At 70.1% G+C, this 56049-nt stretch carries 53 protein-coding genes and 2 pseudogenes (1 of these 55 only partly in view); 27 read left to right on the top strand and 28 right to left on the bottom strand.

Going from position 1 to position 56049, the window contains the following annotated elements; all coding sequences use genetic code 11:
* Together M878_RS73275 and M878_RS73270 are read left to right on the top strand one after the other, a co-directional pair.
* A protein-coding gene (locus tag M878_RS73275; RefSeq protein ID WP_158692735.1) for a hypothetical protein crosses the window boundary here: on the top strand, positions 1 to 232 show its 3' portion. It extends 65 nt beyond the left edge of the window; the window shows 232 of its 297 coding nt (coding positions 66–297); the start codon falls outside the window, past its left edge; the stop codon is at positions 230 to 232.
* 906 nt (positions 233 to 1138) lie between these two features.
* Positions 1139 to 2410: a cytochrome P450 gene (locus M878_RS73270; protein ID WP_078630357.1), complete on the top strand. Its 1272-nt coding sequence runs from the start codon at positions 1139 to 1141 to the stop codon at positions 2408 to 2410.
* Here M878_RS73270 and M878_RS73265 read toward each other — a convergent pair.
* Positions 2383 to 2838 (bottom strand): GNAT family N-acetyltransferase, encoded by a 456-nt coding sequence (locus tag M878_RS73265; protein WP_023549617.1) that lies wholly within the window; start codon positions 2836 to 2838, stop codon positions 2383 to 2385. The genes M878_RS73270 and M878_RS73265 overlap by 28 nt on opposite strands.
* A 200-nt stretch (positions 2839 to 3038) precedes the next feature.
* Complete coding sequence (locus M878_RS73260; RefSeq protein ID WP_023549616.1) at positions 3039 to 3419, bottom strand: hotdog family protein; 381 nt, start codon at positions 3417 to 3419, stop codon at positions 3039 to 3041.
* A gap of 143 nt (positions 3420 to 3562) precedes the next feature.
* Between M878_RS73260 and M878_RS48640 the strand changes: the two are divergent.
* The 5 genes and pseudogenes from M878_RS48640 to M878_RS94660 form a co-directional block, all read left to right on the top strand.
* Positions 3563 to 3778 (top strand): annotated as a pseudogene (locus tag M878_RS48640) (transposase); the annotation flags it as partial.
* 51 nt (positions 3779 to 3829) lie between these two features.
* Positions 3830 to 4006 (top strand): annotated as a pseudogene (locus tag M878_RS94665) (transposase); the annotation flags it as partial.
* Positions 4007 to 4047: 41 nt separating this feature from the next.
* Positions 4048 to 4278, top strand: coding sequence for a FitA-like ribbon-helix-helix domain-containing protein (locus M878_RS73255; RefSeq protein ID WP_023549614.1), 231 nt, complete (start codon positions 4048 to 4050; stop codon positions 4276 to 4278).
* On the top strand, positions 4275 to 4673 hold the full coding sequence (locus M878_RS73250) for a type II toxin-antitoxin system VapC family toxin (RefSeq protein ID WP_023549613.1): 399 nt from the start codon (positions 4275 to 4277) through the stop codon (positions 4671 to 4673). Before M878_RS73255 ends, M878_RS73250 begins: the two co-directional genes overlap by 4 nt.
* 190 nt (positions 4674 to 4863) lie before the next feature.
* Complete coding sequence (locus M878_RS94660) at positions 4864 to 5217, top strand: DUF2397 family protein (protein WP_245238408.1); 354 nt, start codon at positions 4864 to 4866, stop codon at positions 5215 to 5217.
* An 18-nt stretch (positions 5218 to 5235) separates the two neighbouring features.
* Here the strand turns inward: M878_RS94660 and M878_RS73245 are convergent, their stop codons facing one another.
* Complete coding sequence (locus M878_RS73245) at positions 5236 to 5859, bottom strand: DUF6000 family protein (RefSeq protein ID WP_023549612.1); 624 nt, start codon at positions 5857 to 5859, stop codon at positions 5236 to 5238.
* Positions 5860 to 6112: 253 nt separating this feature from the next.
* On the opposite strand from M878_RS73245, the gene M878_RS73240 reads away from it, so the two are divergent.
* Together M878_RS73240 and M878_RS96610 are read left to right on the top strand one after the other, a co-directional pair.
* Positions 6113 to 6364 carry a hypothetical protein gene (locus tag M878_RS73240; RefSeq protein ID WP_158692734.1) on the top strand — a complete coding sequence of 84 codons (252 nt, stop codon included), beginning with the start codon at positions 6113 to 6115 and terminating at the stop codon, positions 6362 to 6364.
* A 759-nt stretch (positions 6365 to 7123) separates the two neighbouring features.
* Positions 7124 to 7801 (top strand): hypothetical protein, encoded by a 678-nt coding sequence (locus tag M878_RS96610; RefSeq protein WP_106962747.1) that lies wholly within the window; start codon positions 7124 to 7126, stop codon positions 7799 to 7801.
* Between the two features lie 482 nt (positions 7802 to 8283).
* On the opposite strand, the gene M878_RS73235 is transcribed toward M878_RS96610, so the two are convergent.
* The 8 genes from M878_RS73235 to M878_RS73200 form a co-directional block, all read right to left on the bottom strand.
* Positions 8284 to 10302: a sensor histidine kinase gene (locus tag M878_RS73235; protein ID WP_023549609.1), complete on the bottom strand. Its 2019-nt coding sequence runs from the start codon at positions 10300 to 10302 to the stop codon at positions 8284 to 8286.
* 181 nt (positions 10303 to 10483) lie between these two features.
* On the bottom strand, positions 10484 to 11137 hold the full coding sequence (dhaL, locus tag M878_RS73230; protein ID WP_023549608.1) for a dihydroxyacetone kinase subunit DhaL: 654 nt from the start codon (positions 11135 to 11137) through the stop codon (positions 10484 to 10486).
* Between the two features lie 127 nt (positions 11138 to 11264).
* Positions 11265 to 12257, bottom strand: coding sequence for a dihydroxyacetone kinase subunit DhaK (dhaK, locus tag M878_RS73225; RefSeq protein WP_023549607.1), 993 nt, complete (start codon positions 12255 to 12257; stop codon positions 11265 to 11267).
* An 18-nt stretch (positions 12258 to 12275) separates the two neighbouring features.
* Positions 12276 to 13961, bottom strand: coding sequence for a phosphoenolpyruvate--protein phosphotransferase (locus M878_RS73220; protein ID WP_023549606.1), 1686 nt, complete (start codon positions 13959 to 13961; stop codon positions 12276 to 12278).
* Complete coding sequence (gene dhaL, locus M878_RS73215) at positions 13958 to 14620, bottom strand: dihydroxyacetone kinase subunit DhaL (RefSeq protein WP_209445555.1); 663 nt, start codon at positions 14618 to 14620, stop codon at positions 13958 to 13960. The genes M878_RS73220 and dhaL (M878_RS73215) overlap by 4 nt, the downstream gene beginning before the upstream one ends.
* Before the next feature lie 138 nt (positions 14621 to 14758).
* Entirely contained in the window at positions 14759 to 15757 is a 999-nt protein-coding gene (dhaK, locus tag M878_RS73210) for a dihydroxyacetone kinase subunit DhaK (protein ID WP_023549604.1), read from the bottom strand.
* The gene (locus tag M878_RS73205; protein ID WP_031225580.1) at positions 15754 to 16524 is read right to left on the bottom strand and encodes an MIP/aquaporin family protein; all 771 of its coding nucleotides are present in this window, start codon (positions 16522 to 16524) and stop codon (positions 15754 to 15756) included. The genes dhaK (M878_RS73210) and M878_RS73205 overlap by 4 nt, the downstream gene beginning before the upstream one ends.
* A 345-nt stretch (positions 16525 to 16869) precedes the next feature.
* Complete coding sequence (locus M878_RS73200; protein ID WP_023549602.1) at positions 16870 to 17649, bottom strand: IclR family transcriptional regulator; 780 nt, start codon at positions 17647 to 17649, stop codon at positions 16870 to 16872.
* Positions 17650 to 17710: 61 nt separating this feature from the next.
* On the opposite strand from M878_RS73200, the gene dhaM reads away from it, so the two are divergent.
* From dhaM to M878_RS000000101905, 6 genes are all read left to right on the top strand, one after another.
* Entirely contained in the window at positions 17711 to 18103 is a 393-nt protein-coding gene (gene dhaM / locus M878_RS73195; RefSeq protein WP_023549601.1) for a dihydroxyacetone kinase phosphoryl donor subunit DhaM, read from the top strand.
* On the top strand, positions 18087 to 18386 hold the full coding sequence (locus tag M878_RS48630) for an HPr family phosphocarrier protein (protein WP_023549600.1): 300 nt from the start codon (positions 18087 to 18089) through the stop codon (positions 18384 to 18386). Before dhaM ends, M878_RS48630 begins: the two co-directional genes overlap by 17 nt.
* 76 nt (positions 18387 to 18462) lie before the next feature.
* Positions 18463 to 18918, top strand: a complete 456-nt coding sequence (locus M878_RS73190; protein ID WP_023549599.1) for an ATP-binding protein — start codon at positions 18463 to 18465, stop codon at positions 18916 to 18918.
* A gap of 780 nt (positions 18919 to 19698) precedes the next feature.
* Complete coding sequence (locus M878_RS73185) at positions 19699 to 20274, top strand: hypothetical protein (RefSeq protein ID WP_023549598.1); 576 nt, start codon at positions 19699 to 19701, stop codon at positions 20272 to 20274.
* A gap of 298 nt (positions 20275 to 20572) precedes the next feature.
* The gene (locus tag M878_RS73180; RefSeq protein WP_023549597.1) at positions 20573 to 21577 is read left to right on the top strand and encodes a chitinase; all 1005 of its coding nucleotides are present in this window, start codon (positions 20573 to 20575) and stop codon (positions 21575 to 21577) included.
* A gap of 335 nt (positions 21578 to 21912) precedes the next feature.
* On the top strand, positions 21913 to 22206 hold the full coding sequence (locus M878_RS000000101905; RefSeq protein ID WP_023549596.1) for a hypothetical protein: 294 nt from the start codon (positions 21913 to 21915) through the stop codon (positions 22204 to 22206).
* Positions 22207 to 22251: 45 nt separating this feature from the next.
* On the opposite strand, the gene M878_RS73170 is transcribed toward M878_RS000000101905, so the two are convergent.
* From M878_RS73170 to M878_RS73135, 9 genes are read right to left on the bottom strand one after another with little or no spacing between them, the layout of a single operon-like run.
* Positions 22252 to 23169, bottom strand: a complete 918-nt coding sequence (locus M878_RS73170; protein ID WP_023549595.1) for an ABC transporter permease — start codon at positions 23167 to 23169, stop codon at positions 22252 to 22254.
* Positions 23156 to 23974, bottom strand: coding sequence for an ABC transporter ATP-binding protein (locus tag M878_RS73165; protein ID WP_051430287.1), 819 nt, complete (start codon positions 23972 to 23974; stop codon positions 23156 to 23158). Before M878_RS73165 ends, M878_RS73170 begins: the two co-directional genes overlap by 14 nt.
* 5 nt (positions 23975 to 23979) lie before the next feature.
* On the bottom strand, positions 23980 to 25107 hold the full coding sequence (locus tag M878_RS73160) for an aliphatic sulfonate ABC transporter substrate-binding protein (protein ID WP_023549593.1): 1128 nt from the start codon (positions 25105 to 25107) through the stop codon (positions 23980 to 23982).
* The gene (locus M878_RS73155) at positions 25104 to 26423 is read right to left on the bottom strand and encodes a sulfate adenylyltransferase subunit 1 (RefSeq protein ID WP_023549592.1); all 1320 of its coding nucleotides are present in this window, start codon (positions 26421 to 26423) and stop codon (positions 25104 to 25106) included. The genes M878_RS73160 and M878_RS73155 overlap by 4 nt, the downstream gene beginning before the upstream one ends.
* Before the next feature lie 2 nt (positions 26424 to 26425).
* A complete protein-coding gene (cysD, locus tag M878_RS73150; RefSeq protein ID WP_023549591.1) occupies positions 26426 to 27391 on the bottom strand; it encodes a sulfate adenylyltransferase subunit CysD in 966 nt (321 codons plus the stop codon).
* Positions 27388 to 27939: an adenylyl-sulfate kinase gene (cysC, locus tag M878_RS73145; protein WP_023549590.1), complete on the bottom strand. Its 552-nt coding sequence runs from the start codon at positions 27937 to 27939 to the stop codon at positions 27388 to 27390. The genes cysD and cysC overlap by 4 nt, the downstream gene beginning before the upstream one ends.
* Entirely contained in the window at positions 27929 to 28729 is an 801-nt protein-coding gene (locus M878_RS92360) for a polysaccharide deacetylase family protein (protein ID WP_023549589.1), read from the bottom strand. Before M878_RS92360 ends, cysC begins: the two co-directional genes overlap by 11 nt.
* Positions 28726 to 31962, bottom strand: a complete 3237-nt coding sequence (locus M878_RS97655; RefSeq protein WP_023549588.1) for an amino acid adenylation domain-containing protein — start codon at positions 31960 to 31962, stop codon at positions 28726 to 28728. The genes M878_RS92360 and M878_RS97655 overlap by 4 nt, the downstream gene beginning before the upstream one ends.
* A gap of 30 nt (positions 31963 to 31992) precedes the next feature.
* Complete coding sequence (locus tag M878_RS73135; protein WP_023549587.1) at positions 31993 to 33465, bottom strand: nucleotide sugar dehydrogenase; 1473 nt, start codon at positions 33463 to 33465, stop codon at positions 31993 to 31995.
* 299 nt (positions 33466 to 33764) lie between these two features.
* Here M878_RS73135 and M878_RS73130 point away from each other — a divergent pair, with 299 nt between their 5' ends.
* The 10 genes from M878_RS73130 to M878_RS92350 all read left to right on the top strand — a co-directional run bounded on the left by M878_RS73130 (position 33765) and on the right by M878_RS92350 (position 44162).
* Positions 33765 to 35105 (top strand): MFS transporter, encoded by a 1341-nt coding sequence (locus tag M878_RS73130; RefSeq protein ID WP_158692732.1) that lies wholly within the window; start codon positions 33765 to 33767, stop codon positions 35103 to 35105.
* 81 nt (positions 35106 to 35186) lie between these two features.
* On the top strand, positions 35187 to 36491 hold the full coding sequence (locus M878_RS73125) for an ATP-grasp domain-containing protein (protein WP_023549585.1): 1305 nt from the start codon (positions 35187 to 35189) through the stop codon (positions 36489 to 36491).
* Positions 36492 to 36596: 105 nt separating this feature from the next.
* Positions 36597 to 36992 (top strand): VOC family protein, encoded by a 396-nt coding sequence (locus M878_RS96605; protein WP_023549584.1) that lies wholly within the window; start codon positions 36597 to 36599, stop codon positions 36990 to 36992.
* A gap of 20 nt (positions 36993 to 37012) precedes the next feature.
* Positions 37013 to 38611 carry an Ldh family oxidoreductase gene (locus M878_RS73115; protein WP_023549583.1) on the top strand — a complete coding sequence of 533 codons (1599 nt, stop codon included), beginning with the start codon at positions 37013 to 37015 and terminating at the stop codon, positions 38609 to 38611.
* A gap of 3 nt (positions 38612 to 38614) precedes the next feature.
* Positions 38615 to 39550: a Gfo/Idh/MocA family protein gene (locus M878_RS73110; RefSeq protein ID WP_023549582.1), complete on the top strand. Its 936-nt coding sequence runs from the start codon at positions 38615 to 38617 to the stop codon at positions 39548 to 39550.
* Positions 39547 to 40272 (top strand): hypothetical protein, encoded by a 726-nt coding sequence (locus tag M878_RS73105; protein WP_023549581.1) that lies wholly within the window; start codon positions 39547 to 39549, stop codon positions 40270 to 40272. Before M878_RS73110 ends, M878_RS73105 begins: the two co-directional genes overlap by 4 nt.
* Before the next feature lie 63 nt (positions 40273 to 40335).
* Positions 40336 to 41205: a sugar phosphate isomerase/epimerase family protein gene (locus M878_RS73100; protein ID WP_023549580.1), complete on the top strand. Its 870-nt coding sequence runs from the start codon at positions 40336 to 40338 to the stop codon at positions 41203 to 41205.
* Entirely contained in the window at positions 41202 to 41996 is a 795-nt protein-coding gene (locus tag M878_RS92355; RefSeq protein WP_023549579.1) for a sulfotransferase family protein, read from the top strand. The genes M878_RS73100 and M878_RS92355 overlap by 4 nt, the downstream gene beginning before the upstream one ends.
* A gap of 53 nt (positions 41997 to 42049) precedes the next feature.
* Positions 42050 to 43333: an ATP-grasp domain-containing protein gene (locus M878_RS73095; protein ID WP_023549578.1), complete on the top strand. Its 1284-nt coding sequence runs from the start codon at positions 42050 to 42052 to the stop codon at positions 43331 to 43333.
* A gap of 16 nt (positions 43334 to 43349) precedes the next feature.
* A complete protein-coding gene (locus M878_RS92350; protein WP_023549577.1) occupies positions 43350 to 44162 on the top strand; it encodes a glycosyltransferase family 2 protein in 813 nt (270 codons plus the stop codon).
* Between the two features lie 87 nt (positions 44163 to 44249).
* Here the strand turns inward: M878_RS92350 and M878_RS92345 are convergent, their stop codons facing one another.
* Entirely contained in the window at positions 44250 to 45290 is a 1041-nt protein-coding gene (locus M878_RS92345) for a LuxR C-terminal-related transcriptional regulator (protein ID WP_023549576.1), read from the bottom strand.
* A gap of 458 nt (positions 45291 to 45748) precedes the next feature.
* Entirely contained in the window at positions 45749 to 46747 is a 999-nt protein-coding gene (locus M878_RS73085; protein WP_031225569.1) for a helix-turn-helix transcriptional regulator, read from the bottom strand.
* A 257-nt stretch (positions 46748 to 47004) separates the two neighbouring features.
* On the opposite strand from M878_RS73085, the gene M878_RS92340 reads away from it, so the two are divergent.
* Together M878_RS92340 and M878_RS94645 are read left to right on the top strand one after the other, a co-directional pair.
* Complete coding sequence (locus M878_RS92340; RefSeq protein ID WP_158692731.1) at positions 47005 to 47331, top strand: hypothetical protein; 327 nt, start codon at positions 47005 to 47007, stop codon at positions 47329 to 47331.
* 216 nt (positions 47332 to 47547) lie between these two features.
* Complete coding sequence (locus M878_RS94645; protein WP_023549573.1) at positions 47548 to 48684, top strand: glycoside hydrolase family 16 protein; 1137 nt, start codon at positions 47548 to 47550, stop codon at positions 48682 to 48684.
* Between the two features lie 119 nt (positions 48685 to 48803).
* Here M878_RS94645 and M878_RS73080 read toward each other — a convergent pair whose 3' ends face one another.
* From M878_RS73080 to M878_RS73060, 6 genes are all read right to left on the bottom strand, one after another.
* Positions 48804 to 49028 (bottom strand): DUF6059 family protein, encoded by a 225-nt coding sequence (locus M878_RS73080; RefSeq protein WP_158692730.1) that lies wholly within the window; start codon positions 49026 to 49028, stop codon positions 48804 to 48806.
* A complete protein-coding gene (locus M878_RS92970) occupies positions 49025 to 50803 on the bottom strand; it encodes an acyltransferase domain-containing protein (protein ID WP_023549571.1) in 1779 nt (592 codons plus the stop codon). The genes M878_RS73080 and M878_RS92970 overlap by 4 nt, the downstream gene beginning before the upstream one ends.
* Before the next feature lie 152 nt (positions 50804 to 50955).
* Positions 50956 to 51180, bottom strand: a complete 225-nt coding sequence (locus tag M878_RS73075; protein WP_051430284.1) for an acyl carrier protein — start codon at positions 51178 to 51180, stop codon at positions 50956 to 50958.
* A gap of 107 nt (positions 51181 to 51287) precedes the next feature.
* On the bottom strand, positions 51288 to 52508 hold the full coding sequence (locus M878_RS73070) for a ketosynthase chain-length factor (protein WP_023549569.1): 1221 nt from the start codon (positions 52506 to 52508) through the stop codon (positions 51288 to 51290).
* Complete coding sequence (locus M878_RS73065) at positions 52505 to 53773, bottom strand: beta-ketoacyl-[acyl-carrier-protein] synthase family protein (RefSeq protein WP_031225564.1); 1269 nt, start codon at positions 53771 to 53773, stop codon at positions 52505 to 52507. Before M878_RS73065 ends, M878_RS73070 begins: the two co-directional genes overlap by 4 nt.
* Positions 53774 to 54071: 298 nt before the next feature.
* Positions 54072 to 55661 carry an acyl-CoA carboxylase subunit beta gene (locus tag M878_RS73060; RefSeq protein WP_023549567.1) on the bottom strand — a complete coding sequence of 530 codons (1590 nt, stop codon included), beginning with the start codon at positions 55659 to 55661 and terminating at the stop codon, positions 54072 to 54074.
* Between the last annotated feature and the right edge of the window lie 388 nt (positions 55662 to 56049).

The following is a 56049-nucleotide window of genomic DNA, read 5'->3' as shown; positions in this document are numbered from 1 at the left end:
CGAGCCAGGACACCTCACCTGGCACCAGGCCCACCAGGATGCCGAACAGTTCCGCGCCGACCGGCAGGACGCCATCCACCGAGCACAGCAAGCCCTCCAGCTGATCGCCGAGAACTGGCCAGCCGTCCAGGACCTCGCCGCCCGATCCGGCACCGCCTACGCGCGGGACATCCTCGACTGCCTCGCACCCGAAGCCCGCTCCCTCGCCCAGAGCCTGACCACCCTGGCCTGAACACGGCACATCCCCTCAGGGCCGGAGCCAAGAAGGTCATGAGGGGGACTCCCTGCCGGCGCCGGGCATGGGCCGACGCACTGTGTTGGACACCAGGCATGGGTACCGCGTGCAGAGGGCGGGGAAATCGTACGAACGACCGACAGGCGCAAGGGGTTCACCGCACCGGCCCAGCCGCCTCACCCGCAACCGGCGATCTTCCGGGGAACCCCAGAGCGGGACCGGCCCGATCAACTGCCGTGCCTCATCCGGCAGATCACTCGGGGGAAGCGTGCTGTAAGGACGCGCGTAGTCGGCCGTTATGCCGGTTCCCATCGAGAGCCCCCACCGGATGGTCCTGACGGGGGCATTTTCGTGTGCTCGATCATGCGTGCCAGACCGTTCCACGCTCGACCAGGCCGCGCCGTCCGGCGTTCCCCCATTCGGCTCACAGCGGTCGCCGGTGGTCGCGGGGCAGGCTTTTCTGACAGCGCGTCCCGCGCTTGAGAGCGGGCGTGAGGCGAGGTGAGCTCGCCTCACAGACCAGGCCGGCTCTTGCCGGCCTCCATCGAGAAGTGGAGAAGGCAATGCAGTACGAGAAGGGACAACACGTCGATCCCTGAAAGCTATATCGAGGGGGAGGAATAATAACAGATCAGACAATGAGTCGCCCAGCCGTTACGGGCGGGCGACCCTGTGGTGAAGCCTTACTGCGCAGGATCTTCGGACCGAGTATTGGCCGCGAGGTATACGCGTAGGTCGACGGGCCCTTGGGTGGGGTCGGTTTCGGTGCAGTGCACGGTGCGACACAAGGATAATGGTGAGGAATCATCAGCCCGCCTAGCGTTAGGGCCTGCGGCGCTCCGGAAGAGCATCATTCAATGTAGCTCTGCTGCGACCCGTCGCTCAATACGCTTGAGGAATCTCATGGTGACAATTCCTGTTGACACTGTGGACCCGTATGACTCCCTGCCCTTCGATATCCGCAGTGCGGAATTCCGCGCAAACCCCAACCGCTACTACAGCCAGTTGCTGCGTCTTGGTCCGGTGCATTGGGTCGCTGACGGAAAAGCCCTTGCGCTAAGCCACAGCGCCTGTGCACAGGTACTGCGCTCGCCCGAGTTCGGAATCGGCACGCCAGAGCAACACAAGACGAAGTTGAAAGGAGCACAGACTCGCTCCTTCCTCCAGCTGGATCCTCCGAAAGACGCTCGTATGCGCAGCAGGATCAGTGCACGGTTTGCTCCACATGCCGTCAGTACGCTTGAGACTCTGGTTAAGAACCGAGTGGAAGCGCTGTACCAACAGAGTCTTGCCGCTGGCGCCATCGACTTCGTCGCAGACTTCGCCGAGCCGCTGGCCACGTACGTGATCGGCGAACTCCTGGGGGTACCTCCCGAGGACCATGCGTGGTTCCATACCCATGCCAAACAGGTAGTTCAGGGGTTGGACCCAGAGGTCGCGCTTGAGAAGACCGACTCCTCCATCGTCCGTTCGCGGATTCGATTCGTGCGATATTTCCATCAACTGGCCGGGCAGCGACGTGCCGATCCGCGGGATGACGTGCTCACGGACCTCGTCGTCGACGACGGACGACACTGCGACGCGGATGCCCGGATCAGCGACGCTGCCGGGCCCGATGAGGTGATTTCGTCGGCTGTGCTCCTCCTGACTGCCGGGATCGCGCCCATCGTGGATCTACTGAGCTGCGGTCTGCACGAGCTGATTCGTCAGTCGAGGTCGTTCGAACGACTCGCCGCCGACCCGCGCATCGCACCGTCAGTGGTGGAAGAGCTTCTGCGGCTGCAGCCGTCGGTGCAGTGCCCCGTCCGCAAGGCGTCGACCGACGTTACGATCGAGGGAACCGACATTGCGAGGGGCTCCACTGTGGTGGCGGTGCTCGGTGCCGCCAACCGGGATCCGGCTGTGTACGCTGATCCGGATCAGATCAACCCCGATCGTCGGCGAGCGGGCGGACACCTTGCGTTCGGAATGGGGCCTCATTTCTGCCTGGGGGCGGCAGTGTCGCGGCTGCTGGCGCGGGCGGCTTTCATCGCATTGGCCCATCGAGAACCCAAACATCTGGTCGAGGACCTCGACCCTGTCTACCGGATGAACCTAATGGTCCGGGGCCTTGAGCGGCTTCCTGTGCAGTGGGTAGCAGGTAAGTCTCAGGACAGCGGCTTGCGCATGACGTAGGCAAATCCGAACCTAGTCTCGCTCTCGCCGATATCGGTGAATCCGAGCTTGAGGTAGAACGAGTGTGAGGGGATGTTGGCATAGCGCTCTATGTACTCGTAGCCATCTCGAGCAGCCAGGCGTTCGATGTGCAGCATGAGTCGCCGACCAATGCCTCGGCCGACCATATCAGGATCGACGAACAATGCGTAGACATTATTGCCATCTCTCGAGACGGTGCCCACAACTTGGCAATCGGTCTCGGCAACGTAGACCTCCCAGCTGCGAGATACTTCGACGAACCACTCGGCCGTGAAGTGCGAGCACATCTTCTCGATTATCTGTGATGGATAATCGCGATTAATCACTTCATACAGACAGCGCTGGGCAATATCCATTAGCCGCACACCGTCTCCTACCTCGAACAGTCGGATCGCGATATCGGTCATTAGTGGTCCTCCGGTGAGTGTTGAGGCACAGCTGCCCCCCTTCTCTCCTCGACCACCTGGCCCCGCGAGTTCGGCCACTTCGCGGATCGGGCAGATCTTATAGTGGCGGGTCCTCCACAGCGTCCCGCTCATTCCAATCCGCCAGGGACTCGGCAACTCGATAGAGGGAACTGCCAGGGCTGCCGGGATTGCGCGAATCGTCAGTTCCGTACCGTCCCTGGCATCGGGACGAACGACACGACGGCATGCACCATGAGCTTTTCGCCCTGGTGAGCGAATCCTTGGGCCACTACTTTGGAACGTCCGCGACGTATGACTTCGCCCGACCCGATAATATCCCCATCGTGCACGGTCGCTGGACTCAGCATATGTACGGTAAAGGCAGTCGTCATCATCGCCGGAAAACAATCTTCCTCAGCTGGCACAAGGCTCCAGTAGGCCGCTTCATGGGCCACAGCCGCCGTGATTCCCGGATAGATGAAGCCGAGGCGCTCGTCGACACAGAACCGCGCGTCAGGGGTTAGCAGCACACCCTTGGGGCCTCGCTCCATGGCGAGCATCCCGTCAAGAAAGCAGTTCATGGCGTGGCCCTTTCGCGGCGCCGAAAAATTCCACTCAGGTAGAAGTATGGCCGTGAACCGTCCAGAGCGCCTGTCCACCGTCGTGGCAGGTCGATGGCCAGGGTTTCACGGGCAGCGCAGAGCATCATTCTGCCGTCACCCGAGAGTTACGCAGCCGCGGCATCCGGCACCGCATCGCCCGCAAAGGCATCGAGTCCTCCAAGCGACTGGGACACCACCGCTGGACCATCGAACGCACCTTGTCCTGGCTCGCCGGATTCCGCCGCCTCCATCGCCGCTACGAACGCAAAGCCGAACACTTCCTGGCCTTCACCAGCATCGCGTGCACCCTCATCTGCTACTGCCGACTCGCCAAATGAGATGACTTCTAAGACGGTGTCCTACTGTGGTGATCGCTCGTTGGGCTGTCCATGGGGCGGGGAACGTGGAGTTGGATTGTTCCGGACGGCTTGTGGGAGCTCGCCAAGCCGTTAATTCCGGAGGACCGGGTGCGACCGCAGGGCGGTGGAACGCCGAACACGCCTGATGAGACGCTGTTCGCGGCGATCATCTACGTGCTGGTCAGCGGATGTGCCTGGCGGGCTCTCCGTGAGCAGCAATGTGCATGCATCGGCGCTAGAATGCATGCATGACTGTTCTGACGATCCGGGACATGCCCGATGACCAGCTGCAGACCCTCAAGGTTCGAGCGGCCCAGGCCGGACAGAGTCTGCAGGCGTACGTGAAGGACGTCCTGGCCCGTGAGACCGCTAAACCGACTCTGGCCGAGATGATGCAGCGCCTGGACCGCGAAGCATCCGCGGACGTCAGCACCCGCGATGTGCTCGAGGCCATCGACGAGACGCGGGCCGGGCGTTGATCGTCCTCGACTGCTCGGCTCTCGTGCCCGCCCTGACCTCCCGGACCGCCGGGGCTCATCTCCTGCGTGGACGTATCGCTCAGGCGAGCACCGTTTTCAGTCCCACTCTGCTGGACTACGAGATCCAGTCCGCACTGCTGGGCATGGAACGCGGTGGCAAGCTGACCGCCAACCAGGTTTCCAAGGCCATCGACGACTACCGGCTGTTGCCCCTGACCCGGCACGAAACCCTGCCGTTCTTCGACCGGATTCGCGCCCTGCGCCAGAACCTGTCCGTCTACGACGCCCAGTACGTCGCCCTCGCCGAAGCTCTCGGCATACCGCTGGTCACCTGCGACGCACGGATCGACCGCAGCGGCGCGGCCAAGTGCCCGATCGAAGTCTTCGACGCCTGACTCCGCATCCGTCCCTCGCTGACGGCACTAATCATCACCGTCCGCGATGCTTTGGTGGCAGTTGTCGGCCCAGGGAAGGCATCGGTGACGATGTGGAGGCGATGACGTCCACGTCTCCTGGCCCGGAAGGGGCACCGTACGCGCCGTTCGCGCATCTGACGGCGCCCAACGCCGCTCTCTACGCCAGGTGATGCGGACGTTCCTGTCCGCCAAGGACCGGTTCGCCGTGCATCTGAGGCCTGAGGACGTGCAGGCCGCGCTCTCCGCGGAGCACCGGCCCGCCGACCTTGACGCCGTGGTCAAGGCGCTGGACAGTCTCGTCGGCTGGGGGAATCTCCGGTCCGACCCGGACACCGCCCGAGTCACGCGAAGAGGTCGTGCCAGACGCGTGCCAGAACCTGCGGGGAACCACGCGGTACACCGGGGAATCAACGAACCCGCCCACCAGGCGGCCGCATGCTTCCGTTGCAGGTCAGCCCCCAGCGATCAGCAATCACCTCAGCTTCCCAAGCTGAGGGCACAACGCGCTGAACGATGGTGGTGACCATTTTCGGCGAGGGACTCATGTCCGCCTGTCGGGGCAGTGCTTGGCAGCCTCACCAGCGAAAGCGCAGAGCTCGCCGATGAATTCTCGGTAGCTGTCGGGGACCCCGCGGTCCTTGCTGGGCGGCCCGTCGATCCACTGCTGCCAAAGTCCGTCAGGCGCGAGGAACCGGGCCGCGTAGTCAGCACCGAGCTTGGCGTCGAGCAACAGGAGCGCGCCGAGAGCGGCTGTCTGGTCGTAGTAGAGGTCAGGGCGCCGCAGGTAGCGGTCGAGGTAAGCGACCAGGAGGTCAGCGTCAGCCCGGGTGCCGAAGACGGCCAGAGCGACACAGTACGCCTGCCCCGCGTAGGGCCCTTCACTGGCGAGCAGGAGTTCGCCGAGACGATCCCGGAACTCGGTTCTGCCGGCCACGGCGACGAGCCAGGCTGCCGTCTTGCGCTCGCGCCACCCTCGGTCGAGCAACGTGTCCAGTTCCCGAGGACTGATCTCACCGGCAGCCTGGCCCAGCTTCCGGAGGAACTTGGTTCGGTCGCGTCCGCCCATCCCGAGAAGGCTGCCGCCAAGTTTGAGGTACCGCCGGTCGGGCGTGACGTAGCGGCGGATCAACTTGAGCGGCTCTTCCTCTTCGTCTGCGCGGCGCATGGCAGCATCCTCGTATGGACGAAGCTGTCAGACCAGCAAATTGGCAGGTCGGACGCCTCAGCCCTGCGTGCCCATCCGTCTCAGTTTCCGTCTCATTCAGCCCCGTTCACGACCGTTCAGCCGAGGCCCCGAGCCGTCACCACGCCGACGGCCAGCCGCCCATGAACGCAGGTGAACGCCCCCGTACACGGTTCAAGAGCCCACCAACGCAGTTGGAAAGCGTGCACCCCCGTCCCGGGATACTGTGCTGGTCATGCCAGCCCAACTCGTCTGCCCGCGCTGCGAACAGGACTGGGTCCGCCCGTACCGCTTCAAGGCTGACGGGACGTCCTTCCTGTTGTGCACCGAGTGCGACTCGCTGTGGTGGCCGGACGAGGCGGTCGCGGTAGCTCGGGCGCATTTCCTCGACGACGTCGTCGCGGCACGTCTCGGGGTGGAAGGCAACCCGTGGAGCGATCGTGTCTGGGCTGACGTCATCGAGCCGGCACCCGACTTCCGTCGTTGAGCACGTCGCACCACAACCGCACCAGATCGAGCGGGGAACAGCAGGGAACCACGGTGAAAGCGGCCCAGCCCGACGAGGCCACGAATCGTCCGTTCACCCAGCTCAGCACCCAAACCGCTCCCAGATGAACGCAGCTTCCCAAGCTGACAGGACCGAAAGGCGAACGTCCCCGAGTTGCCGCCCAGGGAACAGGCCATCGCGGCTTGCCCTGGTTGGGGTACCAGCAGCGTGGATCAAGCCGGTGCGGTGCAGCGAGGCATACGCGTACCCGGTCGGTCGGCCGGCCCGCCGCCGTGGCGGACTGTCGCCAGCCAAGGCTCAGACAGTCCGCATCGGAGGCACCCCCTGTTTACCGGCATGGTCGCCATACTGATCGAGGCTGGGCCATCTGTGGCACGCGACGTGCGTCGGCGTGGTCTTCCACCTTCGCCAGGGGACACATCGCGAAGTCAAGCCTAGGCACCTGGGCCGGGAAACTGCGCGAGATACGCACCTGAACGAGCAGGACGGGCGACCGCAGGTATCGAGCGGCCGGCTGACGTCCACAACTCCCGATGCGGGTACTGCGGGTCGAATCCCTGCCGGTCCTTCGCCGATGCCCTACGGCTGCGGGCATGTACCGCCGTGAACTTCTGACACCTGGTTGGCCTCACAGCCTCACACCTTGGACATACCCGGAATGCCAGTTATGCGAGCTGTAGGTACGTTCATCGCAGATCGGTCGTCCGGCCGACGCGCATAAGAAAGAGAGAAGTGCCCATGCCCTCGCGTGCCTTCACTGTGGTCGGTGCCGGAATAGGCGCGACCGTCCTTGCAGCCACCGGAATCACCTATGCCTCGACCGTCGAATCCACCCCGGCCTCCCCGCCTGTCCACCGGGCAGCCCAGCCACTCCACCACCCAGCCCAAACGGCCCACCATCTCGGCCAACCGGCCCACCGACCCGCCCAGCCTGCGCCACACGCCGCATCCGCAGCACCTTCCGTTTCCGCCACGACTCCTTCGGGCGCCAAGAACGGGAACGGAGGCGGAAACGGCGGACGCGACGGCGGCGGACGCGACAGCGGCGACGGACGCGGTGACGGCAGGGGTGGACGCGACGGCGGCGGACGCGGTGACGGCCACAGGAAGCACGGAAGGATCTTCTTCAACGAACGTTCGTACCCCGGCTTCGTTGAGGGCTGCATCACCGTGGCCAGCGGACTGGGCGCGGACAGTTTCAATGTCCGCAACGAAAGCAGGAGGACCGTCGAAGTCTTCCGGGGCTTCGACTGCGACGGTGGCCCTCCGGTCGCCATCGTGGGGCCCCGCAGCGAGACCTTCGGCGTGGTGCCCCATGACAAAGGCGGCGAATTCGGTTTCGACGGCGATGGCGAATTCGGTCACCACGGCGTCGTGGGCAGCTTCCGGGTGGTCTGCGACCACGACGGGTGGTGATGACAGCACCACGCGACGCACGGGAAAGTCCCCGGACCGCTCACGGTCCGGAGACTTTCCCCATCCGCCCCCGAAGGCAGCGGAACTCCCGCCGCCTGCACCGCTCCAGCGCCTGGCACACTACGACCTCACTGCCGGCACTCTCGTTCCGCGATCGGCGTCACCGCCAGCCATGTCATGGGCCGGGCCAAGACAGGCGACTGCCGAGGAGGCGTCGATACTCGGCATCCAGAAGGCCGCCCCTGGGTGACCCTCCAACCAGCCGACGACGGCACCGGGGGCGGGCGTAGATCGAACTCCCAAAGCAGATGTCCAGGTTCGGATCCTGCCGGGGGCACCACGCATTGCCGCTCCGAACTGGGGTTTCTCCCCCCAGGCGCGGGTCCTCATCGGCCTCGGACGTCTCGTCCGGGGCCGTTTGCGTGAGCGGACGGGGGTTCCGTGAGGCCAACGGGCCACCGACCCCGCGTCGACGCTCCGGTCTAGCGGGCACCCCGGCGGCGTGTCCGGTGTGCACGTCTCGTCGGCGCACTCTCCTCGATGTGCTCGGTGGTGTCGTAGTTGCGCCAGCCGGTGAGGCGTCCTTCCGTGTCGTATCTGGCTGACAGTCCGGGAGGATCCATGTGATCTTCGTGCTCCCTGACCAGTTTCTGGGGCAGCATGACGACCGCTGTGACGCCATGGGGCGCGGACCCGCGGAGCTGGACGCGGATGTCGTGGCGGCCGGAGAGCCGGCCGATGACGAACATGCCCATGCGCCGCGCCACCGCGACGTCGACGACTGGGGGGTTCAGGAGCCTGTCGTTGGCTTCAGCGAGGTCCTCAGCGGTCATGCCGATGCCGTTGTCCTGGATCCCGACCTGCGCGCCGCCGCCGGACAGGAGCCGGCACGTGACGACCACTTCGGTGTCCGGCGAGGAGAACGTGGTGGCGTTCTCCAGCAGCTCCGCGATGAGATGCACGATGTCGTTCACTGCCCGGCCGTCGACGTCCGCGGTGACCAGTCCGTGCAGCTGCACCCGCTGGTACTGCTCGATCTCGCTGATGGCGGCCCGGAGGACATCCACGAGCCGGACCGGGGCGCTCCAGCGGCGGCCCGCCTTCTCGCCCGCGAGGACGAGGAGGTTCTCCCCGTTGCGGCGCATGCGGGTGGCCAGGTGATCGAGCTTGAAGAGGCCGGCGAGCAGGTCGGGGTCCTGTTCGCCGTTCTCCAGGCGGTCGATCAGCTCCAGCTGCCGTTCCACCAGGCTCTGGCTGCGCTGCGAGAGGTTGACGAACATCGTGTTGATACGGCCGCGCAGCTGCGCCTGCTCGAACGCCAGCCGTACGGAGTCGCGGTGGACATCGTCGAACGCGCGGGCGACCGCCCCTATCTCGTCCGTCGAGTCGACGGCCGTGGGCTCGACCTCGATGGGCTTCAGGTGCGCGCCGGTGGACTCCCGCAGCAACCGGACCACTTCGGGCAGGCGGTGCTGTGCGATATCGAGGGTGGAGGCACGCAGGGTGTGCAGCGGGGCGACGATCGACTGCACGAGGACGTGCGTCACACCGAGCACGAGCAGGAGCATCAACAGCTCGACGAGCGAGGCTGTGAGCAGTGAGCGTTCAGCCTGGCGCTGCTCGTGCGAGCTCTCGTCCTCGGCCGATCCGATGAGGCGCTGCTCGATCCGTCGCAGCAGGTCCAGCTTTCTCGTCATGGTGTCGAACCATGCGTCGGCGTCGAGGGTGGGGCGGCTGGTGTCCTGAAGGGCGAGTGCCTGCTTCTGGAGGGTGTCGGCCTTGTCGACGTCCCTTCCGGTGACGGTGTGCTCGTAGAACTGACGCTGGGCGGCCGGTGCACTGGCCAGGAACTGTTCGGTCAGTGCCTGTTGCTGCCGGCCGGCGAGGGTCAGGCTCTGGGCCTCGTTCGCGTCGAAGTGTCCCTCGGCCAGTACGCCGCCGAGCAGTGCGCGTCGCTGAGACGCTTTCTCGGTGGCCTGGGCGAAGGTCTCGAGTGTGCCGGCCCTCATGACAAGGGTCTGGCCGGCGATGTCCGGCGCGAGAAGGCGAAGTGCGTCGGTGAGCTCGGTGATCAAGCCTGTGTATGCGTCGACCACGGTCGGCCAGCGCATCGCCGACCGGGTCACCGAGTGGCGCAGTGATGCCGTCTTCGGACCGAAGGCGTCGAGCACCGCGAGCTGGGTGGCCAGGACCGAGTTCGTCGTTCCGTGGACATGAGCGGCCTCCGCACGGACCTGGGCCAGCGCCGCGTCCGTCTTCGAGCGCTGTGTGCCGATTCGGCTCGTGTCGCCCGTACGGCCTTCGGCGACGTAGAGGGCGGTGAGATCGCGTTCGTCCTCGATCTTCTGCAACAGCGCCGTGCCCTTGTCGACGACACGGACCAGCCGGCGGGCGTTGTCGACGTCCTGTGCGTTCCGCACGGCGGATCCGACCCGCAGACCGCCCAGGACGAGCGCGGTGACGACCGGGATGACCACCACGGCCAGCAGCTGGGTGCGCACGCTCCAGTTACCCGGGGCGAACCGCCTCTGGATCCCGCCCCGTTGTCCTTGCACTTGCCCTCGCACCTTCTCCCCGCCCTTGAACGTGCGCGATTCGGGGGCGCGTCCCGCGTCGCGGGGCGCTCCGGCTCATCACGCGAGTGCGCTTGTCGTGTCATCGATGAATGAGGCCGTGCAGGGGTTACTGATGGCCTTTCGTACGCCGCTCGCCCGCCGAGCACACGGTCGCGAGGGCGGACAGAATGAGGACGGTCGACGCCGCGCCGGGGTCCTCGTGGCCGATGGTGCGGGCGCCGAGGTAGCTGGCGCGGCCCTTCCGGGCCTGCATGTCGGCGGTTTGTTTCAGGCCCCGCGCGGCCGCGTCGTACGCCGCGCGGGTGGCGCCGGCCAGGTCGCCGCCGGTGTCGATGACGGCCTGGTAGGCGGTCACGGCCGGGCTGAGGGCGTCGATCATGGTCTTGTCTCCCTCCAGGGCCGCGCCGATCCGCTGGATGCCGGCGACGGCGGCTGCCAACGCGGCCCCGAGTTGTGCCGCGGAGACGTCCGGTTCCTGGCCCAGGGTCCGCGCGGCTTGCCGGAACCCGGTGCCGTACAGCGGTCCCGAGGCCCCGCCGGTCTTGCTGATCAGTGCCCGGCCGACGGTGGCGAGCACCCCACCGGGAGTGGACGGGTTGGTCTCGTCCAGCATCGCCACCGCCGCCTGCAGGCCACGGCGCATGTTGATGCCGTGGTCGGCGTCGCCGACAGCGGAGTCGAGACGGGTCAGATGATCGGCGTTCTCGGTCACCGATCGGGCGGCCTCGTGGATCCAGGCCCGGAACATGCTCGCGTCCATCGTCGTGCCTCTCCCTCGTACGATCTTGTAGGTCTCGTACGACCTCGGACGATCACGTACGACCTCGCACCCTCTCGTGCGACCCCGCACGACCTCGTACGGTCTGGCGTCGATGGCCTCGGCCTGCTCAGCGTCCCCAGCGCAGTGCGGGGGTCACGACCGGGGCGTCCCACAGGTGGGTGAGCTGTGGCGTGAGCCGGCACACGGTGATCGTGCAGCCGGCCATCTCCAAGCTCGTGACGTAGTTGCCGACCAGGTTGCGGGTGATCCACACGCCGTGGCCGGCGAGCCACTCGGCGACCGCCGCGTACACCACGTACAGCTCGATCAGCGGGGTGCCGCCCAGGCCGTTGACCATCACCAGCACCCCGCCCGAGAGCGGCATGTCGGCGTGGATGGCATCCAAGGCGACACCGACGATCTCCCTGGCGGAGGTGAGCCTGCCGCGGGCCCGACCGGGCTCGCCGTGGATGCCGACGCCCAGCTCGACCTCGTCCTCGCCCAGTTCGAAACCGGGTTTGCCCGACGCGGGCACCGTGCACGACGTGAGCGCCACCCCGAAGGACCGGGACCGGTCGTTGACCTCCCGGCCCAAAGCCGCGAGCGTGCCCAGGTCGGCGCCGAGTTCGGCGGCCGCACCGACGATCTTCTCCACGAACACGGTCGCCCCGGTGCCCCGTCGGCCCGCCGTCCACGTGCTGTTCTCCACAGCGACGTCGTCGTTGACCACGACGCCCTCCACCCGCACCCCGTAGTCGGCGGCCAGGTCGGCGGCCATCTGGAAGTTCAGCACGTCGCCGGTGTAGTTCTTCACGATGTGCAGCACTCCCGCGCCGCCGTCCACGGCCCGCGTGGCGGCGAGGATCTGGTCCGGCACGGGCGAGGTGAACACCTCACCGGGGCAGGCCGCATCGAGCATCCCGTGTCCGACGAACCCGCCGTGCAGCGGTTCGTGCCCGGATCCGCCGCCTGACACCAGGCCGACCTTCCCAGGGGTCGGCCCGCCCGCACGGGCGATGTAGCGGTCGGACGCGTTGACCGTCAGCGACGGGTGTGCGGCGGCCACACCGACGAGCGCATCGGCAAGTACCTCATCGGGCGAGTTGATGAGCTTCTTCACGGTTCAGACGCCTTCTTCTCAGGGCAGCGACGGCCGGCAGCACTGCTCCACGAGTCGCCATACCTCTTCGGGCGTTTCGCGGGTCAGGGCCACGGTGGCGAGGGAGGCGCAGGTGTCGTGGCGGAGTCGGCGGATGCGGGCGCGGACCTCGTCGAGGGCGGCGGGGCCGACCGAGAGGCTGTCGCAGCCGAGGCCGATGAGCAGGGGTGTCACGAGGGGGTGTGCAGCTGCGTCGCCGCAGACGGAGACCTGACGGTCGTGGCGGTGGGCGGCGGTGACGACGCGGGCGATGGCGTCGAGTACGGCGGGGTGTGCCGCCATGGCGGGGGTGGCTGTGGGGTCGCGCCGGTCCAGGCCCAGGATCTGGCAGGTGAGGTCGTTGCTGCCGATGGAGAAGAAGGAGGCTTCACGGGCAAGGTCGTCGGCGGCAGCGACCGCTTCGGGGAGTTCCACCATGATGCCCAGGGGCGGCGGCGGTACGCCGGCTTCAGTGGCCGCTTCCTCAAGAAGGCGGCGGCAGGCACGCAGTTCGTCGACGCTCGCGACCATGGGGATCATGATGCGCAGGTCGGTGTCGGCTCCGGCGCCGAGCAGGCTGCGGAACTGGTCGGCGAAGGCGTCCGGTTGGGCGAGCATGAGGGGCAGGCCGCGACCGATCCGCGCACCCTGGAGACGGGCGAGGAACGGCGGCAGTTTGTCGTCGGCGAAGTCGAGCGTGCGAGCCGTGACGACCTGACCGGCGAGAGCGCGCAGGACGGGGACGAGCGTGGCCGCGTGCTGTTCGCGGGTCGGCCAGGCGGGATGGTTGAGGAAGGGCAGTTCGGTGCGGAGCAGGCCGACACCTTCCGCGCCCGTGGTCACGGCCGTGCGGGCCTCGGCCGGGGTGGCCACGTTGGCCCGTAGCACGATGCGGTGCTGGTCGAGTGTCTCGGCGGGCAGGTGCCGCTCTTCGGCGAGGGCGAGCCTGCGCGCGCGGGCGGTCTCCATGGCGTGCAGGGCCCTGGTGCGCTCCTCGTCGTCGGGGTGGGCGACCGCGTTGCCGCGATCTGCGTCGAGCAGGATCTCCTGCCCGTCCGGCAGTTCGAGGAGCTGGGGGTCGACGCCCAGCAGGAAGGGGATGCCCAGCGAGCGGGCGACGATCGCGGCGTGCGAATTCGGGCCGCCCGTCACCGAGATGGCGGCTGTCACCGTCAGGCCGGGTTCCAGCAGGTCGGCGGCGCCGATCTCGTGGGCGACCAGGACGAGCGGCTGGTCAGGGGCGGGGCCCGTCTCGCCGTGGAGGTGGGCGAGGACCCGGCGGCCGACCTGCCGGACGTCCGCGGCGCGCTCGGCAAGGGTGGGGTCGTCCAGGGCGGCGATGGTTCCGGCGTAGGCGTCGATGGACTGGCGGACCGCAACGGATACCGGCTCGCCGTCGTTCGCGCGCTTGACGGCCTGGTCGCGCAGGTCCTGGTCCTGGGCGATGTAGCTGTTGACCTCCATGATGTCGGCCTGTTCGTCCTTGCCCTGTTCGCGCAGCGAGACGGACAGGTCGAGCAGGCGGGCGGCTACGGCGTCGAAGGCGTCGGAGATCTGCTGCGTGGGGTCGCCGCCGGCGCGCTGGGGCAACGCCGTTCTGGTGAGTGGCCGGTCGGTGCGGTGGACGACGCCGAGGGCTATGCCGGGCGCTGCGGCGTGTCCGGTATAGGTGCAGCGGTCGGTCATCGGGCCCCCAGCGGCTCGGCGCGGGACGCCAGCGTCTCGGCGAGGGCGCGGAAGACCAGGGCGGTGGAGGTGGCGCCCGGGTCCTGGTGGCCGATGCTGCGGGCGCCGAGGTAGGAGGCGCGGCCCTTGCGGGCCTGCATCGGGGTGGTGGCGCGCATGCCCTCCTCGGCTGCGTCGGCGGCGGCCGCGGCCGCGGCGGCCAAGTCGGCTCCAGCCGCGGCCTGTTGCTCGAAGGCGGCCAGTGCGGGGGCATAGGCGTCGATCATGGTCTTGTCGCCGGGTGCGGCCGCACCGAGCTTCTGGATGCTCGCGAGGCCGGCGGCCAGCGCGGTGGCGACCTGCTGCGGGTCGGCGGTGGGGGTGTCCAGGGCCTTGCCGATGGCACGGAAGGCACCGCCGTAGAGCGGCCCGGAGGCGCCGCCGACGGTGGAGATGAGGGTGGTGCCGGTCTTGACCAGTACGGCTCCGGCGGTGTCCGGCTCGTAGTCGGCCAGGGCCGTGACGGCGGCGGAGAAGCCGCGGTGCATGTTGGTGCCGTGGTCGGCGTCGCCGATGGCCGAGTCGAGCTGGGTGAGGTGGTCCTTGTGCTGGTCCACGGCGGCTGCGATGGCCTGCACCCACGTGCGGGCGAGGTCGGTGTCCACGGAGTCTCCGTTCATGGTCGGTACGGGGCTGGTCGAGCGTTGGGTGAGCCGGGGGCGGGGGGAAGACGCGAGGGGTGCGATCCGGGCGGGCTTGGCAGCGGGAAGGCCCCGGCCCGGCCCTCGCGTCGCGCGTGGCCCCGCCCCCGGCTCGGTTCAGATGCCCCAGCGCAGCGCCGGGGTGTTCACAGGCGCGTCCCACAGGGACAGCATGTCGGCATCGGCCTTGCACACGGTGAGGGAAACGCCCTCCATGTCCAGGCTGGTCACGTAGTTGCCGACGAGGCTGCGGGCGACGACCACGCCCTTGTCCGCGAGTGCGGCGGCAACCTCGTTGAAGACCACGTACAGCTCGATGAGCGGGGTGCCGCCCAGGCCGTTGACCATGACGATGGTCTCGTCGCCGGCGACGAGCGGCTGGTCGGCGAGGATCGCGTCCAGAGCGGTGGCCACGATCTCCTTGGCCGGGCGCAGCTTCTCGCGGCGCCGTCCGGGTTCGCCGTGGATGCCGACGCCGACCTCCATCTCGTCCTCGGGCAGGTCGAATCCGGGCTTGCCGGAGGCGGGGGTGGTGCAGGCGGTCAGCGCCACCGCGAAGGACCGGGAAGCGGCGTTGACCCGCTTGCCCATGTCGGCGACCTCGGTGAGGCTGCCGCCCTGCTCCGCGAGTGCTCCGGCGATCTTCTCGACGAAGACGGTGGCTCCGGTGCCCCGGCGCCCTGCGGTCCAGGTGGAGTCCTGGACGGCGACGTCGTCGTCGACCAGGACCGTCTCCACGGTGATGCCCTCCTCGGCAGCCAGTTCGGCGGCCATCTGGAAGTTGAGGACATCACCGGTGTAGTTCTTCACGATGAACAGCACGCCCACGCCGCCGTCGACGGCTTGGGCCGCGGCCAGCATCTGGCCGGGCACGGGCGAGGTGAACACCTCGCCTGGGCAGGCGGCGTCCAGCATGCCCTTGCCCACGAAGCCGCCGTGCAGGGGCTCGTGCCCGGAACCGCCGCCGGAGACGAGGGCGACCTTGCCCGGCTTCGTGCCCAAGGCGCGGGCGATCACCTTGTTCTCCGCGTCGACCTTCAGTCCGGGGTGGGCGGCGGCGATCCCGGACAGCGCCTCGGCCAGCACCGCTTCAGGGGCGTTGATCAGCTTCTTCATGACAGGGCTCCTTCAGCGGCGGCGACCGGCTCGGCCGTCACATCCGTGGTGGCGGCGATGCCGCGACTGGCGTTCAGGGCGACGTACAGGAAACCGGCGGCAACCGCACCCACGATGTCGCCGATCAGGTAGACCGGCAGCTGGTTCCAGTGGACCGTGCCGTTGAACACCTGGCCCACCAGCATGGGGCCGACGACGCGGGCGGGGTTGATCGCGGAGCTGGTGGCGGGTCCGACCACCATGATGACGGCGAACACCGCCAGGCCGATGGCGAGTCCGGCGAAGCCGCCTGCCGAGCGGCGGTCGATGGCGCCGAAGACGACGAAGGCGAGGATGGCGGTGCCGACGGCCTCGGCGAAGAAGGCTTGGCCGGCGCCGACTTGGGGGCCGTAGTTGGCGATGCCCAGACCGACGGTCACGGCCTGGTGGCCGAGCACCCCGATGATCGCGAGGGCTCCCAGGACCGCGCCGACGACCTGGGCGGCTATGTAGCCGGGGACGTCCCGCCACGGCATCTTCTTCGTCGCGGCGAGCGCGAGGGTGATGGCCGGGTTGATCTGACAGCCGGAGATGTGGCCGATCGCGTAGATCATCGCGATGACGACCGTGGCGAACGCCAGCGAGATCATGCCCAGGTCGGCGAAGGTGAACGGCGCCTTGCCGTTGACGATGAGCGTTGCGGGGACCGAACCGACGCCGATGAACACCAGCATCGCGGTGCCCAGCATCTCGGCCACAAGCTTCTGTGGGTAGGTGTTTTCTTCCATGGAAGGCGCCCAGAGCCGGACGGCGGCTCGGGCGTCTCACCTCCTCCGCGGGGAGCGGGCTGTGAAGGGAGGTGGCCGCCAGGTTCATCAGGGTCGGGGCAACCTGGCGGCCGCTCAGGGGGAAGCCGGGCGGATCGAGCATCCGGCTGGCGGTTCGTTCATCATGGATGAACGTTGTTCGGGAAATTAAGGCTGCGTTTCCGGCCTGTCAAGAGGTTCGGCAGACGCTCGCGTTCCGCCGGCAGTTCCGCCGACACGAAGAAGGCCCCACGGCGGCGTGCCGAGGGGCCTGGATCAGGTGGCGAGCGGAGGGGCGGCCGACCGTCGCCGAGTTGCGGGGGCGGGTCAGGTCATCGCGGTCCGAGCAGCTGTCCCACGGGGGGCGCCCAGGTCGCGGGAGAGGTTGCGGGCGGTCTCCCGGACGGCGACCGCAAGCTCCTGACGTGCGGATTCGGCCAGCACGCGCTCGACGGGGCCGACGATGCCGAGAGCGCCGACCACCCCGCCGGACCGGTCGAAGACAGGGGATGCGATACCCGCGTCACCGATGGCGGATTCCTGGTCCTCGATCGCATAGCCCGTCCTGAGGACCTCGTTCAGCTGCCCGGCCAGCTCCTCCGGGTCGGTGATGCTGGCGCCGGTGAGCACAGCCGGCTCACCCGCGAGCAGCCGCTCACGCTCGCCGGCCGGAAGGAAGGCCACGATCGCCTTGCCCAGGGCGCACGTGCTCCACGGGATGCTGGCGCCCACCTCCAGGATCTGCACCGCCCCCTCGGGCCGGAAGGCATGGTGCACCACCATGACGTGGTCACCGGTGAGCACGGCCACCCAGACCGCCTCATTCGTCCGGTTCGCGAGCTGGTCCGCCCAGGTCAGCGAGCGGGTCCGCAGCTCCTGGGTGTCCAGGTAGGCGTTGCCCAGCTGCACCAGATCCGGGCCGAGCTGGTACTTCGAGCTGTCCCGGTCCTGCACCACCAGCCCCTCGGCCTCCAGCGTGCGCAGCAGCGCATGCACGGTCGGCTTGGCCACGCCCAGGCGGTCGGCCAGCTCGGTCACTCCGAGCCGGGGCCCGGTGGACGCGAGCTCCCGCAGGATCTGCACCGCCCGCTGTACCGCCTGCACCATCGAAAATTTCTCCCTGGTTCACTATTGATGAACAGCGTTCCGAGATTTAACGTAACTGTTCATGAGCGCATCTGTCGGCATCGTACTCGTGTCCCACAGCGCCGAGCTCGCCGCGGGCCTTCGCCTGCTGGTGCAGCAGATCGGCTCCGACACGGTCCCCCTCGCCACCGCCGGAGGCACCGACGACGGCCGGATCGGTACCAGCTACGACCTCGTCCTCGACGCCATCCGCAGCGTCGACCGGGGCCGGGGTGTCGTCGTCCTGCCGGACCTCGGCAGCTCCGTCCTGACCGCCCGCACCGTCCTGGAAGACCATCCCAGCCCCGACGTGCTGATCGTCGACGCGCCCTTCGTCGAAGGAGCCGTCGCAGCCGTCGTCACCGCCGCATCCGGCGCCGACCTCAAGACCGTCGCCGACGCCGCCAAGGAGGCCCGCCATGTCCACAAGCTCTGAGTCCACCACCACGACCGCGACGACCGCGTCCACGCACGAGACGGCCGTCGTCCTGCCCGCCAACCTCCACGCCCGGCCCGCGGGTCAACTCGCCCGCGCCGCAGCGGCATTCGTCAGTGCCATACAACTGCAGTACGCCGACCGGACGGTCAACCCGACCGGGGTGCTCGCCGTCATGGGGCTGGGCGCCACCGCCGGCAGCACCGTGACCGTCCGCGCCGAAGGCGACGACGCCGAACAGGCCGTCACGGCGCTGGTCCACATCCTCGCCAACGCCGAGTAACCCGGCCGCCACCAGCGGCACCGAACCAGCCGCCGCTTCCGCCATGAGAAGCAGAGACCAGTGGAGGTGGCCGAGGATGAGCGCCCCTGCCCCGAGCACGTCCGACGCCCCGGTGGACCCGCCCGCGTGGGTCGAGCACGTCTGCCCGCTGCCGCACATCCCCGAGGCCGTCTGCGCCGTACGCCGACGGGCACGCACCGTTCTCGCCCAATGGCGCGTGCCCACCCCGACGGCCGACGACGCCCTCCTGGTGATCTCGGAGCTGACCACCAACGCCATCGTCCACGCACGGCCGCCGGCAGTGCTGCGGCTCTCCCTGCCTGCGCCCGGCCACCGTCGCGCGCTGCGTATCGAGGTCACCGACGCGGGGCCGGTACCTCGGCGACGACCGTCGCACGATGACCTCCACCCCGCCGAACACAGGGAAAACGGTCGCGGGACCGACATCGTCGCGGCTCTCTCCGCACGACACGGCATATCCCACCACCCCGAGAGGACCACCCGATGGGCCGACCTTCACATGGGGGTTTGACGCTTCGTGGGGGGTGGCCGCCTGCTCGCTCGGTTCCCCACGCTGAGCGGCTGCTGGGATGAAGTCCCGCAGGCCAAAGCCATGCTGCTGAGCGGCTGAACCAACTGAGCGACTGAACCAACTAGCGGGAGTTCATGACGGCCCCGGCGCCACGGCCACCGTCAGCCCCGGCCGCCCTCCCGACCATACGCAGGCGCAGTCTCTCAATCTGCGCCACACCATTGACAGTCCACTGACAGATTCACTACGGTCCCTGCCGTTAGGAAACTTTCCTAACGGTACACCGGCATGAGCACACCGGCAGGCTTCAGCGCCACCGTCGCATGCGGTGTCCCGGCATCACTGCTCGACCCGCTCCAGGGCCCGGACGGCGATCCCTCCGGTGGCCTGGGCAGGGGTCAGCCGCGCGTCGAGGCGCCGCACACCCGGATCGCGTGGTCCTCCCGACCACTCGGCGCGGACGCGGCCCCCCCACATCCAAAGCGAGGTTCATCCGCATGACCTCTTCAGCACGTCGCGGACGCACACTTCACCAGGCCCCTGCCGTCCTTCAGTAGAACGAAGGCCGCGCTCTCAGCCGGACACCCTGCCCTGGTCGCCCCACCGTAACTTCTCCGCGGGCCACGCCGCCCGCCCTTGCAGACGACGGGCCGGCATCCCTTTCGGCAACTATGCCGTCCGCGGCTCACATCCGCCGCTGCCACCTCACCGGTCTCCGGGCTCGGTCACCTCGAACGCGTGCTGCCGGAGCCCATGTCCCGCAGGATCCAAGGAGGTTCCATGCGTCATCGTCTCACGCCACCGCTGCTCATGGCCGCGAGCGCCCTGTCGCTCGCCCTCATCTCACCGTCAGCATCGGCCACGACCGGCACCCCCGACACGAGCGGTCATCTCCACGGTGCCAGGTCCTCCGAGAGCCAGACAGTCAACGTCAATGTCACGTCTTACGGTTACAACGACAACGACGACGGCAACGGCCACTACGGCACCGCGCAGATCGCCTACCCGCAGATCCACAGCGAGGCCACCGAAGACCTCGGCACCTACGACCAGCCGTCCACCTTCGCCACCGACCCCGGTGAGTTCGCTCCCGGCACCCGCATCTACGTCCCTTACCTCCAGAAGTACTTCATCATGGAGGACGGGTGTGCGGAGTGCAGCTCGGACTGGCAGAACGGCATCCATCACGTCGACCTGTGGATGGGGCCCGCGTCCATGCAACCGGAGCCCGCCCTCGACGACTGCGAGGGATCGGTCACCCAGAACGCCGACATCATCGCCGACCCGGACCCGGGGCTGCCCGTCGACACCACCCCGCTGTTCTCCGACGGACAATGCACGGCCGTCCACCATTGAGCCGTCCGGCACCGGAGGCGCCTGCCGTTCCTCGGCGCCGCCGGTGACCGGCCAACTCACGTGCCACAACGCACGGTTCGCCGAAGCCGAGCACCCGGCGCCCCTTGGCAAGGGCGTCTCGGTGGTCGCCGGCTCAGCGGCAGCCGCACCGGCCGGGCACCGACGTGGCGCCCCGCTCCGTGCTCCAGGCCCTCCGCGTCCGACCGCCGCCGCCCCTCCCGGTCCGAGCCCGACGGGCGGCGGCCCCGGTCCTGATGCCTTCCCAACGCGCCCTCCAACCCACCTCCAGGACTCAGTAATGACCATCCGCCCACCCAGAGCCGCTCTCGCCGCCGTTGTCCCCTTCACCGCATGCGCCACACTGATCGGCACCGGCCAGCCGGCCGGCGCCGAGCCGGCGTCCGCCTGGCCCGCGCACTACGCGGCCCCCTATCTCCAGATCGGCTCCGGCACCGCCGGTGACATGGCCGACGACATGGCCGCCACCGGCCTGAAGCACTACACACTGGCCTTCCTCATCCCCCAAGAGGGCTGCACGGCGCAGTGGGAATACAACGGCGACCCCGTCGGCGCGTTCACCTCACAGATCAACGCGCTGAAGGACAGCGGCGGAAACGTCATCATCTCCTTCGGCGGAGCCGCCGGCGGCGAACTCGCCCAGACCTGCACATCGGTCCCCGATCTGACCGCCGCCTACGCCGGCATCGTCAACACCTACGGCGTCACCCGGCTCGACTTCGACATCGAAGGCGCCACACTGGACGACACGGCCGCCAACACCCGTCGTAACCAGGCGCTTGCCGCCCTCCAGGCGCAAAACCCCTCCGTCGAGGTCGACTACACGCTGGCGGTCGCCCCCGACGGCCTGCCCTCCGCGCAGACCGCCCTCCTCCAGGACGCCTGGGACAACGGGGTCAACGTCAGCACCGTCAACCTCATGACCATGGATTTCGGCAACGGGCACAACGCCCTCTCCGACGCCGAATCCGCCGCGCAGGCAACCGCCGGGCAGCTCGCCGCTCTCTACGGCATCTCCAACTCCCAGGCGTACCAGATGATGGGCCTGACACCGATCGCCGGCCAGAACGACGACGACGAGTTCTTCTCGCAGTCAGACGCCGCCGCGCTGGAGAACTTCGCCGCCTCCCACGGAGTCGGGGAACTGGCCTTCTGGGAGGTCGACGGCTACGACAAACCCACCGGCTACGCGTACTCCAACACCTTCAACCAGATCAACGCCCAGGCCGTGACGGCGCACACACGAGGTGTGCGAGGGCTACCGGCCGGCGGCTGGACCGGCTGATCCCGGACCGGCCCCGGCCCCGTCACTGCTCCACTCGGATCCCCCGTCGCGCCGCCAGAACAGGGCCCTTCCGTCCGATCTTCCGTTCTGGCGGTCGTCGCAACACCCCAGTTCAGGGGATGCGATGGACTTCAAGATCCAGGAGCCCTCGACCAAAGTGCCGCAGCACGGGACCGGACAACCCGCCTGGACCGCGAAGCCCCGGGAGGAAGGGCTCGTCCAGGTGTCACCTGGACGGCTGAACCCTGTCGCGGTGGGAGGGGAAACGTAGGACGCTGCCCTCAGCTGCGGCGACGCCACTCCGCAGCACCACCGCAGAGGAGACCTGAACCGGCATGGTGGCTGTGCGGATCGTCGACCAACCGGGAACCGGCCTTGGCCTGGTCACCGAGGTTGCCCGCAGGGAAGGCGATGTGGTGGCCACGATCCATGGGGCTGAGCACCGTTGCCGCGAGGCCGAGGCCGCCATGGACCGCGCCGAGTCGCGCGGCAAGGCGTTCGGCTCGTACGACCCGACTGCGCTCAACTACCGCATCAGCCAGGTTCGTTACGAACTCGGTGACGTCCCCGGTGCCATCTCGGCCATGCAGGAATCGGACCCGGGCCCGCCACCGCGCCACGCTGGCTGAGCCCCGACTGGAAATCGGCCAGCGCCCCCGCGCGGTGGCCCCGTGTCAGTTGTCCCTCGCCAGCAGGCCGCGGGAGCGGAGCACATGGCGCTCCAGCGGCGCGAAGACGATCAGCTCGATGCTGATACCGACCAGCAGGATGAGGACGATGGTAGCCAGGACGGCCGGCATGTCCTGTGCCTCGCGGGCGTTCTCCAGGGCCCGGCCGAGGCCCAGGCCCAGGGAAGGCGAGCCGGCGATCAGCTCGGCTGCCATCAGTGAGCGCCAGGCGAAGGCCCAGCCCTGGCGAAGGCCGGCGACGTAACCGGGCAGTGCCGCGGGCAGCAGGATGTGCCGGATGCCGTGGATTCCCGTCGCGCCCATGGTGCGCCCGGCGTGCAGGTGAACGGGCTGCACGCGGTCGATGCCCGCGACGAGGCCTCCCGCGATGGACGGTACGGCGCCCAGCAGGACCACGGCGTAGACGGCGGCGTTGCTCAGCCCGAACCAGAGGATGGCGGCGGGCACCCAGGCCACGGACGGGATGGCTTGAAGGCCCGTCAGTATGGGGCCGATCGCAGCCCGGACGGACGTGACCCGGCCGATGAGCAGGCCCAAGGGGGATGCGATGATCACGGACGCCAGGAAGCCCAGGGCGCCGCGCGAGACGCTGGTCCAGATCACGCCGAGGATGGTGCCTTCCAGCCACTGCTCGTGCAGGCTGTCCCACACATCCAGCGGGCCGGGCAGCAGGTCGGCGCGCTGGGCATGCGCCATGGAGAGAAGCTGCCACGCTACGAGCACCAGAAAGACCGCCGTTATGGGCGGCACGATCTTCTCGAGCAGCAGTCGACGCAGAGCGCGCTGTCGGACGGCGGTGGTCTGCAGGACATCGAGCCCCCTGGCCATGCCTGTGCCGCCGAACGTATCGCGAGGTGTGGAATCTGCGGTGGACGTCGTGGTGCAGGTGTCAGTTGCGGCCATGGAGGCTGACCTCCTTGCGGAGCTGATCGGTGATCTCCTTGCAGAGCCCGGCCAGGGCGGCCGACTCGGTCCGGCGAGGCTGTGGCACGTCCACGGCCCATTCCCGGGCCACGCGGCCCGGGCGGGAGGAGAGCAGCACCACGCGCTGCGCGAGATGAACGGCCTCGCGCACGTCGTGGGTGACGAAGACGACGGACAACCCCTGTCCGGCCCAGACGCGGATCAGCTCCTGGTGCAGTACGTCACGCGTGATGGCGTCCAGCGCGGCGAACGGCTCGTCCATGAGCAGGACCTTCGGGGCCTGGGCCAGCGCTCGGGCCAGCGCGACGCGCTGCCGCATGCCGCCCGAGAGCTCGTGCACACGCTTGCGATGGGCGCCGCCCAGTCGCACGATCTCCAGCAGCCGCTCCGCCTCGGCACGGCGTTCGGCACGCGGCACGCCGCGCAGGCGCAGCGCCAGCTCGACGTTGCGACCTGCCGTCAGCCAGGGCAGCAGGGCGTGCTCCTGGAACATCAGCGCGGGGCGCCCGCCTGGCACCTCAATACTGCCTTGAGTCGGCCGGTCCAGGCCGGCGACCAGGTTGAGGAGGGTGGACTTGCCGCAGCCGGAAGCGCCGAGCAGGCAGACGAACTCCCCGGGAGCGATGTCCAGGCTGATGTCCTCCAGTACCGGAGCCGCGGGGCCCGGTCGGCCGAAGGTCTTGTGCACATGCGTGAGCCGGACGGCAGGACCGGTTCCGGCGACCGGACCGGCTCCGTCAAGGGATGCGGCGGCCGTACGACTGAGTGGCGTGGCGATGGCCATGCCGGTCACCTCTCTTCCGGTTCTTCGACGGGGGACCGGCCGGCCGCGGTGAGCACCTTGTCCAGCAAGGACAGGTCGTAAATGCCGGTGAGGTCGGGCTGCTTGAGGAATCCGGCGGTCAGCGCGTGCTGCGCCTCCTGCTGGAGTGTCGCGGTCAGCGGGTCGTCGGTGACGGTGATGTGCGACCAGGCCAGGTTCAGCACTCTGGCGGGCAGCGGTTTGCCGGTGAGAACGGCCAGTGCTGCGTTGGCGTCCGCCTTGGCCCGGTCCGGGTGGGCGTTGATCCAGGCGTTGGTGTCCATCGAGGCTTTGAGTACGGCCTCCACCACGTCCGGGTGGGCCTTGAGAAAGGTCTGCGAGACGATCACGTTGGTGGTGACGAACCTGCCGCGTGGCCACAATGACGCCTCGTCGACGAGTACCTTGCCGCCCTCGGCGACGAGCTTGGCCGCGGTCGGCTCCGCCACCCAGGCGCCGTCGATCTGCCCGGACCGGAACTCCTGCGGGGTCAGGGCATTGTCGCTGCGGATGACGGAAACGTCGCCTGCGCCCGAGGACGCGTTCTCCTTGAACCGCTTGGACGCCAGGAAGTTGAGCAGGGCCACGTCCTGGGTGTTGCCGAGCTGCGGGGTGGCGATCTTCTTGCCCTTGAGGTCCGCGACATTCTTGATCTTCGACGGGTCGACCACCAGCTCGGCCCCGCCGGAAACCGACCCGGAGATGATCCTCAGGCTTCGCCCGCCGGACCGCACATAGCCGTTGATCGCGGGTGAGGGGCCGATCCAGCCGATGTCGACGGCGCCCGCGTTGAGCGCCTCGATCTCCGATGGGCCGGCGTTGAACACCTGGGGCTCCACCTTGGTGCCGCCGAGGTCCTTTTGGAACAGTCCGTCGTGGAGGCCCACCAGTGGTGTGACATGGGTGAGGTTGGCGAAGTAGCCAATCTTCACGTTCGAGGCGGAGAGCCGGGTCGACGATCCGGGCCCGGACCCTGATCCGGCCATCGCGTCCGCCGCCGTGCCCGGGGCTGCCTTGGATCCGTAACCGCAGCCGGCCAGACCCAGCAGTGCGGCTCCGGCCAGCCACACGCCCATGAGACGCCGAAAGCGGGAGATGCGGAGGAGCGCGGTCATGTGAGTACCCCCCGCAGGGGTTCCTTCGCTGCCGGGGAAAAAGCCTCTCCCACCATGCCCGCGGTCCGGGTGGTGCCGTCCGCTGGGTCGATGAGGAGGAACGACCCGGTGCTGCGGTTGGCGGCGTACGAGTCCAGGGCCAGCGGCTCGGCGGTACGCAGCACCAGATGCCCGATCTCATTGGCCCGCAGCGCCTCCGGGCGCTCCCGGCGCTCCAGGGTCGACACATCCAGCAGGTAGGGGACGTCCTTGACGATCGCACGCACCGTGCGGGTGGTGTGCTTGAGCAGGACGTGGTCGCCGACCCGCAGCGGGCGCTCGTCGAGATGCGTGACCGTGGCCTCGATGTCCCTGACCGGCTCGGGCACCGCGCCGGTCACGATCAGGTCGCCGCGAGAGACGTCGATGTCGTCGGCCAGGGACACGGTCAGGGACTGTGGCGCCCACGCCTCCTCGACCGGCTCGCCCAGCAGGTCGAGCCCGACGACGGTGGTCGTCAGCCCGGCCGGCAGCACGGTCACGCGGTCGCCGACCCGCAGGGCACCGGATGCCAGGCGGCCGGCATAGCCGCGGTAGTCGGGGTGCTCGGCGGTCCGGGGACGGATGACGTACTGGACGGGGAAGCGGGTGCCCAGAGCGGCGGCGTCGGAACCGACCGGGACGGCTTGCAGGTGTTCGAGCAGGGTCGGGCCGCCGTACCAGTCCATCCGGGCGGAGGACTCCACGACGTTGTCCCCGGCCAGCGCCGAGACCGGGACAGATGCGATGCCCGGGATGCCGAGGCGGTTCGCGAAGGTGCCGAACTCCTCGGCGATCGCAGCGAACACGGACTCCCGGTAGTCGACCAGGTCCATCTTGTTCACGGCGAGGACGACGTGCGGGACGCGCAGCAGCGCGGCGATCACGGCGTGCCGACGGGTCTGCTCGACGACGCCGTTGCGCGCGTCGACCAGGATCACCGTCAGCTCGGCAGTCGAGGCCCCGGTGACCATGTTGCGGGTGTACTGCACGTGGCCAGGGGTGTCGGCGAGTATGAACCGTCTGCTCGTGGTCGCGAAGTAGCGGTAGGCCACGTCGATGGTGATGCCCTGCTCGCGTTCGGCGCGCAGTCCGTCCGTCAGCAGTGCCAGATCGGGTGCGTCCTGGCCGCGGTTGCGGGAGGCGTGCTCCACGGCCTCCAGTTGGTCCGTGAGGACCGACTTGGAATCGTGCAGCAGTCGGCCGACGAGCGTCGACTTGCCGTCGTCGACCGACCCGGCGGTCGCGAACCGCAGGGTGTCGACGGGGGCGGTGGTTGTCGTCATGGTGGCGGTCATGGCTAGAAGTACCCCTCGCGCTTGCGGTCTTCCATCGCGGCCTCGGACAGCTTGTCGTCGGCACGCGTGGCGCCGCGCTCTGTCAGACGCGACGCCGCGATCTCGGCGATGACCTTCTCGACGGTGTCGGCGTCGGAATCGACGGCACCGGTGCAGGACATGTCGCCGACGGTGCGGTAGCGGACCCGCCTTGCCTCGACGGCCTCACCGGCCCTCGGCCCGCCCCAGCCACCGGCCGTCAGCCACATGCCGGCCCGCCGGAAGACCTTGCGACGGTGGGCGAAGTAAAGAGACGGGAGTTCGATCTCCTCGCGGGCGATGTACTGCCACACGTCCAGCTCGGTCCAGTTGGACAGTGGAAAGACGCGCACGTGTTCACCGGGCGCATGCCGGCCGTTGTACAGGTTCCACAGTTCGGGCCGCTGACGGCGGGGATCCCAGCCGCCGAACTCGTCCCGCAGCGAGAACACCCGCTCCTTGGCACGGGCCTTCTCCTCGTCCCGGCGCCCGCCGCCGAACACCGCGTCGAACCTCTGGGACTGGATCTTCTCCGTCAGCGGCAGCGTCTGCAGGGGGTTGCGTGTCCCGTCGGGCCGTTCGCGCAGCACACCCCGGTCGATGTAGTCCTGTACAGAGGCCACATGGAGGCGCAGCCCATGCGCGGCCACCACACGGTCCCGGTACTCCAGCACCTCGGGGAAGTTGTGTCCGGTGTCCACATGCAGGAGCCCGAACGGCACCGCAGCGGGCCGGAAAGCCTTCAGCGCCAGATGGAGCATCACGATGGAGTCCTTGCCGCCCGAGAACAGCAGCACGGGGTTTTCGAACTCTCCTGCCACCTCACGGAAGATGTGCACCGACTCCGCTTCGAGGGCGTCCAGGTGGGAAAGCCGGTACCCGGGACCCGGCAGGGGTGCGGTGGCGTGCTGCCGCTCGTGTCCGACTGATCGGTCGATGACGGTGGTCATGCGATTCCCCGTTCCCTGAGAAGGCTGTGGACGGCGGCTGCGGACTCCCCCGGCGTCTGTGTGTGGGCCTCGATCCGCAGGTCCGGTGCGGTCGGCGCCTCGTACGGGTCATCGACACCGGTCAGGCCGGCGAGCCGGCCTGCGGCCTGCTGTGCGTACAGCCCCTTCACATCGCGCCGGCTGCACACCTCGACCGGTGTGGCCACGTGTACCTCCAGATACGGGGTCCCCTGCGCGGCGTGGTGCTGCGCGACGGCGGCGCGGGAGGCCGCGTAGGGGGCGATCACCGGGGCCAGTACGAGGACGCCGTGGGAGGCCAGCAGTTCGGCGACGTACCCGATGCGGGTGACGTTGGTGTGCCGGTCGTGCGGGGAGAAGCCGAGCCCGGCGGAGAGGAAGCCGCGCACCTCGTCCCCGTCCAGCACCTCCACCCGGTGGTCCTCTCCGCTCAGCCGCTCGGCCAGCGCCAGCGCGATGGTGCTCTTCCCCGCGCTGGGCAGGCCGGTCAGCCACACGGTGGCGCCCGGTCCGCGAACGTCAGCGGTCATCGCGCGGCTCCCTGTTGCCGGAGTCGCCGTACCAGTTCTCGTGCCAGTGACGTACCAGGTCCGGCCATGCCTCGGTGGCGCCGACGGGAAGGTAGGTGCGCCGGATGGCGTGCGGGGCACGGGACCAGGGGAGGGCGGGCGAGCGCACGGTCCCGAAGCCGAGGACACCGGGCGGGAGCAGGGGCTCGGCAGGGATGCCCCCATAGGGATACGCGAAGAGGTCCGGACGGCGGCCGTAGCGTTCCTCGATGGTCTGGAGGGAGCCCTCGACCTCGTCGCGGGCTTCTGCATGGCCGATCCGGTCCAGGTGTGGGTGGCTCCGGGTGTGGGCGGCGATGATGTGTCCCGCCTCGGCGAATGCGTCGCACTGCTCCCAGGACAGGAAGTCTTCACGGGGATTGGTGGAACGGTCCGAGATCCGGCCGGTGTTGACGAAGAACACGGCGCGGACTCCGAACGCGTCGAGGACCGGCCGGGCGTACACGGCGTTGTCCCGGTAGCCGTCGTCGAAGGTGATGAGCACGCTTGGCTCGGCCGGGCGCACGGGACCGCCGGGTGCGAGCAGATCGGACGGGCTGTACGGGCGGAACCGTTCCAGTACGGTCTCCAGGCCGCGCGCGAAGCCGTCCGGTGCGAGCGCGGTGTAGTGCTGGACGGCCGGGTTGACGTGGTGGAAGTAGAGCACGAGGGGCCAGCCGGGTGCGGTGCCGGTGGCGGGTTGGTGCTCCTCCGCGATGCCGGGAAAGTGCGGCGCGGGACGCACGGGGGTGGTCGTTGCCGGGGTGGTCATGCCGCTCCGATCGTGGCGGGGCCGAGTGCGGGTACGGCCAGGTGCATGCGTTCCTCGACGGCGGCGCCGAGGGACTCCATGTCGTGTGCGTGCCAGTGGTCGGTGCTGTAGCGCAGACCCATCTCAAGGCGGTCGCCGACGATGTCGGCCTCGGCCATGACGAGGTAACGCTCGGTCTGGGCGGGCGACCGGTGTGCGCCGAAGCTCTCCTGAGCGGAGGTGAGCACGCTTCCGGGCCGGCGCTGTTCCAGCCGCAGGATGTGCCCCCGGAAGTTGAGGCGTACCTGCGGGCGGCGCAGTGCGCTCAGGGCCGCGCGTTCCCCGGCGTGCGGGGAGCCGTAGCGGAGGGCGTCGAACCCGTAGCGGCGGGCGGGCAACCGGTCGAGAACGGCCAGGGTGTGACGGAGGTTCTCCAGTCCGTCGCCGTGCCAGCGCAGCACGGCCGGGAAGGTGCTCTGCAGGTATCCCACGGTGTTGCTGACGTCCAGGTCGCCGATGCTGGTGTCCCGGCTGTGGGCGTAGACGTCCACCGCGTGCGCCGCCTCTCCGCTCCACTGGGCGAGGCCGCCGACGAGGCAGCCGAGTGCGAAGTCGTGGGCGGGGAGGCCGAGCGCGGGCAGCTCGTGCATGATGCGGTGGGTCAGCTGCGGGGAGAGCCGGAAGCGGTGGGTGCGCAGGCTGGGCAGGAGCGCGGGGCCGTTCTGTCGCGTTGGCGTCAACGCCTCCCAAGAGCTTGCGAGTTCGGTGGTCCAGCAGGCGAAGTCGCCGCGGGCCTGGTCGCTGGTGACCCAGGCGGAGACGGCGGTGTGCAGGCCGAAGACGGTGGCGGTCGGGGCCAGCCGGTCGCAGGGGCGCCCGAGGTGCAGGTCGAGGGCGGCCTCCAGTTCGTCGACGAGAAGCCCCATGGCGACCCCGTCGAGAACGAAGTGGTGAACGGTCATCAGCAGACGGCCGGGAGCGTCGCCGAGGTCCACATGGAGCAGTTGGAAAACCCGGCCCTCGGGCAGCGACAGCGTGCGCTGCGCGCCCGCGAGCAGGTCCTCGATCCGGCCGGTGAGCTCCGCCTCCGGAACCTTGGCGAGCCGGTGGCAGGCGACGGCGGCCTCCGCGTCCACGGGCCGGATGTCGACCATGACATCGCCGTCACGCAGCGCGGAGCGAAGCGCCGGGTGCCGCTCCAGCAGGGTGCGCGCGACGGCGGTGACGGTCTCGCGACCGAGCCCGGCGGGCACGCTGAACACAGCGTTGAGGTTGAAGTGGTCGCGCTCCGGCAGCGGGCCGTCGTGCAGCCAGCGGCACTGGGCGGGCAGTAGGCCCACGACACCGGTGTGCCGCTCCTGTCCCGGGGCACCGGATACCCGTTCCCGTTCCTGCCCCGGGCCGTCGGCCGGCGGCACGGCGCGCTCGCGGGTTCCGGCCAGCGTCACGGCCGCGCGGGCGGTCCTGCCTCGCAGCAGGTCGGCCGGGCGTAGCGGGACGCCGGCCTGGCGGGCGAGCGCGGTGACTCGCATGGCGACCAGGGAGTCGCCGCCCAGGAGGAAGAAGTCGTCGGCGGGGCCCGCGTGCGGGGTCTGGAGCAGCCGCGCGATGAGCGAGGTCACGATCGCGACCGGATCGTCGTCGGCTGCAGGCAGGGGGGCCGGTTCCGCCTTCCCGCGCTGGGCTGGGGCGGACGGACGGGCATGGAGCCGCTCGGCCAGATCGCGGGCCGCGTTGCGGTCCACCTTCCCGGAGGTGGTCATGGGCAGTTCGTCGAGCGCCAGCACACGGCTCGGCACGAGGTAGCCCGGCACGGAGGCGGCGAGCCGCTCCTGGACACCGGCCGGGGTGGGGCCGCCCGGGGCGGTGACGACGGCGGCGGCCAGTTGCTTCGCGCCTCCTGCGGTGGTGTCGTCCCCTGTGTCCAGGACGAAGCTGACGGCGTCGAGCACGCCGTCGAGGTCGCGCAGGTGCCGGTCGACCTCGTCGAGTTCGATGCGGTAGCCACGCACTTTGACCTGGTTGTCGACCCGGCCGAGGAACTCCAGGGCTCCGTCGGAGCGGACGAGGACGAGGTCACCGGTGCGGTACATCCGTGCACCGGGTCGCTCGGCGAAGGGGTCCGGGCGGAACCGTTCCTCGGTGCGCCCGGGGTCGTGGAGGTAGCCGGAGGCCAGCAGATTGCCGCCGATCCACAGTTCGCCCTGGCCGCCGGGACCGACCGGGCGCAGGTCCTGGTCCAGGACGTGGAGCTGCCGGTCGCCCAGGGCGACGCCGATGGGCAGGCTACCGGTGCGGCTGTCGAGCGGGCCGTCGGGTGGGATCTGATGCAGGGTCGCTGTGATGACGGTCTCGGTCGGGCCGTAGCCATTGGCGAGTTCGGCGCCGGCCAGAGAGGTGCGGCGGTGCACCTCGGCGTCGCGCAGGGTGGCGTTCTCACCGCCGATGACCACGAGGCGGACCGACGCGAACCGGATGTCCGGCCGGGTATCCAACTCCGCGCAGAGCATCCGCCAGTAGGCGGTGGGCAGTTGGAGCACCGTGACACCGAGCCCGGCGACTAGCTCGGCGAGCAACGCGGCGTCGAGCAGACCGGAGGCGTGGAACCCGGCCTGGAAGGCGAGGGTGCCGCCCGCAGCCAGGGTGGGCCAGATCTCCTCCTGAGCCACGTCGAATCCGATGCTGGCGAACTGCAGCACGGTGTCGCGGTCGGTCAGGCCGAAGCTGTCGACGACCGCGTCCACATGGCCGCCCAGCGCGGGGTGTTCGACCAGTACGCCCTTGGGGGTTCCGGTGGACCCGGAGGTGTAGATGACGTAGGCGGGGCCGCCCGGCTCGGCGAGGGCGGACTGTCCGGCGCCGTCGCGGCGGCAGCCGTCCAGGGTGAGGACCGGGATGCCGTGCGGCGGGACGGCAGTGTCGCCGGCCCCGGCGGTGCCGATGAGGACCGTGGCACCGGAGTGCGTGAGCAGGTAGGCACGCCGCTCGGCCGGTGTCGTCACGTCGATCGGCAGGAAGGCCGCGCCGGCCCGCCACACGCCGAGCATCGCGGCCACCGCATCCGGCCCGGACGGCAGCTGTACGGCGACGAGCCCGCCGGGCCGTACCCCGGCGCTCGTGCGCAGGGCTGCGGCGATGCGACCCGCGTCGTCCCACAGCTGCTGGTAGGTCCACGACCCGGCGGGCGTGCGCAGAGCCGTGGCCTGCGGGGTTCGCGTCACCCGGTCCGCGATGCGGGCGAGGGTGCCCTCCATCCTTGTCTCCTTCATGGTGGTATCGCCCGCTCAGAGCTGGGCCGTGTTCGGGGCGGACGCGGGACCGGTGGCGTCCATGACCCGGCGGGCCCCGGCCAGCAGGTCTGCCGGGTAGCAGCCGTGCCGCTGGACCAGAACCACCAGGTCGGCGGCCGCGACGGCCTCGGAAAGCTCGCCTTCGACGGCGGGCAGGACCGTACCCGCCGCCTCGAACACGTCGACGTACGGATCGTGGTAGGAGACCCGCACTCCGGACGCCAGGAGCGCCTCGGCCAGTGGAACGGCCGGTGAGTGCCGTACGTCGGCCACGTCCGGCTTGTAGGTGACGCCGAGCAGCAGCACGCGCGCGCCGGCCGCGGTGACGTCTTGGGCGCCGAGTTCGGCGATCGCCCGCTCCGCCACCCACAGCGGCATCGCGTCGTTCACCGTCTGGGCCGCCTCGACCAGGCTGAAGGGGTAGCCGGCTTCGCGTGCGCGATGGGCGAGGTAGAGCGGGTCGACGGGGATGCAGTGCCCGCCCACTCCGGCGCCGGGCCGGAACGGCATGAAGCCGAACGGCTTGGTGGCCGCCGCGTCGATGGTGTCCCAGACGTCCACGCCCAGCCGGTGGCAGACCCGGGCGAACTCGTTGACCAGCGCGATGTTGACCTGCCGGAAGGTGTTCTCAAGTATCTTCGCGGCCTCCGCCTCGCGGGTGCTCCGGGTGACGTGCACCCGCTCGGTGAGCCGCGTGTAGAAGGCCGCGGCCCGGTCCCGGCAGCGGTCGCTGAACCCGCCGACCACCTTGGGCGTGTTGTGGAAGGCGAAGTCGCGGTTGCCCGGATCGACGCGTTCGGGGGAGAACGCCAGGGCGAAGTCGTCGCCCGCCCGCAGCCCGGACTCCTCCAGGACGGCGCGGACGACGCCGTCCGTGGTGCCCGGGTAGGTGGTCGACTCGATGATGACGAGCTGGCCGGGGCGCAGATGGTCGCGGACCGTGGTCACCGCGGCCGTCAGCAGCGCCAGGTCGGGCCGGCCCCGCTCGTCGACGGGGGTGGGCACGCACACGACCACGACGGTGCAGCGCGCCAGTACCGCAGGGTCGGTGGTCGCGGCGAACCGCGTGCGGATTCCGGCGAGTTGCTCGGCGGACACGGTGTCCACGAGCGGCCGGCCGGCGTTGAGGCTGTCCACCACCTCGGCGCGGAGGTCGATGCCGCAGGTGACGTACCCGGCGGCCGCGGCCGACACCGCGACCGGGAGCCCGGCGTAACCCAGTCCGACGACGGCGACCTCGGGATGCGTCAGGGGATCCGCGGTGAAGAACGCGCCGTTTCCGGAGTATTCAGGATCCAGTTCCGCGGGGAGGGAATCCAGTCGCGTTTCGGAGAGAGAGCCGGAGACGGAGCTGGGAAGCGTCTCGGAAACCGACGCGGAAAGCAGATCGGAAAGCGGATCGGCCAGGGAGCCGGGAATCGCGGGAATGCGGTCGACAAGCAAGGGGCCGGAGTTCTCCGGGGTCATCGAATCCTCCGCAGTACGTGTCGGGATGCGTTTCGGACAACGCAGGGTCAGATCCTGACCGGCGTTCCGGCACCCGGTCCACAGATCCCGCGCCCGACGGACCGACATGACGGGGAGCTGCCGCGACGCCCCGGATTCTCGGCATGTGAGACACCTCAGGGGTGTCTCGGGTGCTGAGACGGAACGCATCCTGGCGTGCTGACGCCATGGCCTGCGCACGCATGCGGACGGGCTGGACCCGCAACTTCCGGGCCCCCAGGATGAATTCCGACCAGTGCACCCTCGAAATGCGAGGAACCATGCAACGACCGATAACGCGAAAGCTCCTCGACGCGTTGCCGCCTCCCGGGGCCGCGCGCGTGCTGACGCTCAACGCCTTTGCGGGCTCGATCGGTACGGGGCTCTTCCTGACCGGCAGCATGCTCTTCTTCACCCGCAGCGTCGGACTGCCCGCGTACCAGGTCGCTCTCGGCCTCTCCATCGCCGGTGTCGCCGGGATGGTGGCCTCTGTGCCGACCGGGATGCTGGCGGACCGGATCGGCCCGCGCCGCACGATGGTGGCGCTGCACCTGTGGCGGGTCGTCACCTACAGCCTCTACCTGCTCGTGCACAGCTTCCCGGCGTTCCTCGCCGTCATCTGCGCCACGACCCTGGCCGAGAAGGCCGGCCCGCCGATCAACCAGGCCATGGTCGGCACCCTCTTCACCAAGCAGCAGCGCACCCGCACCATGGCCTTCCTGCGTGCCGTACGCAACGTGGGTCTCTCGCTCGGCGCGCTGCTCGCCGGCATCGCCCTGTCCTACGACACCCGGGTCGCCTACGACTCCCTGGCGCTCGGCAACGCCCTGTCGTTCCTCGTGATGGCCGCGCTGATCTGGAGTCTGCACCGGTACGAGCCCGCACGGGACTCGTCGGCGCCGGCCACCGCGGCCCCGGGCGACGCCACCGAAGAGGCCCCGGCCGCCGATCGCCGGCCGCTGCGGGAGTGGCCCTTCCTCGCCCTGAGCGGATTCAACGGCGTGCTGGCGCTGCACGACTCGGTGCTCTTCGTCGGCCTTCCGCTGTGGATCTCCGCCCACACGGACGCGCCGCGTCAGCTGGTCAGCGCCGTACTGATCGTCAACACGGTGATCACCGCCCTCACCCAGGTCCGCTGGACCCGGCTGACCGACTCCACCGCCAAGGCGGTCCGGGGCATGGTCACCGCGGGCCTGGCCCTGGCTGTGGCCGCCGTCGCCGTTCTCGCGGCGCACTACGTGGGCAGTGCGGCGGCCTGCGCGCTGCTGGTGCTCGGGGTGCTGCTGCTGACCGTGGGCGAGAACCTGCACTCCTCCGCGGCCTGGGAGGTCTCCTTCAACCTCTCCCCGGCCGACGCCCGCAGCCGGTACCTCGCGGTCTTCCAACTGGGCGAGTCCGCCCGGGACATCGTCGGCCCCCTGCTGGTCACCTCGGCCATGGCCGTCGGCCCGTGGGGCTGGCTCGGCCTGGCCGCCGCCTTCGCGCTCGCCGGTTTCGCCGCCCGTACGTCGGCCGACCGCGTCGAACGCAGGCGCGCCCGGGCCCACGCCACCGAGCCTGCCGCCACCGCATCCGCCGGCACCGGCGAGCCGGCGGCCGCACCGGTGACCGCCGCCCCATAGCCCCCTACGACGCGGCGCCCCGCCTGTCGCTCCGCATCCCCCGCATCCCACCGCAGCCCAACGGCCCAAGGAGGCAACCCGATGCCCGATCCGAACCCGCGCCACCTGCTGATCATCAGCGGCGGCCGTGATCTCCCGGAACGTGCCCGCGCGGTGGAACCCGGCCTGCGCACCAGCGTGATCTGCCGCCAGGACGTCGTGCCGCGACTGGTCCACCCCGAGAAGATCCAGCGCCTGATCGTGCTGCGTGCCGACGCGCCTGTCGCGGAGTGGGTCGCGGCGGCCGAGTTCGTGCACCGCACCGACCCGGTCGACCTGATCACCAACTACACCGAGAAGGACACCGAGAAGACCGCGGCCATCGGACAGGCACTGGGCCTGCCGACCCCCGCCGCCGATACCTACGAGCTGGTGGCTGACAAGCTGCGCATGCGGCAGCGGCTGGCCGAGCGGGGCGTGGACGGCACCCCGGCCCGCGTGGTCCGCAACGCCGAGGAGATCAGGGCCTTCGCCGAGGAGGCCGGGTATCCGCTCATCTGCAAGCCGCTGCGAGGCGTCGGCAGCGAGGGCGTGGCCCGGATCGACGCCCCGTCCGACATCGACCGCGCGCTCGCCTGGGCGGCGGAGGGCGCCGCGGAGATGGACTCGCCCGAGATCCTCGTGGAGCAGTTCCTCACCGGCGCCGAGTTCAGCGTGGAGAGCATCAGCGAGGGCGGCCGGCACGTGGTGGCGTGCATCACCCAGAAGATCTCCGAGCGCGAGCACTTCGTGGAGGTGGGCCACGTCCTGCCGGCACCGGTGGGCGCCGAGGTCGCCAAGCGCATCGAGGCCACCGTCACCGCGGCCCTCGACGCCCTGGAGATCACCTCGGGCGTGACACACACGGAGGTGATCGTCACAGCCGGCTCGGTGCACATCATCGAGACCCACCTGCGTCCCGCCGGGGACGAGATCCCCTACATGCTGGCCAGGGTGTCGGGCATCGACCTGATCGACGCCGTGGCCCGGCAGAGCCTCGGACTGCCCGCGCTGGCGGAGATCGAGAAGAAGGTCGACGCCCGGACGGACACCGCGCAGTACGCGGCCATCTGGTACGCCTGCCCGGACGCGGTCGGGGACGTGCTCGCCGTGGACGGAGTCGATGAGGCGCGGTCCATGCCGGGCGTGTGCGAGGTCGGCGTCCTGCGCGGCGTCGGCAAGAAGCTGCGCGGGGTGACCGGCTCGTTCGCCCGGGCCGGGCACGCCTGGGCCGTGGGGGCGACCCCGCAGGAGGCTCTCGACCGGGCCCGGGACGCTGCGAAGTGCCTCACCTTCACCGTCGCCGCAACCGGCATGCCGGGAGCGTTCGAGGACCTCTCGGCGGAACTCGGCTACCTGCTTGAGTAGTTGCCCGCAAGGGCACACAGTCTCCCGGCCCTCGCAACCCGTCCCGGACCAACCAACCCATCCCTTGACCGACCGACGACACCACACCGTAAGGAGAACACCGGCATGACCGATCAGACCACCGAGGACTACGCCTTCGGCCCGCTCCACCACGTGCAACTCGCGATCCCCCCGGGGGCGGAGGACCAGTGCCGGGCCTTCTGGGGCGACATCCTCGGCATGACGGAGCTGGAGAAGCCCCCGGTCCTGGCGGCCCGCGGCGGCTGCTGGTTCCGCGGCGGCGGCCTGGAGGTGCACCTGGGCGTCGAGGCCGACTTCCGGCCGAGCAAGAAGGCGCACCCCGGCATCCTCGTGCGCAACCTGCGCGCCTTCGCCAAGCGCCTGGAGGCCAAGGGCGTCGAGGTCACCTGGGACGACAACTTCCCCGGCCACGACCGCTTCTACGCCTTCGACAGCCTCGGCAACCGGCTCGAGTTCCTCGAGCCGGTCGCCGACAGCTGACCGACTGCCGGGAGACTGATGTGAGCAGCACATCTGTCCGCACGTCCGTCCTGCGGATCGACGACCTCATCGTCGCCGAGGGCCCGGTGGGCGACGAGCGGATCCTCGTACCGGGCTTCAACGTCACGGTGCCGGCCGGAGAGGCGGTCGCCGTCATCGGCGGTCGCGACGCAGCGGCCGCGTTCCTGGACGCTTGCACGGGGCGGCGACGCCCGCAGTACGGAACGATCCGCGTCGGGTCGCGGCCCGTCGGAGGCGGCGGACGGCGGGCCGCACGCGACCCCCTCACCGTGGTCGCCGGCTCGGTCCGCGCGGTGCCGGACGCAGAGGCGGTCGTGGTCGACGCCCGCAGGACCTCTGCGCCCGGCGACCCCGGGCGACTGCGTACCCTGGTCCGCGACCTGGCCGAGCGCGGCACCGCGGTCCTGGTCGTCGCGGACGACGCGGCCGCCGTCCAAGGGGTGGCGGACCGGGAACTTCCTCTCGACCGCGCGGAACGCCGGCCCGCCGGCGACCAGCCGACGGCGCCGGAGCCGCTCAGGTTCAAGCGGAGTGAACTGCTCGCCGGGGTGGCGGACGCCCTCACCGCGGCGGGCGCCACACCGGACCGGGCACGCCTGGTGGCGCGGGTCCTCGTCGATGCCGACGCGCGCGGTCACTTCTCGCACGGTGTCGGACTGCTGCCGATGTACCTGGACCGGTTGGCCAGGGGCGGTATCCGGGCCGACGCCGAGCTCGAGTGGATCAGCGCCGGCGGTCCGGTGTCGGTGCTGGCCGCCCACGGCGGGTTCGGCCAGGTGGCCGCCGAGCTGGCCGCCGCGACCTGCGCCCGTACGGCGAAGGAATCGGGCGTGGCCACTGTCGCGGTACGCGGCAACAACCACATAGGCATGCTGGCCGCCTACCGGCACCACTTCGTGGAGCACGGCGTGATCGGCCTGATCTTCAATATCTCCGGCCCCGGGGTCGCGGCGCCGGGTGCGGCACGGGCGACCCTGGGCAACGACGCCGTGTGCATGATCGTGCCGCGCGGCCACGACGAGCCGTTCGTCGTCGACTTCGCCACCGGCACGGTCGCCAGCGGAAAGATCCGGCACGCCGCGCAGCGGGGTACCACGGTGCCCGACAGCTGGCTCGTGGACCGCGAGGGCCGCCCCACCACCGACCCCGAGGAACTGGACCGCGGTGGCGCGGTCCCGGTCTTCGGCGGCCACAAGGGGCTGGGCGTCGCCCTGATCACGGAGGTCCTCGGCGGCATCCTGGGCGGCGGCACCATCAGCCCCCGGGTGCACAAGCAGCGCGCCGAGCCCGAACGCGCCATGGACTGCGCACAGTTGTTCATCGCGCTGGATCCGGCTGCGTTCGGCGACCCTCCTGTGGACGATCTGGTGAACGCGCTGCACACGGCCGTGGCCTCCGGCTACGCCGCAGAGCCGCCCCTTGTCCACTTCCCCGAGCAGCAGGAACACATCGCCGAGCGCCGGGCGGAGGAGAGCGGCATCCCGGTGCCGCACTCGGTGGCCGCCGCACTCGGCTGGACGGCCGCCTCCCCCTCCGGGGAAGGCGGCGGCCACTCCATCGACCACCGCCTCCAGCCGGCAGCGGCGGGAAAGGGGTAAGCAGTGACCATCGCGGTAGGACTCGTCGGATACGGCGCGGCCGGACGCCAGCACGTCCAGGCCCTTCAAGACGCGGGTTTCGCGGACGTACGCGCGATCGTGGAAGAGAACCCCGACGTCGAGACGCCGCCCGGCATTCCGCGCTACACGTCCTGGCAGCACCTGCTCACCGACCGCTCCATCCGGCTCGTCGCGCTGTGCACACCGCCCGGCGGCCGGGCGGAGCTGGCGGAGCAGGCCCTGGAGGCCGGCAAGGCCGTGCTGCTGGAGAAGCCGCCCGCCACCTCCACTGCCGAGCTCGACCGCCTCGTCGAGACGGCGCGGCGCACCGGCAACCCGATCGGCGTCATGCTCCAGCACCGGCTGAGGCTGCCGGACAAGGTGCTCGCCTGGGACTGGCCCGCTGCGACGTCGGCGGTCCTGGAGGTCTCCAGGTTCCGCCCGGCGGCGCACTTCCAGCGCGCCTCCTGGCGGGGCGACCCTGCCAACGCGCTGGGCGGCATCACCGCCCACCTGGGCGTGCACTACCTCGACCTGGCCTGCCAGCTGCTCGGCGAGCCCAGCGAGGTGCGGGTGACGGGCACCCGTGAGCTGGCGCCCGGCATCGAGACCCGTACCGCCGGTGTGGTGCGGTTCGCCGGCGGCGCAACGCTGAGCTTCGCCGTGACCGCCGAGTCCGGCTCCCGGACCGAGCGTCTCGACCTGCTCGGTCCCGACCGGCGGCTGCTGGTCGAGGATGGCCGGGTCACCGGCGACGACCTCGGTGAACCGTTCGCCGCCCCGGCCGCCCACACGCCGGAGCTGCGTCGCGAGGTCTACCGGGACATGGTCGAGGCGATTGCCACCGGCCGCACACCGCGCCGCTGCCACCTGGCGGGCGCCCGGGCTGTGACCATGATCCTGGAGGCTCTCTCCGCGCCTGCCGGGGTACTGGTATGACGGCCGCCGTGCGCGTCGGCCTGTCCTCCGGCTGCGACCCGAAGCTCACCGCGTCCCAGCTCGCGGCCCTGACTCTCTCCCTGGGCGGAGACGTCGTGGACCTGCGTGCGGACAAGGGACATCGCTGGGAGGAAGACGGCCTGCCCGCCGTGCGTGCACAGGGGGTCGGGGTCGCCTTTGTGGGGCTGAGCCTGGTGCTGGGCGACCCGCGGTGGGATCCGGAGACACTGCACCGGTCCCCCTCCGTGCCGGACGCGGGAGTTCCGGTGAAGGTGTTCGCCGCGGACGGATGCAACACGAGCGGCCGCGAGCTGACGCTACGCCAGCTACGGGCGCTGGAGAGCCTCGGCGTGCGCCCCTGCGCCGTACTCGTCGAGACGCATCACGGCTATGCCACGATCCCGGAACTGCTCGACCTGTGCGACGACTTCGGGGTGCGTGTGCTCGTCGACACCATGGGCCTGGTCCGCCTGGTCGGCGGGGCGGACCAGGCGCTGCGAGCCCTGCCGCTGCTGGCCCCCCGCACCGACGCCGTGCAGGTCAAGGGGTTCGACTGGGAAAGTCCCGAGCTGTCACGGCACCTGGCGCTCTCCGCGTGCGAGAAGCCGACGAGGCACGTTCTCGACGCCCTGCCCCGGACCGCCACTGCCACCGTCGAGTCGAAGGCCGGCTGCCTCGACCGTGACGTGCCGCTGCTGCGCGCCTGGCTCGGTCTGTCCTGACCCCGCCCGCGCGCCCGGCCTCACCCGACAACACCCTCTTTGCTCCACGTCAGGAGGAGACGTATGCGCCTGGCCATCATCAACGACGAGATCGATCAGAGCCTCGACAGGGCGATCGGCCTCGCAACACACCTGGGCTATACAGGACTTGAAGTGCGCTCGGTCTGGAACCGTCCGCCCCACCTGCTCGACGACGGCCAACTTCGCCGGATACGCGAGACGCTGGCGTCCGCCGGGCTCGAAGTCGCGGGCTTCTGCCCGCCCGCGCTCAAGTGCGCCCTGCCCCGGACAAGCCAGGACGCCGCGCGGGTGCGCGCCGAGCTGGAGGACGCCATTCGCCGGGCGCGCCTGCTCGGGTCGCCCACCGTGCGCATCTTCAGCTTCTTCCGCGACGGCGACCCGGACCCGTCCGCCGCCGCCACGGTGGCCCGCGATGTGCTCGCCGGCCTCGACTGGCACGGCGTGGAGCCCTTGGTGGAGTCCGGCACCCGTACCAACACCCCCACCATGCGCCACCTGATGGACTTCCTGGACCAGGTCGGCGACGACCGGCTCGGCGCGCTCTGGGACCCGGGCAACAGCGTGTTCAGCGGCTGGGACCCGCAGCCGTTCCCGGCGGACTACACGCTCGGCCGGGAGCGGATCAAGCACGTGCACGTGAAGGACCCGGCGGGCCGCAGCGGCTACGTCCGTATGGGTGACGGTGACCTGCCCTGGCGGGAGATCCTGACCGCTCTGTCCGACGACGGATACGCGGGCTGGCTGTCCCTGGAGACCCACTGGCGTATCGGCCGGGTCCTCACCGCCGGACAGCGCGACGAACCCTGGGGCGACACCTTCTCCGAAGGAGGCAGCGAGGCCAGCGCCACGTGCATGCGTCTCCTCTCCGCCCTGCTGGACGACGTCCGCCAGAGCGTGGGAGCCCGCGCATGACCGGCCCCGTGCTCCTGGTCGGCTGCCAGAGGTCAGGGACGACCGCGCTGTCGTACGCGCTGAGCTCCGCATTCGCCGCGGCCGGCGGACACTTCACCGTCAACGGCAAACTGCCCTACCTGCTCGACCGCTGGCTCACCCCGGTCGACCTGGAAGCCCGTCACTTCCGCGCCGACGAGGTCCTGTACGCGTTGGACCGCAAGCCTCCGCAGGGAACCGGGGTAGAGGTGTGGCGCGCCCAGGCGGAGGCCGCTCTGCGCCGCGCCGCGCGCGACGTCGCCGAGGGCGCCGTCCGGGACGCGGACGAACTGGCGCACCGCATCACGAGCGAGAGCTACGCCGGCTTCCCGTACTGGGGTGACAAGTACAACGAGTACCTGCTCCACCTGCCGAGGCTGGGCCGCATGCTGCCCGACGCCCGCTTCCTGGTGCTGGTGCGGCACCCCGACGAGGTCGCCGACTCCATGCTGCGGTGGACCGGTGACCGGCCCTGGTGTCCGGTCAGCCGTGCCGCCGCCCACGCCAAGTGGACCGCGTGGAACGCCGCCTGGCTGGAGTTCTCGGCCTCGCTCCCGACGGACCGGTTCCTGGTCGCCGAGTACCGGGACGTGTGCCGGGGCGAGGCGACGGCCCGGATGGAGGCATTCCTCGGCCTGGAACTCACGCCGTTCCTCACCGAATTGGCGCCCCGCACGCACGAGGTCACGGGCGGTGCGCTCCCTGCCGAGACCGAGCGCGTGTGGTCCGCCCTCACGGATCAGGCCCGGCCCGTGCCCTCCGTCGGCCACTGAAGCCCGCATCTTTCGATCATCCGACGCATCCGAAGAACCCGGGAGCAACACCCATGTCAGCACCCCGCGTCCTCGTCCTCGGGGGCAAGGCCGGAATCCTCCGCAAAGCCGCCGACCTGGGACTGGATGTGGTCAACATCCAGAAGCCCAGTGCCTTCGACCCGGCGGCCGTGGCCTACTGCACCCAGATCCACCTGATGGACTATCAGGACATACCGGCCGTGACCGCGCTCGCCGAAGCGCTGCACGCGACCTCACCGTTCAGCCGCGTCCTCACCCAGACGGAGGCGGCCCAGGTCGTCGCCGGCCACCTGACCACCCACCTCGGGCTACCAGGCAACGGCGACGAGATCACCCGCGCCCTGCACGACAAGAGGGCGCTTCGCGAACTGCTCAACGCCCGGGGCCTCGGCCCTGTGGCGGTCGAGCGAGGCACCGATCGAAGCGCCCTGCGGGACTTCGTACGGCGCCACGGCGCGGCTGTCGTCAAGCCCACGATGGGCTCCGGCAGTCTCGGCGTACGTCTGATCCACTCCGCGGAGGAGGCCGACGCGGCCTGGGACTGGCTGGAGTCGTTCGGCCTGAAGGATTTCATGGTGGAGGAACTCCTCACCGGAACCGAGCTCAGCGTGGAGACCTTCAGCTGCGCCGGCGACCATACGGTCCTGGCCGTCACCGGCAAGGACACCGGTGCGGGCGTGGTCGAACTGGGCCACGTCGTCCCCGCCCGGATCTCCCCGGAACAGGCGGATACCGTCGCCGAGTTCACCTGCCAGGTCCTGGACGCGGTCGGGCTGGTCGACGGCACGGCACACACCGAGATCATGCTCACCGGCCAGGGCCCGCGCGTGATCGAGTCGCATGCCCGGCGCGGCGGCGACCGGATCAATGACCTGGTCGAGATCGCCTGCGGCGTGGACATGGAGCAGCTCGCCTACCGGCAGGCCCTCCCCGGCTTCCGCGTGCCCGGCATCTCCGGGGCGGGGTGCGCAGCGGCGATCCGGTTCCTCACCGCGGAGCCCGGCCGGGTGGTGGCCGTCGAGGGCATCGAGGAGGCCCGCTCCCTCGACGGAGTCCTCGACGTCAGGATCCAGGTCGAACCAGGGGACACGGTACGCCCGCTGCACTGGTCGGAGGACCGCTGCGGCCAGATCCTGGTCCGTGCCGAGGACAGCGAGCGTGCCGAGGCTCTCGCACGCCGGGCCGCCGGCCTGATCACCATCCGTACCGTTCCGCAGGGCCAGGACGCCGCTGTCGACGAGCCTCTCACCCTCGGACGCCTGCTCACCGAGGTTGACGAGGTCCTGGATCCGTTCGCCGCTGCCCATGCCCACTGACCTTCCAGGAGAGCTGATGCACGCCGAGCCCGCACCCGACATTTCCGTGGTCGTCGCCACCAGAGACCGGCCGGCCGACGTCCTGCACCTGCTGAACGCGCTGCGCGTCTGCGACACCGGAGCCATCACCGAGGTGATCCTGGTGGACGACGCGTCTGGACGCCCACTCGAAACCCCCTGCGGAGAATGGCCGTTCAGGCTGCGTCTGCTGCGCAACGACGTGCGGCGCGGAGCCGCCGCCAGCCGCAATCTCGCCGCCGAGGCCGCGCACGGGCAGGTGCTCGCCTTCCTTGACGACGACGCACGTCCACTGCCCGACTGGTGCGCGGTGCTGTGCGAGACGCTGACCGCCGACCGGGCGGCGATCACCGGCCGCGTCCTGCCCTTCGACAGTGGCGTGGTCTCCCGGGCACGTCAGCACCGCTACGACACCAGGTACGACGCCCATGCCCCCTACAGCGCCGTGCGCTTCTTCGCCGGAGGCAACTCGGCCGTCTGGACGGACCGGTTCCGCGCCGCGGGCGGGTTCCCCGACCTCGTCACCGCCAGCGACAACGGGCTCGTGGAACGAGTGGCCGAGCAAGGGGGCGAGGTGATCTTCGTGCCAGAACTGCGCGTCGCCCACCGCAACAGCAAGGGGGCCCGCATCGCCTTCCGCGAGGCGTGGCGCTCCGGCCGTCTCGCCGGCGGGAGCCGGCCCGTCGACTGCTGGCGCCAGTTCCGAGGCGCAGCGCGCACCCAGCCGTGGGCCGCCGACCGCCCGGCTGCCGGCCTCAACACCGCTCTCCAGGCAGCGCACTCCCTCGCCAGGGCGCTGCCGACCCGGTGAGGACGGGAATCGACCGAGGCCACCGCGGAACCCCGGGCCGGGTGGTGGCGCCGTGACCTGCCGCCACCACCCAAGCGCCACCCGCCGTCAGACCGAAGCCAGAGCGGGGCCGGAAACGGCCAGCCAGCCCCGTCGGCTGAGTTCGAGGGCCGCCTGGAAGCGGGTCTGCACGCCGAGCCGCTCCAGCAGCGAGGCGATCATCCTGCTGAGGGTCCTCGTGGAGACACCGAGCCGCCGCGCGATGGCGTCGTCCTTCATCCCCTCCACGAGGAACTGCACGATGGCCCGCTCTTCCGGGCTGAGGGGCGTCTCGCCTCCCACGGCAGCCGGCTCCTGCACCGCGGCGTGGCCGTCCCAGCGCTCGGCTGTGAGCCAGCAGTGGTCGTACAGTGCCTGGAGCGTCGGTACGAGGTCACGGCCGTGGACCGCCAGTGCCGGGGCCCACTCGTCCTCGGGATCCACGGACAACAACGCGAGGTCGTCGTCGACGACGACCATCGACGCCGGCAGGTGCGCCGCCAGCCGCACCTCGGCCCCTGCTCCGGCCAGTTCCTCCAGGTAGCCGGAGAACATCTGGTCCTTCGCGTGACTTCGCGGGAAGAGCAGCCGAAGGGCCACCCCTGAAGCGGCCATGGCCGAGTCCCGCAGCAGCATCGCGTCAACAGCGTCGGCGCTGAGCGCCGCGCCCCCGTACATCGACCAGACGCGCCCACGGGCCACCGCCGCGGCGTCATCCAGAAAGGCGATGACGCCTTCCGCGGTTGCCAGGGTCTCCAGCTCGACCGTCCTGCGCCGGGCCGAGCTGACGCCGAGGAAATCCCGCATGATGATGGAGATCGCCCGGCGCGTTCGGGACACCTCTTCCTGGTGGCGGGCGAGCTGCTGGTCCTCCAGTGAGAAGAGGCGCATCAGCGCGATATTCGGATCCACCGCGTCGTATCCGCCGGGAGAGTTCCGGGAGGGCCTTACCAGTCCGGCGGTCTCCAGGTGGTCGAGCGCCTCCTCGACCGCGGGCGTGGCGATGCCGGCACGCAGGGCGATGGACTCCATGGTCCAGTTCACATCCTGGAGCGCCGCCCGGTACACCAGCTCGCTCAGTTCCTCCGAAGTGACCGTCCGCCTTGCCATATCAGCTCCGTCCGAGTCCGCGGGTCCACTGTTTTCGGCTGCCGGGAGAACCGGCGCTCACGAGCCCCACGTCAGGTCGTTGGGAGCAACGGACGCGGCGACGGCCGAGGAGGAGCTCGTCCGCGTCGGGTGCTGGGCGGGCTGACAGTGTCCGGGAATTACAGCAAGGCCGATTGTTGCGAGAACGGGTGCCACCAGAATGGCGGACTTGATGACGACAGTATTGGAGAATCGCTTCGAAATAGGCACAGCAAACCCCCGTACGAATATCCCGAGTAGGTCAGAAACAGGATCAGAATTCCTGCCGTCGGCTTTCGCGAATATCCCTGCCGACGTCCTCTACTCTGGCCCGGCGCCCGTACGAGGGGAAGAGATCGGCCATGGCCGGAACTGACCTTGGCACAATGCGTCCACTGTGGTCAGAACCGGGCAAGGCAACGAGGGCCGGTGCGTGGAGTTCAGTGGCGGCCGGCCGGGAGCCAGCCGTTCTGGACCGCGTGCACGCCCGCCTGGAACCGGCTCCTGGCCTCCAGGCGTTCCATCAGATCGGCGGCGATGCGCCGCGCGGTCCGCGGGGAAACGCCCAGACGTTTTGCCATCGCCTCGTCGGTGAGACCACTCGCGAGCAGGCGCAACGCCTCGGCGTCCTGTGGGGCGAGTCCCCGGGAGTCCGCCGAAGGAGCGTCTCCCAGCGGAACGGCCGCGGTCCAGACCTGCTCGAAGAGGGCGCACAACGCCGCCACGACACCCGTCCCCTTGAGCACCACCGCGCCGGCACGTGCGTCGGAGGTGTCGGTCGGCAGAACGGCCAGACGCCGATCAATGATGATCAGGCGGACGGGCAGGGTGGGCATGGTGCGTACCCGCCCGCCCTGGCTGTTCAGCCACGCCACGTGCTCCAGCGTGGGCTGATGGTTGCGCACACTGTCCAGATACACGGTGCGCATCCGGATCCCCCGGCTGAGCAGGGCCTCATTGGGGCCGCGACTCGCCTTCAGGTCCTCGGCGGTGTGGGCACCTCCGGGTGCGAAGGTCATGACCTCGGACTGGGCCTGCTCGCCGAGTTTGGCAAGTCGCACGCGAATCTCATCAGCACCCACCAATTGCTCGGACTCGGAGCCGTCCTGCCCCCGGTTCAGCATGGAGTACTCGGCGATCAGCTGTGCGGCGGCCGCGCGGGAAGCTTCCAGCCGCTCCTGCTGTGCGGCGAGATCCGCCTGGCGGCGGGCCAGCAGGAGTTCCATCGCCACCTCGGGGCTCACTGTCAGGAATTCGGCCTCTTGTCCCGCCGACGACCGGATGAGGGACAGCGAGCTGAGCACGTCGAGACTCCGCCGGACATCGGATTCGCTCAGTCCGAGCCGCTCCGCCAGTGCGGCGACGCCCTCCGACGGATGCGCCAGCATCGCCCGATAGACCCGTTCCGAGCAGGTATCAAGTCCCAGCGTTTCCAGCATTGTTCCCCCCTGACCGCCTGAAAGCCGCACGGATTGTAAACACACAGGCCAAGGCGGCCGGAATAACAAAGCCATAGATTCGGTAAAAGGCTCACCAAGAGCGCCAGGTATACAGAGGTTCCACGGAAAGGCACGGTCGAACGGCAGCCGAGGCGTATCGCTTCAGCCGCCTCCTTGCTGGCCTGTTTGTGCAGCGGCCTGAAGCGTCCAGGGTTGAGGTGACATGGGCCCGTTGCCCGGGATGCATGATCCTGAGCATGTACCTCGTCCACGCAAGGCTTCGGGCCGCAGCCGGAACAGCCGTTCCGGCCGACGTGGCGGACATCGTCACACGTCACGCCGACGCCGACACGAGTCTCGAACACGTCAGCGTCCACAACGACACGGGAACCGGGCTCGTGCTCGGCCTCTTCCTCCTCGCCCGTTCCTTGGAGGCAGCGGAGCACAGCGCGCTCCAGGTGTGTCTGCGCGCACTGTCCCACGCCCCGCAACTCCGCGCGTTCACCCTCCTCCAATGCAGCGCCGAGGCCCCGTTCGCCTACTACGAAGAACTCCTCGCGGGCGAGGTGACGGCCAGGGAATGACAGGTCTGATCGCCCGCAAGCGGGTGTCGCAGGTTCGAATCCTGCAACCGGTGTGAGTCACATCTCGTTGTACGCGCACGGCACATCTGCCTAGCCTTCGGAGGTCCTCCCGGGTGGCCTCAGCCGCCGGGACGCCGAGTCCTGCGGGGACGGGACCGTGGACCGTGGTCCCCACAACACCTCCCCCCGCAGGCGCCGTTGAGGAAGCCCCCCACCATGCGCCCTTCCATATCTCCTGCCCGCCTGGGCGTGGTCGGCACGGCCGTCGCGCTGCTGCTCCTGCCGTTCGCCACCCAGGCCTCCGCCGCCACCTCCGTCACCCAGGACAGGCTGAGCCCGACCGCGATGACCGCGGGCGTCGCCGGCTCGGCCCAGCTGACCGTGCACTCCTCCAGCTGCTTCACGGCCAAGACGCTCGGCGTCGGCGTCCGTGACGCCTCCGGCAAGAATCTGGACTTCCCGGGCAACGCATCGAATGTCCGGATATGCCCGAATGGAGTGCACTTCACCAGTGCCTCGCGCACGCTGACGGCCGGGACGTACACCGTCTTCGGCTTCTGGCAGGAATCGGGCGGGGCCTGGCACAACCTGCCGTCGCACACGCTCACGGTGAACAAGGCCCCGTCCACCGCGACCACGCCCTCGTCCGGCAACAGCGGCTCGCCGATATCCGGCCAGTCCCTGGTCTGGTCGGACAATTTCTCCGGCGGCATCGCCTGGAACTCGAAGTGGGTCGGTGACAAGAGCTCGTCCTACCGGTACGGCGACCAGAACCCGGACGACAACAAGCTCGACTGGCTGGACCCGAGCGCCGTCACCACCTCGAACGGCGTCGCGACCTTCACCGCCAAGCCCTCCTCGCACATCCTGGAGAACGGCAAGAAGGCGTGGACCACCGGCCTGCTCACCACCGAGGGCTCCAGCGAGGGCTTCCAGGTGAAGACCGGCGACTACGCCGAGACCAGGGTCAAGCTGCCCGCCGGCGCCGGCGCCTGGCCGGCCCTGTGGACCTGGAAAAACGGCAACGGTGAGATCGACTCCTTCGAGTACCACCCGGACAACCCGAACCTGCTGGAGCTGACCAACCACGTCACCTCCGGCTCCGACTACTACACCGACTCCGGCGCGGTCGCCCCCGGCCAGTGGGTCACCATCGGCACCCACTACGGCGCCGGCTCGGTGGACTGGTACGTCAACGGCAAGAAGGTCTACTCCGACGGCCACGGCGTGGGCAGCAACTTCTCCGCGTACCTGATCCTCAACCTGTCGATCAGCGCCGGCAAGTACCACCCCGCGCCCACGGGCTCGACACCGATCACCATGCAGGCGGACTACGTGAAGGTGTACCGCTGATCAGCAGCCGGCCGCTCAGCAGTCGACGGACAGCGCGAGCACATCCAGTCAGCAGCAGAGGTGCGGAGAAGCACCCCTCGGAAGGGACTTCGAGGGGTGCTTCTCCGGTGGGAGGGGGCTCAGGGCAGCCGGCTCTCCGTTGTCAGCTCGTGTTCCAGCGCGCGTTCGTAGTCGGTCAGGGGGAGGTCGGGACGGAGGCGTTCCGGGTGGTGGCTCGGGACGTCGGAGCGGTCGGGGTGCAGGTCTGCCAGGGGCATCCAGACATACATGCGGCCCGACGCGGCCAAGATGCCGTAGATCGCCTTCAGCACGCGTACCGCCGTCGCCGCTGCCAGTCCCATCATGAGGTCGCGGCGGCGAGCTGCGGTGTGGCGGCGGGGGTGTTCCCGTGCCTGGCGTCGGCGGTCCACGTCCACAGGGCGGAGAGCGCGACCGGGGAGGGAACGTGGCCCTCGGTCCACAGTCGGGCCGCCGCGGTCAGGACCGACTGGCGGTCGGCCTCCGCCGTGCCGGGGCGGCCCGGGAGCAGGGGTACCGCGGCGCTGGCGCCGAGGCGTACCGCGCGGTGCCGGCGGGCGAAGGCGGTGAGGGTCTGCCGGGGGCCTGCCTCGATCAGCAGCATGTCGTCGGCGGCGAGGAGGGACTCCAGGGCCTGTTTGAAGTACACCGTGTCGGTGATCTGGCGGGCCCAGAAGCGGGGGCTCAGTGCCTCTTCGGGGCGCAGCAACTCGCCCGTGTACCCGGAGTACAGCGGCAGCGTCGGCGGGCGGAGGGGGATGTCCCGGTAGGCCGCCTCCACGGCTTCGGACGCGGGTGCCATCGCCGGGGAGTGGAAGGGACTGGTCGCCGGTACGGTGACGACGGTGAGGCCGTCGGCCCGCAGCCGCCCGGCGATCTCGGCGAGCGGCTCGGCCGGACCCGCGAGCATGGTCTGCTGGTTGGCGTTGACCGCGGCGATCGCCACGTCGTCGCGGAGGTAGGGGCGCAGGCGTTCCTCCTCCGCCGCCACCGCCAGCATGCCGCCCGGCGGGATCTTCACAGCCTGGCGGACGCGTTCCATGACCATGGTGACCGCGTCGGGCAGGGCGACGGCACCGGCGATGGTCGCGGCGACGAGTTCGCCCGCGCTGTGGCCCAGCACCGCGGTGGGGCGCACCCCCCAGCCGATCACCATGCGGCCGAGCGCGTAGTCGACCGCGAAGAGGAGCGGCTGGGCCCGGCGTACGTCGTCGATGGGGATCAGGGGGCGGCCGTCGGTGAGCCAGTCCGCCCGGATCCGCGGGCCCTCGTCGCCCATGTGGGACAGGGCCGCGTCGAAGGCGGCGGTGAACACCGGCTCCCGCCCGTACAGGCCGGCCGCCATGGCGTGGTGCTGGGAGCCCTGGCCCGGGAAGAGCAGGGCGACGGGCCGGGGCCGCGTCGCGGTGACCGCCTTCGCCTTGTGCACCGTGGCGGCGGACAGCGCGGCGACGGTGACGGCCGCGCCGCGCACCGGTCCGGGCTCGGTGCCGCACGGGACCGTGGTGGGCAGCGCCGGGAACGCCTCGTGGTGCAGAGCCGAGAGCAGGGGCAGCAGTTCGCCGCGCACCCGCTGCTCGTCCCGCTCGTCCCGGCCCGACCACAGCAGCAGCCGGTGCCGGCCCGGGTCGGTGGCGCGGTGCCCGTGCACCAGGGCCTTCAGCTCCGGTGCGGCGTCGGGGCCTGCGGCGGTGAAGTCGAGTGTGCCGAGGACGGTGTCGCCGTCCGCGACCGCCTCCGCGGCGCGTTTCACCGCGTAGACCGTGATGGTCCCGGCCTCGGGCTCGTTGAATCCGGCGACGAGCGCGAAGTCCGCGGTGCCGTCGTAAAGTTCCTGGTGGGCCAGGCGCAGGGCGCGGCCGGGCGCCGAGGCGGTCCGCACCGCGAAGCCCTCGTGCTCGGGGGCGAGTCCGGGATCCGGCGCGTGCGCACCGACGTAGACGACGGTCCGTACGGGCAGGTCGCGCGGGGAGCGGCCGAAGGCCCGCAGCACCGCGGAGACCGCGGCGGCCGACGCCGGCACGGGCGACCAGTCCTCTCCCGCGGGACCCGGCCGGACGATCAGCCTCCGGATCACCGCGCTGTCAGCCGTCAGCGGCATGGGGTACCTCCTCGTGGGCCGCGGACCGCCGCGGCCGGTGGGGCATGGATCGACAGGAACCAGGGGGCGTGGGGGGAGTCGGGTCGGGAAAGGAGTGCGGGCCGCCCCTGGCGGCGGGGGATCCGGAATCGGGGCGGCCCGCACCGTCCGGCTCAGGCTTCGTTGCCCTGGCCGGAGTTGATGAGCTCGAGCAGGGCACGGGGCGTCTCGGCGTCGACGACCGCGTCGTCCGGGACGCTGATGCCGTAGGTGCGCTGGACCTCTCCTATGACCTGGAGCAGGGCGAGCGAGTCGTAGCCGAGTTCCAGGAACGGGGTGTCGAGGACGTCGCCGTCCAGGTCGATGCCCTCCTCCTCACCCGCGCTCTCGCGCAGCATCCGGGTCAGGTCGGCCAGGGTCACGGTGGTGCTCGTGGTGGTGGTCACGGTGGGTCCTCCGTTGGGTGATGGTGGTGGTGCCTGACTCAGGGTGTGGCGAGGGGTGGTCACGCCGCACGGCGTACGACGAGGGCCGCGTTGAAGCCGCCGTGCCCCCGGGCGAGAACCAGCGCGCTGCGCAGGTCCGCCTCCCGGGGTGCCCCGGTGACCAGGTCGATCGGGTAGTCGGCGGCGGCCGCGTCGACGCCCGCGGTGTGCGGGATCACCCCGTCGCGCAGGGCGAGCAGGGCGGTGGCCGCGTCGAGGGCGGCGCCGCCGGCGAGCAGCCGCCCGGTCATGGACTTGGGGGCGGTCACCGGTACGGCGTTCGGGCCGAACACCTCCGCCAGGACCTCGGCCTCGGCCCGGTCCAGCTCCGGGACACCGGCGGCGTCGGCGAAGACGACGTCGATGCCGGCGGGGGTGAGACCGGCGTCGGTGAGTGCGGTGCGCACCGCCCTGGCCAGGCCCGGCGGGCGCCCGGAGCCGGGGTCGGGGTCGAGCGTGGCGGCGTACCCGGCGATCTCGCCGTAGACGTGGGACGCGCCCCGCTCGCGGGCTGCCGCGAGGTCCTCGGCCACCAGGATGGCGCCGCCCTCCCCCACCACGTATCCGCTTGCCTCGGCGGCGAAGGGCAGGTAGGCGCGGGCCGGGTCCTGCTCGGTGCTCATCAGGCCGGTGGTGAGCTGCGGGACCCAGCCCCAGGGGCAGATGCCCGCGTCGACGCCTCCGGAGACGACCGCCTGGAACCCCTTGCGGACATGGCGGCGGGCCTGGCCGATCGCGTCGATGCCGCCGGCCTGTTCGGTCAGCAGCACGCCGCTGGGGCCGCGCAGCTTGTGCCGGATGGAGATCTGCCCGGTGTTGACGGCGTAGAACCAGGCGAAGGACTGGTAGGCGCTGACGTGTTCCTTGCCCTTGCTCCACAGGTTCTGCAGCTCGCGCTGGCCGAACTCGACGGCGCCGCCGGACGCCGAGGTGACCACGCCCATGCCGTACTCGGGCACTTCACCGGTGTCGAGGCCGGCGTCCTGGAGGGCCCACTCCGCGGCGGCCAGGGCGAGTCTGGTCATGTGGTCGGTCTGCGGCATGAGCCGGCTGGGGATGTGCTCCTCGGCGACGAACCCCGGTACCTCTCCGGCCAGCCGGGCCGGGTACCGCGTGGCGTCGAACCGGGTGACCGGGCCGATACCCGACTCGCCCGCGAGGGTCGCCTTCCAGTAGTCCTCGGTGCCCAGGCCGTTGGGTGCGGCGATACCGAGGCCGGTCACCACGGTGGACGTGGTCATGCGATGCTCCTTTCCGGTCGCGCGAGGACCATCGCGCTCTGGAAGCCGCCGAAGCCGCTGCCCACGCTGAGAACGACGTCCGTCTTCTTCTCCCGGGCGGTCAACGGGATGTAGTCGAGGTCCAGTTCGGGATCCGGCTCGTGCAGGTTGGCGGTGGGCGGCAGCACACCGTGTTCCATGGCGAGGGCGCAGGCGGCGATCTCCAGCGAGCCGATCGCGCCTAGCGAGTGCCCGATCATCGACTTGATGGAGCTGACCGGGGTCCGGTAGGCGTGCTCGCCCAGGCTCCGCTTGAACGCGCCCGTCTCGTGACGGTCGTTCATCTTGGTGCCGGAACCATGTGCGTTGATGTAGTCGATCGTGGTCGGGTCGAGCCGGGCCTCGGCGAGGGCGGCGTCGATGGCCTCGGACATCTCACGGCCGTCCGGCTTGAGCCCGGTCATGTGGTACGCGTTGCAGCGCTGGGCGAAGCCCGCGATCTCGGCGTAGATGTGCGCACCCCGGGCCCGGGCGCTTTCCAGCTCCTCCAGGACCAGGACGGCCGCGCCCTCACCGAGGACCAGTCCGCTGCGGGTCTTGTCGAAGGGGCGGCAGGCGCTCTCGGGGGTGTCGTTGCGCGGGGTGGTGGCGAGGATGGCGTCGAAGCAGGCGGAGGTGATCGGGGAGATCGGGGCCTCGGTCGCACCGGCGATCATGATGTCGCAGGTGCCCTCGCGGATCAGTTCCACCGCGTGGCCGAGCGAGTCGAGGCCGGAGGTGCAGCCGGTGGAGACCACGGCCGCCGGTCCCTCGGCGCCGGCCGCCCGGCCCACCTCGGCGGCCATCGAGCTGGGCACGAAGTGCCGGTAGAGCTGGGGAATCGCGTACTCGTGGTCGACGAGCCACTCGCGGCCGCCGTCGCTGACCACCGCGTACTCGCGTTCCAGGCTGGTGGTGCAGCCGACCGCGCTGCCGAGCGAGGTGCCGATCCGGCCCGGGTCGAGGTCGGAGGTGTCGAGGCCGCTGTCGGCGAGCGCCTCCCGGGTGGAGACGACCGCGAACTGCGCGGCCCGGTCCAGCCGTCGGGTCTCCTGCTGGGAGAGGCCGGCGGCCAGCGGGTCGAAGTCGCACTCGGCGGCGACCCGGGAGCGGAACTGGGAGGGGTCGTAGAAGGAGATGGTGCGGGTGGCGGTACGGCCGGCGGTGAGCAGGTCCCAGTACTCCTTGACGCCGATCCCGCCAGGGGCCACGACGCCCAGTCCGGTGATGGCAACTCGACGCATCATCTACCTCGCCTTCGACGGGGCGGGGTGCTTCGCGCACTCCCTGCCGGATGGAACTGTGCGGGCCACTGTCGATCCCTTCGTCCGGAACACTGCGGTGTCGCGGCGGCCGGGGCTGCCATGGATGGGATCGCGCCCCGGCCGGCCGGGCCGGACGGCCACTCGCTTGTGGCGTGCCGCCGTATCCGGTGCATCCCATGGAACGTGCAGGTGCTCGACGGCCGCTCGCGTCCGCGTGGACGCCGTGTCTGCGCAGGTCAGGTGCAGGTCAGGTGCTGGCCAGGTGCAGGTCAGGTGCAGGTCAGGTGGGGAGGTTGCCGTGCTTGCGGGCGGGCACTTCGGCCTTTTTGCCGCGCAGCATGGCCAGGGACCGGATCAGGACGGAGCGGGTCTCGGCCGGCTCGATGACGTCGTCCACCAGGCCGCGTTCGGCGGCGTAGTAGGGGTGCATCAGCTCGGTCTTGTACTCCTTGATGCGCTGCGCCCGTACGGCGTCGGGGTCGTCGGCCGCGTTGATCTCGCGGCGGAAGATGACGTTCGCGGCGCCCTCGGCGCCCATCACGGCGATCTCGTTGGTCGGCCAGGCGAAGGACAGGTCGCAGCCGATGGACCGGGAGTCCATGACGATGTAGGCGCCGCCGTACGCCTTGCGCAGCACCACGGAGATCCGGGGGACGGTGGCGTTGCAGTACGCGTACAGCAGTTTCGCGCCGTGCCGGATGATGCCGTTGTGCTCCTGGTCGACGCCGGGCAGGAAGCCGGGCACGTCGACAAGGGTGACCAGCGGGATGTTGAACGCGTCGCAGGTGGAGACGAAGCGGGCGGCCTTCTCGCTGGCGTGGATGTCGAGCACACCGGCGAGCACGGCGGGCTGGTTGGCGACGATGCCGACGGTGTGCCCGTCGAGGCGGGCCAGCGCGCACACCACGTTGCGGGCCCATGCCTCGTGGACCTCGAAGTACTCGCCGTCGTCGACGAGTTCCCCGATGACATCGCGGACGTCGTAGGAGCGGCCCGGCTCGGCGGGTACGAGGTCGCACAGGGCCTCGGTGCGCCGGTCCGCGGGGTCGTCGGCCGATGCGGCGGGCGGCAGCTCGCGGTTGTTGGACGGCAGCAGCGAGATGAGGAAGCGTACGTCCTCAAGGCACTCGGTCTCGTCGTCGTACGCGAAGTGGCAGACGCCGGAGGCGGTCGCGTGCGGCTCGGCGCCGCCCAGGCCGTTGTGGGTGATCTTCTCGCCGGTGACGGCCTGTACGACGTCGGGTCCGGTGATGAACATCTGGGCGGTCTCGCGCACCATGAACACGAAGTCGGTCAGGGCGGGGCTGTAGGCGGCGCCGCCGGCGCACGGGCCGAGCATCACGCTGATCTGCGGGATGACACCCGACGCGGCGACGTTGCGGCGGAAGATCCCGCCGTAGCCGGCGAGGGCGGTGACGCCTTCCTGGATGCGGGCGCCCGCGCCGTCGTTGAGCGACACCAGGGGCGCGCCGGCCGCCTCGGCCAGGTCCATCACCTTGTGCACCTTGGCGGCGTGGGCCTCGCCGAGCGCGCCGGCGAAGACGCGGAAGTCATGGGCGTACGCGAAGACGGTACGGCCGTGGACGAGGCCCCAGCCGATCACCACGCCGTCGCCGTGCGGCTTCTTGTCCTCCAGGCCGAATCCGGTGGCGCGGTGCCTGCGCAGCGGTTCGATCTCGGTGAAGGTGCCCTCGTCGAAGAGGACCGCCAGCCGCTCGTGGGCGGTGAGCTTGTTCTTCGCGTGCTGCCGCCGGGTGGCCTCGGGATCGGGTCCCCGGCTCACTTCCTCTTTGATACGACGCAGCTCCGCGGCGGCTCGGCGCAGGTCAGGGGCGGCTGTGGAGACCGTGAGGTCGTCGAGGATCGTCATCGGCCGAACGTAGGACCGCTGCCTCGAACCCGCCTCGAGGCGGGAGCCGCCGGACCCGGCCGACCACCGGGGGAGCGGGCGGACTGGGCCGACCACCGGGAGGGGCGAGCGGACTCGGCCGACCGCACGGAGGGACGGACGGACTGGGCCGACCGCCGGGGGCGAGGGGACTCGACCGATCGCCGGGAGGAACGGGTGAACTCGGCCGACCGCCGGGGGCGAGCGGACTCGGCCGACCGCACGGAGGGACGGACGGACTGAGCCGGCCGCCGAGGGCAAGGGGACTCGACCGATCGCCGGGAGGGGCAACCGACTTACCCGGAAACGGGAAGGGCGGCAACCGGCCACGCCGGCCACGGACAGGAACCACAGGGGGCGAACCCGGCCA

It is taken from the genome of Streptomyces roseochromogenus subsp. oscitans DS 12.976 (genome assembly GCF_000497445.1).
Classification (GTDB): Bacteria; Actinomycetota; Actinomycetes; order Streptomycetales; family Streptomycetaceae; genus Streptomyces; species Streptomyces oscitans.
This window is presented reverse-complemented; position numbering and strand designations above follow the sequence as displayed.

Excerpts from the sequence above, each read along its gene's own strand:
- M878_RS73270 (WP_078630357.1), top strand. The coding sequence starts at position 1,139 with ATGGTGACAATTCCTGTTGACACTGTGGACCCGTATGACTCCCTGCCC.
- M878_RS73265 (WP_023549617.1), bottom strand. The coding sequence starts at position 2,838 with ATGACCGATATCGCGATCCGACTGTTCGAGGTAGGAGACGGTGTGCGG.
- M878_RS73260 (WP_023549616.1), bottom strand. The coding sequence starts at position 3,419 with ATGAACTGCTTTCTTGACGGGATGCTCGCCATGGAGCGAGGCCCCAAG.
- M878_RS73255 (WP_023549614.1), top strand. The coding sequence starts at position 4,048 with ATGACTGTTCTGACGATCCGGGACATGCCCGATGACCAGCTGCAGACC.
- M878_RS94660 (WP_245238408.1), top strand. The coding sequence starts at position 4,864 with ATGCGGACGTTCCTGTCCGCCAAGGACCGGTTCGCCGTGCATCTGAGG.
- M878_RS73245 (WP_023549612.1), bottom strand. The coding sequence starts at position 5,859 with ATGCGCCGCGCAGACGAAGAGGAAGAGCCGCTCAAGTTGATCCGCCGC.
- M878_RS73240 (WP_158692734.1), top strand. The coding sequence starts at position 6,113 with ATGCCAGCCCAACTCGTCTGCCCGCGCTGCGAACAGGACTGGGTCCGC.
- M878_RS96610 (WP_106962747.1), top strand. The coding sequence starts at position 7,124 with ATGCCCTCGCGTGCCTTCACTGTGGTCGGTGCCGGAATAGGCGCGACC.
- dhaL (WP_023549608.1), bottom strand. The coding sequence starts at position 11,137 with ATGGACGCGAGCATGTTCCGGGCCTGGATCCACGAGGCCGCCCGATCG.
- M878_RS73220 (WP_023549606.1), bottom strand. The coding sequence starts at position 13,961 with ATGACCGACCGCTGCACCTATACCGGACACGCCGCAGCGCCCGGCATA.
- dhaL (WP_209445555.1), bottom strand. The coding sequence starts at position 14,620 with ATGAACGGAGACTCCGTGGACACCGACCTCGCCCGCACGTGGGTGCAG.
- dhaK (WP_023549604.1), bottom strand. The coding sequence starts at position 15,757 with ATGAAGAAGCTGATCAACGCCCCTGAAGCGGTGCTGGCCGAGGCGCTG.
- M878_RS73205 (WP_031225580.1), bottom strand. The coding sequence starts at position 16,524 with ATGGAAGAAAACACCTACCCACAGAAGCTTGTGGCCGAGATGCTGGGC.
- M878_RS73200 (WP_023549602.1), bottom strand. The coding sequence starts at position 17,649 with ATGGTGCAGGCGGTACAGCGGGCGGTGCAGATCCTGCGGGAGCTCGCG.
- dhaM (WP_023549601.1), top strand. The coding sequence starts at position 17,711 with ATGAGCGCATCTGTCGGCATCGTACTCGTGTCCCACAGCGCCGAGCTC.
- M878_RS48630 (WP_023549600.1), top strand. The coding sequence starts at position 18,087 with ATGTCCACAAGCTCTGAGTCCACCACCACGACCGCGACGACCGCGTCC.
- M878_RS73190 (WP_023549599.1), top strand. The coding sequence starts at position 18,463 with ATGAGCGCCCCTGCCCCGAGCACGTCCGACGCCCCGGTGGACCCGCCC.
- M878_RS73185 (WP_023549598.1), top strand. The coding sequence starts at position 19,699 with ATGCGTCATCGTCTCACGCCACCGCTGCTCATGGCCGCGAGCGCCCTG.
- M878_RS73180 (WP_023549597.1), top strand. The coding sequence starts at position 20,573 with ATGACCATCCGCCCACCCAGAGCCGCTCTCGCCGCCGTTGTCCCCTTC.
- M878_RS000000101905 (WP_023549596.1), top strand. The coding sequence starts at position 21,913 with ATGGTGGCTGTGCGGATCGTCGACCAACCGGGAACCGGCCTTGGCCTG.
- M878_RS73170 (WP_023549595.1), bottom strand. The coding sequence starts at position 23,169 with ATGGCCGCAACTGACACCTGCACCACGACGTCCACCGCAGATTCCACA.
- M878_RS73165 (WP_051430287.1), bottom strand. The coding sequence starts at position 23,974 with ATGGCCATCGCCACGCCACTCAGTCGTACGGCCGCCGCATCCCTTGAC.
- M878_RS73160 (WP_023549593.1), bottom strand. The coding sequence starts at position 25,107 with ATGACCGCGCTCCTCCGCATCTCCCGCTTTCGGCGTCTCATGGGCGTG.
- M878_RS73155 (WP_023549592.1), bottom strand. The coding sequence starts at position 26,423 with ATGACCGCCACCATGACGACAACCACCGCCCCCGTCGACACCCTGCGG.
- cysD (WP_023549591.1), bottom strand. The coding sequence starts at position 27,391 with ATGACCACCGTCATCGACCGATCAGTCGGACACGAGCGGCAGCACGCC.
- cysC (WP_023549590.1), bottom strand. The coding sequence starts at position 27,939 with ATGACCGCTGACGTTCGCGGACCGGGCGCCACCGTGTGGCTGACCGGC.
- M878_RS92360 (WP_023549589.1), bottom strand. The coding sequence starts at position 28,729 with ATGACCACCCCGGCAACGACCACCCCCGTGCGTCCCGCGCCGCACTTT.
- M878_RS97655 (WP_023549588.1), bottom strand. The coding sequence starts at position 31,962 with ATGGAGGGCACCCTCGCCCGCATCGCGGACCGGGTGACGCGAACCCCG.
- M878_RS73135 (WP_023549587.1), bottom strand. The coding sequence starts at position 33,465 with ATGACCCCGGAGAACTCCGGCCCCTTGCTTGTCGACCGCATTCCCGCG.
- M878_RS73130 (WP_158692732.1), top strand. The coding sequence starts at position 33,765 with ATGCAACGACCGATAACGCGAAAGCTCCTCGACGCGTTGCCGCCTCCC.
- M878_RS73125 (WP_023549585.1), top strand. The coding sequence starts at position 35,187 with ATGCCCGATCCGAACCCGCGCCACCTGCTGATCATCAGCGGCGGCCGT.
- M878_RS96605 (WP_023549584.1), top strand. The coding sequence starts at position 36,597 with ATGACCGATCAGACCACCGAGGACTACGCCTTCGGCCCGCTCCACCAC.
- M878_RS73105 (WP_023549581.1), top strand. The coding sequence starts at position 39,547 with ATGACGGCCGCCGTGCGCGTCGGCCTGTCCTCCGGCTGCGACCCGAAG.
- M878_RS73100 (WP_023549580.1), top strand. The coding sequence starts at position 40,336 with ATGCGCCTGGCCATCATCAACGACGAGATCGATCAGAGCCTCGACAGG.
- M878_RS92355 (WP_023549579.1), top strand. The coding sequence starts at position 41,202 with ATGACCGGCCCCGTGCTCCTGGTCGGCTGCCAGAGGTCAGGGACGACC.
- M878_RS73095 (WP_023549578.1), top strand. The coding sequence starts at position 42,050 with ATGTCAGCACCCCGCGTCCTCGTCCTCGGGGGCAAGGCCGGAATCCTC.
- M878_RS92350 (WP_023549577.1), top strand. The coding sequence starts at position 43,350 with ATGCACGCCGAGCCCGCACCCGACATTTCCGTGGTCGTCGCCACCAGA.
- M878_RS92345 (WP_023549576.1), bottom strand. The coding sequence starts at position 45,290 with ATGGCAAGGCGGACGGTCACTTCGGAGGAACTGAGCGAGCTGGTGTAC.
- M878_RS73085 (WP_031225569.1), bottom strand. The coding sequence starts at position 46,747 with ATGCTGGAAACGCTGGGACTTGATACCTGCTCGGAACGGGTCTATCGG.
- M878_RS92340 (WP_158692731.1), top strand. The coding sequence starts at position 47,005 with ATGTACCTCGTCCACGCAAGGCTTCGGGCCGCAGCCGGAACAGCCGTT.
- M878_RS94645 (WP_023549573.1), top strand. The coding sequence starts at position 47,548 with ATGCGCCCTTCCATATCTCCTGCCCGCCTGGGCGTGGTCGGCACGGCC.
- M878_RS73080 (WP_158692730.1), bottom strand. The coding sequence starts at position 49,028 with ATGATGGGACTGGCAGCGGCGACGGCGGTACGCGTGCTGAAGGCGATC.
- M878_RS92970 (WP_023549571.1), bottom strand. The coding sequence starts at position 50,803 with ATGCCGCTGACGGCTGACAGCGCGGTGATCCGGAGGCTGATCGTCCGG.
- M878_RS73075 (WP_051430284.1), bottom strand. The coding sequence starts at position 51,180 with ATGCTGCGCGAGAGCGCGGGTGAGGAGGAGGGCATCGACCTGGACGGC.
- M878_RS73070 (WP_023549569.1), bottom strand. The coding sequence starts at position 52,508 with ATGACCACGTCCACCGTGGTGACCGGCCTCGGTATCGCCGCACCCAAC.
- M878_RS73065 (WP_031225564.1), bottom strand. The coding sequence starts at position 53,773 with ATGATGCGTCGAGTTGCCATCACCGGACTGGGCGTCGTGGCCCCTGGC.
- M878_RS73060 (WP_023549567.1), bottom strand. The coding sequence starts at position 55,661 with ATGACGATCCTCGACGACCTCACGGTCTCCACAGCCGCCCCTGACCTG.